The sequence below is a fragment of the Achromobacter deleyi genome (genome assembly GCF_902859705.1).
GTDB lineage: Bacteria > Pseudomonadota > Gammaproteobacteria > Burkholderiales > Burkholderiaceae_B > Achromobacter > Achromobacter deleyi.
In genome coordinates this window covers 111,872-166,496 of sequence record NZ_CADIJO010000014.1, presented here as the reverse complement: position 1 = coordinate 166,496, position 54,625 = coordinate 111,872, and the positions used below count along the sequence as shown (strand labels likewise).

Below are 54,625 nucleotides of genomic sequence, written 5' to 3'. Positions count from 1 at the left end.
GCTGGCCGTCCAATTGCCGCAATACTGGCCCAGGTGATACAAGCTGGATTGCACCTCCAGGCTGGACAGCAGCAGGGCGTCGACGGCGGCTTGGTCGGTGTTCGGGGGGGCAGTAGATGGCATGGTTATATGGGCATTGCTGAAAGTCGATAAGATCGAGCATCAGCTTGCGATCCCCGTGCATTGTCGCGCTTCGCGGTGCGGCCGCACAATCGTGTTTTCATCGAACGTCTTCCAGGAGACTCTCATGGCCCGTTTGACTGTCCACACCGCGCAAAGTGCGCCCGAACCCACCCGCGCCGCCCTGGCCGCGGCCGAGCAGGGCGCCGGCTACCTGTCCAACCTGCTGGGGGTGCTGGCCAACGCACCCGTCGCGCTCGAAGCCTACCAGACCCTGTCGCAGATCAACGCCCGCGCCGGGCTGACGCTGCAGGAACGCGAAGTGGTGCAACTGGTGGCCGGCACGCGCCACGGCTGCACCTTCTGCGTGGCCGGCCATACGGCGCTGGCCCGCAACAAGGCCAAGCTGTCGCCCGAAGTGGTGGACGCGCTGCGCGCCCAGGGCATCTTGCCCGACGCCCGCCTGCAAGCGCTCGCCGCCTTCACCGAAGCCGTCATCCAGACCCGTGGCCGCGTCAGCGACGAAGCCCTGCAAGCGCTGCGCGATGCCGGCTACACCGACGGCAATGCCCTGGAAGTCATCGTCGGCGTGGGCCTGGCCACGGTCTGCAATTTCGGCAACAACCTGGCGCAGACGCCGCTGAACGAGCAGCTGAGCGCCTACGCCTGGAGCGGCGACCGATGACGGCGCGCCAGCCTGATCGGCTGACGCCGGAACTCGCGGCCTGGCTGGACCAGCACGCCGGCGCGCTGGACGACGGCACCCAGGACCCGGCCAGCGTGCTGCCGCGCCTGGCCGCCGCTGGCCTGTTCCGCCAAGGCGTGCCCGAGGCCCTGGGCGGCCTGCCGGGCACCGACATCGGCGATGCCATCGAAGCCGTGTCCCAGGTGGCCGAACACTCCGTGGCCAGCGCCTTTGTCGCGTGGGGCCAGCGCGTCTTCATCGAATACCTGCTGCGCAGCCCCAACACGGTGCTGGCGCAGACCTGGCTGGCGCCGCTGCTGGCGGGCGAGCAGGCCGGCGCCACCGCGTTGTCGAACGCCATGAAATTCCTGAGCGGCATCGAATCGCTGCAGATCAGCGCCCGCCAGGACGGCGGGCAATGGCTGCTGGACGGCCGCATGCCCTGGGTCACCAACCTGCGCAAGCAGGGTTTCCTGGTGGCCGCTGCAGTCTCGGCGCCCGATGGCACGCCTGCCGTCGTGGCCTTGCCGCACGATATCGACGGCCTGGCGCGCAGCGCCGACCTGGACCTGCTGGCGCTGCAATCGAGCAACACCGCGGCGCTGGACGTACGCGGTGTGCGCATCGGCCCCGAATGGCTGATCCATCCGGACGCACGGCAATACCTGCCGCAGGCGCGGCCGGCCTTTGCCGGCCTGCAATGTGGCCTGTCCATCGGCCTGGCCCGGCGCGCGCTGCGCGCGGCGCAGGAAGCGGGGCAGGGCCAGGCCTCGCGCGGCATCCTGGGCGAACCGCTGCAAGCGCTGGCCGCCCAACTCGACGACCTGACCGCACGCCTCATCGACGGCGTGCGCAGCGAACGTTTCGTGGCCGAGCCGTGGCGCCTGTTCGAATTGCGCATCGGCCTGGCCGACGTTGCCAGCCAGGCGGTGCAGCTCGAATTGCAGGCCAGCGGCGGGGCGGCCTACTTGAAACCCGCGGGCGACGGTTTTGCGCGGCGCTGGCGCGAGGCCGCGTTCCTGCCCATCGTCACGCCCAGCCTGGTGCAATTGAAGACCGAACTGGCCAAGCGCCAGACGCGTCTGGCGGCCGAGGCCGCCGCGGCAGAGGGCAGCACATCGGCGGGCGCGGCATCGCGCAGCGCCACGTCCGAGGCCGCCCGATGACGACGCCGCCGCGTCCCGTGCTGCAAGCCAGCGGGCTGTCGCTGCGCTATGCCGGCGCGCCCGCCGACGTCTTCCAGGGCGTGGACCTTGCGCTGGACCGCGGCGAAGTGGTGGCGGTGCTGGGGGCCAGCGGCGCGGGCAAATCCAGCCTGCTACGCGTGCTGGCGGGCCTGCAAGCGGCCAGCACGGGTTCCCTGCTGATGGAAGGCGCGCCGCTGACCGGCGTGCATCCGCGGGTGGCCGTGGCCTTCCAGGACCCCAGCCTGTTGCCCTGGCTGTCGCTGGAACGCAATGTGGCCTTCGGCCTGGACTTCAAGCATCAGCCCGCCCTGAGCGCCGCCGAACGCCGCCTGCGGGTCGACCAGGCCATCGACGAAGTCGGCCTGGCGCATGCCCGGCAGTTGCGCCCGGCGCAGCTGTCCGGCGGCATGGCCCAGCGCACCGCGCTGGCCCGCTGCCTGGCGCGCCAGCCGTCGGTGCTGCTGATGGACGAACCCTTCGGCGCGCTGGACGAAGTCACCCGCGGCGAAATGCAGGCGCTGCTGCGCAAGGTGGTGGCCGACTTCCATACCGCGGTGGTCCTGATCACCCACGATATCGACGAAGCGCTGCTGCTGGCCGACCGCATCGTGCTGCTGGGCGGCGCGCCCGGCCGCATTCTGGGCACGTGGCCGGTGGACCTGCCGCAGCCGCGCGCCGACCTGTTGTCGGAAATGGGCGCATTGCGCCTGGAAATCCTGACCCGCCTGCGCGCCGCGCTGCGGGATGTACGCGGCCTGGGGCCGATCAACACTGAAAGCGCCAAGGAGACTATGGATGTGCCTTGAACACATGTCGCGTCGCGACTGGTTGAAACTCTCGGCCCTGCTGACCGTGGGCGGCGCCGCGCCGCTGCTGTCGGCCTTCAATGCGCGGGCGCAAAGCGAGCCCGACGCGCCCGTGCGCATCGGCTATCTGCCCATCACCGATGCGGCGCCGCTGCTGGTGGCGCACAACAATGGCCTGTTCGACAAGGCGGGCGTCAAGGCCGAAAAGCCCACGCTGCTGCGCAGCTGGGCACAGGTGATCGAAGCCTTCATTTCCGGCCAGGTGAACGTGGTGCACCTCTTGTCGCCCATGACGGTCTGGGCGCGTTTTGGCAGCCAGGTGCCGGCCAAGGTGGTGGCCTGGAACCACGTGGGCGGCTCGGGCCTGACGGTGGCCCCGGCCATCAACAGCGTCAAGGAACTGGGCGGCAAGACGGTCGCGATTCCGTTCTGGTATTCCATCCACAACGTCATGCTGCAATACCTGCTGCGTGAAAACGGCTTGACGCCCGTGTCGCGCAAGGACGCCGCCGTGGCGGCGAACGAGGTCAATCTGGTGGTCATGGCGCCGTCCGACATGCCGCCCGCGCTGGCGCAGAACCGCATCGCCGGCTACATCGTGGCCGAACCCTTCAACGCCGTGGCCGAAACGCTGGGCGTGGGCAAGGTGCTGCGCTTTACGGGCGACATCTGGCGCAACCATGCCTGCTGCGTCGTCTTCATGCACGAGCGGGACCTGCAACAGCGCCCCGAGTGGTCGCAGAAAGTGGTGGACGCCATCGTCCAGGCCCAGCTCTGGATTCGCGACAACCGCGAAGAGACCGCCAAGCTGCTATCCAAGGAAGGCATCAACCGCTACACGCCGCACGCCTTGCCGGCGCTGAGCAAGGTGCTGGCGCCGCCGCCGTCGGACCGCGAGCAGTACCTGGCCAGCGGCGCCATCCGCCATGCCGACTGGGACGAGCGCCGCATCGACTTCCAGCCGTACCCGTTCCCCAGCTACACCGAAGAACTGGTGCGCCGCCTGCGCGACACGCTGATCGAGGCCGACCGCGGTTTCCTGGCCAGTCTGGACCCGGCCCGCGCCGCCGCCGAGCTAGTCGACGATCGCTTCGTCAAGCGCGCCATCGAATCCGCGGGCGGCTTGCAGCGTTTCGGCTTCCCGGATTCGTACCGCCGGACCGAGACGGTGCAGGCGTGACGGCGGCTTCCGGGGCAACCCTGCCGCGCCGGCAAGGCCTGGCCGCGCGCTGCGGCCTGGGCCTGGCCGGCCTGGCGGCGCTGCTGGCGCTGTGGTGGCTGGGCACCGACGTGCTGGCGCCGGCCGGCGGCATGGCGCGCCGCTTCGCGCCGGGGCCGACGTTCGTCAGCCTGGGCGAACTCCTGACCGGGTCCGATCTGCCCATGCACGTGTGGGTCAGCCTGCGCCGCATCGCGGTGGGCCTGGGGCTGGCGTTGGCCATCGGCGTACCGCTGGGCCTGGCGATTGGCAGCTACCGGCGGCTGGAGGCGGCCGTGTCGCCCGCCATGCAGTTTCTGCGCATGATCTCGCCGCTGTCGTGGATGCCGATTGCTGTCATGGTGTTCGGCGTGGGTGACGACCCGGTCTATTTCCTGCTGACCTTCGCCGCGGTCTGGCCCATCGTGCTCAACACCGCGGCCGGCGTGCAGCAGCTGGACGCACGCTGGCTGCAATTGGCGCAAAGCGTGGCCGCGACGCGTTGGGAAACGCTGTGGCACGTGATCCTGCCGGGCGTGCTGGGCCATATCCTGACCGGTGTGCGGCTGGCCATCGGCATCCTGTGGATCGTACTGGTGCCTTGCGAAATGCTGGGCGTGTCGGCCGGCATGGGTTATTTCATCCTGGACACGCGCGACCGCCTGGCCTATTCGGAACTGATGGCCATGGTGCTGCTGATCGGCGTGCTGGGCTTCTTGCTGGATGCGGCCGCGCGCGGGCTGTATCGGTACTGGCGAGGGTAGGGCGGGGCGCCGCGCGGGTCTGCGGGCGCGTTGCCGCCCGCCATCGCGATGCATGAGCGCCCGGCGCGCCCGTTTCTTTTATTTGCGTGCGCTCTTGCCGCCTGCCGGGCAGACCACCCCGCGCAGCTTGCGCTGCACCGGGTCGCGCGCCACCGGCGCATTGACGATGCCGGCAATGGGGATCGATTCCACCAGCCCGCCATTGGCGTTGGGGCCGGCATAGTGCTGGGTCTCGGTGACCGTGTAGGTGTTGTTGCTGCAGTTCAGCGTGACGGGCTGCGTCACCGACCCATAGGGCTGGCCGTTGGCTTCCGAGACCCGCGGCTGGGCATAGAACCAGGCCACCGTCACCCGCATCACGAGCGGCCGCTCGGACAGCGCCGCGATCGATTCGCTGTCGTAGAACACGCCCGGCATGGCCTGCGAATCCACGGGCTGCCAGGCCGGCGGGGTGCCGAACACGATGCCTTCGACGCCGGGCGTGCGCGGCACGATGTTCACCGCGCAGGCATTGTCCGGAATCGGATCGCCCTCGCGCACCGTCACCGCCTTGCAGACGTCAGCCGGCTCGGCCGTCGCCTGGGCCCAGGCCGGCCCCGCCAGCAATGCCAGGACCAGGGTGAGATGCGCATGCCGTGCTGTCATGGGGCGTTCCGTGTGAGACATCGATATCGTTAGCACCCAAGTATAGAGGGGTGAGCCAAGCCCGGCCGGTCGCCCGCCCGGCCGCCCGGCCGCCCGAAGGCCGGGCAGCCCCCCGTGGGGGGCAGCAAGCGCGCAGCGCGCAGCGTGGGGGCTTACCACCCGGGGCTTGTCATCCCTGTATAGTCTCGTTCCGTTGCAGGCGTGTGTTCAGGCCGCCTGAATGTCGGGAGATGAGGCGATAGCGATGAATATCAGGGTGCTGGCCGGCGCGGCCGCCATCGCCGTGACCGGGGTGCTGGCCTACGGCTTGTATCAACAGATCCCGCCGGGCCAGCCGCTGGCCCGCAGTGAGGTCATCGGCGAGCTCGATGGTCCGCCGCTGGCCGGTTATTCGCGCACGCGCCTTTACCGCTTCGGCGCCCAGCAGTTCCTGACCGGCCAACTGATCGCCGGCCCCCGCGACATCGAACCGCTGCAGCAAGCCCCCGTGCTGGACGCCTTGCTGCCCACGCACGCGGACAGCCCGCTGCGCAGCGCTGCCGCCGCCCGAGAGGTCCGCAACCTGGTCTACGGGGGCCGCGACAACGGGCGCTACGCGTTGCTGGGTTCCATCGGCGGCGATACCGGCGTCAGCTTGATCGCCGGCCCGCAAGGCCAGACGCTGTATCTGGTGGCCGGCCCGTCGCGCGATGCCCGCCTGGGCGCGCCGGGCGCGGTGTCGGAAACGCTGCGGTCCGACGATCAGGGCGCCAACTGGCGCTACGAACCCGATGTGGCCCTGGGCCCGCCGCAACGCCACACCGCATTCCTGACCCCGACCCGCGCCGTGGCACTGCAAGACGGCCCCGACGGCGAACGCCTGCTGCACAGCGAAGACGGCGCGCGTACCTGGTGGGCCATCTCGCTGCGCGAACAGGTCTGGCCCGACGCGGCCCGCTACGACAAGGCTTTTCGCGAGCAGGCCGCCCGCGCCCGCGACGAAGACGACACCCTGGCCTATGGCTGGTCGCTCTATCCGCTGGCGCCCGACCTGGCCGTGGGGTGGAGCTGGCGCGAACGCGTCGGCAAGGGCACGGCCCAGCGCATCGAGACCCGCCGATTCGAGGTGCGCTTCCAGGACGGCGCTTCACCCGCCTTCCGTATCGCGGCGGCGCCGCCGCCGGTGCCGGCGCAGGACCCCGAGTCGCAGGTGCTGCTGGGCCAACCCGTTTTCGAGACGGCCGGCAACCGCATCTACCGCCTGGACGCGGCCGACAAGACCTGGCACGCCGTCGCCGCTACGCCCACCGTCCGCGGCGCACGCACCCGGATCGGCCAGGCCTGGTTCGGCCGCAATGGCTGGGTGGTCAAGACCTACGCCAGGCACCTGCTCTCGTTCGGCGACGACACCCGCACCTACTTCTACACCGGCGACCAGGGCCGCACCTGGCGCCCGTTCCAGCTGTCGCCCGACCAGGAACGCGGCCTGCTCGGACTGGACGCGGCGGGGACGGGGCTGCTGGTGCACGCCGAGCAGGGCGGCAAGACCGTCATCCTGCGCTACGCGCTGGACGACGCGGGTCGCGCGCCGTGACCTGGACGATACGGCCCGCCACCGACGCCGATCGCCCGGCGCTGCGCGCGCTGTTCCTGGCCTCGCGCCAGCGAACCTACGCCTGGCAGCCGGCCGGATCGTTCGCCTTGGCGGATTTCGACGCGCAGACCGATGGCGAACGGCTCGTGGCCGCGTTCGACCCGGCAGGCCGCCTGGCCGGCTTCGTCTCGCTGTGGGAGCCGGACAGCTTCATTCATCACCTGTACGTGGACGCCGCCTGGCTGCGGCGCGGGGTGGGGCAAGCCTTGCTGCGCGCCTTGCCTGGCTGGCCTGCTACCCCTTACCGGCTCAAGTGCCTGCGCCTGAATGTCGGCGCGCTGGCGTTCTACCGCGCCTGCGGCTTTACCGCCATCGGCTCGGGCGTGTCGGAAGACGGCGAATATGTCCTGCTGGAATCGGGCGGGGCCGCCTGACTACCGCATAGCGTCGCCACGGGCGGCGCTTGCAGGCAGCGCCCGCCTTACTCGGCCAGCACGTAATCCGGATAGCGCTTGCAGATCTCGGCCACCTGGCTGAGCGTGCCCGACAGATGCTCGCGCAGCGCCTGTTGCGCCCGGGGCGCGTCCTGCGCGGCGATCGCATCCAGCACCCGCTGGTGGTCGTCCATGATGCGTTCGGCCTTGCCGGCTTCGGGCAGGTGCAGGCGCCGCAGGCGGTCCAGGTGGCCGCTGTAGCGCTGCGCCATGTGCCACAGCCCGATCATGCCGGCCGCCTCGTGCATGTCGCGGTGAAACGCCTGGTCGGCGTCCATGAACTGCTGCGACTGGCCGCTCGCGTGGCTGACCCGCTGGCGCTCGATGCTGGCCTGCAGGCGCTGGATCAACAGCGGATCGGGCCGCTGCGCCAGAATGTGCGCGATTTCCAGTTCCAGTGAGCGGCGCAGGAAATGCGCCTGCCGAGCCGCGGCGATGTCGATGCGGCTGACCACCGTGGTGTGCTGCGGATAGATCTCGACCAGCGCTTCCTCGGCCAGTTTCATGAGGGCGTCGCGGATGGGCGTCTGGCTCAGGCCATAGGCCTCGGCCAGCGTCACGCGCGACAGCGGGGCGCCCGGCGCCAGCTCCAGCGAGACGATCTGTTCGCGGAGATGTTCGAAGACCTGCGGCGCGGCGTGTCGCGAGCGGTCCAGTCTGAGCTTTTGGCTGTGCATCAGGGCGAAATCAAGTGAAGGCGTGTGGAACGGGAGTGTAGCGGGTTTCTCCCTAGCTGACGCACTAATGTATTAGTGTTTAAATGGCCTGTCTACGATTCCGCCCCGTCCCTTTTCCCCTTGCTCCCGCCTATGAAACGCACCTACGAAAGCCTGCGCAGCGCCGCCTGGATGGCCAAAGACGATCTGCGCTCGTTCGGTCACCGCTCCCGCATGATGCAAATGGGCTATGCCCCCGAAGACTGGGTCAATCGCCCCATCATCGCCATCATCAATACGTGGTCCGACCTCAACCCCTGCCACAGCCACTTCAAGCAGCGGGTCGAAGACGTCAAGCGCGGCGTGTTCCAGGCGGGCGGCTTTCCGGTGGAACTGCCGGCCATTTCCGTGTCGGAATCGTTCGTCAAACCCACCACCATGCTCTACCGCAACATGCTGGCCATGGAAACCGAAGAGCTGCTGCGCAGCCATCCGGTCGACGGCGCCGTGCTCATGGGCGGTTGCGACAAGACCACCCCGGGCCTGCTCATGGGCGCCATCAGCGCCGGGCTGCCCTGTGTCTACGTGCCCGCCGGCCCCATGCTGCGCGGCAACTGGAAGGGCAAGATCCTGGGTTCCGGGTCGGACGCCTGGAAGCTCTGGGACGAACGCCGCGCCGGCAAGATCACCCAGGAACAATGGACCGAAGTCGAAGGCGGCATCGCCCGCAGCTACGGCACCTGCATGACGATGGGCACCGCCAGCACCATGACTGCCATCGCCGAAGCCATCGGCATGACCCTGCCGGGCGCCTCGTCCATTCCCGCGGCCGACGTCGGCCACATGCGCATGTCGGCCGAATGCGGCCGCCGCGTGGTCGACATGGTCTGGGAAGACCTGACCCCGCAGCGCATCCTGACGCTGGCCTCGTTCAAGAACGCCATCAACGTAGCCATGGCCATGGGTTGCTCCACCAATGCCATCGTGCACCTGGTGGCCATGTCGCGTCGCGCCGGCCACCCCGTGGGGCTGGACGACTTCGACGCCGCCAGCCGCAAGGTGCCCGTCATTGCCAACATCCGGCCCAGCGGCGACAAGTACCTGATGGAAGACTTCTACTACGCTGGCGGCCTGCCGGCGCTGATGTCGCGCCTTCAAGACCACCTGGACCCGTCCGCGCTGACCGTCACCGGCAAGACGCTGGGCGAGAACATCGCGGGTGCCGAGGTCTACAACGACGACGTCATCCGCAAGCTGGACACCGCCATCTACGACGAAGGCGCGCTGGCCGTGCTGCGCGGCAATATCGCGCCCGACGGCTGCGTCATCAAGCCCAGCGCCTGCGCGCCGCAATACCTGCAGCACACCGGCCCCGCGCTGGTGTTCGACGACTATCCCAGCATGAAGGCCGCGGTCGACGACGAGAACCTGGACGTCACCGCCGACCACATCATGATCCTGCGCAATGCCGGGCCGCAAGGCGGGCCGGGCATGCCCGAATGGGGCATGCTGCCCATTCCCACCAAGCTGGTGAAACAGGGCGTGCGCGACATGCTGCGCCTGTCCGACGCCCGCATGAGCGGCACCAGCTACGGCGCCTGCATCCTGCACGCCGCGCCCGAAGCCTATATCGGCGGCCCGCTGGCGCTGGTCAAGACCGGCGACCTCATCACCGTCGACGTGCCGGCCCGCAGCATCCACCTGAACATCAGCGACGAAGAACTGGCCGCGCGCCGCGCCGCCTGGACACCGCCGCCCAAGCGCTACGAGCGCGGCTACGGCTGGATGTATTCGCAACACATCCTGCAGGCCAACGAAGGCTGCGATTTCGACTTCCTGGAAACCAGCTTCGGCGCACCCGTGCCCGAACCCGAAATCTTCTGAACCTGTTTTCGCATCCGATCCCTGGAGCTTCCGACGTGTCCGACATGAATCCCGAAACCCGCGCCCGCCTGGCCGGCATCAGCACCGCCACGCTGTGCACCGCCTTGTTCAAGCGCGGCCTGCGCAACCAGTTCATCCAGGACGTGCGTCCGCTGAACGCCACGCTGCCCAACATGGTCGGCCCCGCGTTTACGCTGCGCTACATCCCCGCCCGCGAAGACCTGAACACCATCAAGGTGTTCGAAGACCGCGCGCACCCGCAGCGCGCCGCGGTCGAGACCTGCCCGGCGGGCGCGGTGCTGGTCATGGACAGCCGCAAGGACCCGCGTGCGGCCTCGGCCGGCTCGATCCTGGTCACCCGCCTGATGAAGCGCGGCGTGGCCGGCGTGGTCACCGACGGCGGCTTTCGCGATTCGCCCGAAATCGCCGAATTGGGCTTTCCCGCGTATCACAACCGCCCGTCGGCGCCGACCAACCTGACGCTGCACCAGGCGCTGGACATCAATGCCCCCATCGGCTGCGGCGACGTGGCCGTGTTCCCCGGCGACATCGTGGTGGGCGACCGCGAGGGCGTGGTCATCATCCCGGCGCATCTGGCCGACGAGATCGCCGTCGAAGCGGTGGAAATGACCGCCTTCGAAGACTTCGTCACCAGCCAGGTGCAGGACGGCGCGTCCATCCTGGGCCTGTACCCGCCCACCGACCCCGGCACGAAGGACAAGTTCGCCGCCTGGCGCCAGCAGCACGGCCGCTGAGGCGCCACGCAGCACACGCCGCCAGGCACTACCGACAAGGCCGTCGAGCCTTGGCCGGGCGGCGCTGAAAACGGGCCATGCACACGCCGACAATCCCGCCGGCGGCCCATGCCTGATTACATAGACAAGGCAGGAGACAAACCATGAACACGCAACGTCGCAGCGCGCTGGCCGCGCTGCTGGCAGGACCGCTGCTGGGCGCGCTGGCGCTGCCGGCCTTCGCCGCCGAGTGGCCCGCGCAAAAGCCGATCTCGTATGTGGTGCCGTTCACCGTGGGCGGGTCCACCGACGTGGTCGGCCGCGTGCTGGCGCAAAAGCTGGGCGACCGGCTGCACCAGAACGTCATCGTCGAGAACAAGCCCGGCGCGGCCGGCGGCATCGGCGCCACCTACGTGGCCAAGGCCGCGCCCGACGGCTACACGCTGTTCGGCGGCACCATCAGCACCCACGCCATCAACGCCAGCCTGTACAAGAACCTGAAGTACGACCCGGTCAAGGACTTCGAGCCCGTCTCGCTGATCGCCTACCTGCCCAACGTGCTGCTGGTGGACCCCAACCTGGGCGTCAATTCCGTCGCCGACCTGATCGCGCTGCTCAAGCGCGACCCCTCCAAGCGCACCTTCGCCTCGTCCGGCGCCGGCACGTCCACCCACCTGGCCGGCGAGCTGTTCGCCGGCATGATCGGCGTGCCGCTCACGCACGTGCCCTACAAGGGCACGCCGCCCGCCATGGTCGATGTGTCCTCGGGCGCGGTCACCTTCATGTTCGACCAGATGACCGCCGCGCTGCCGCTCTTGCAGACCGGCAAGCTCAAGCTGCTGGCCGTCACCACGAAAGACCGCATCTCGCTCGCGCCCGACGTGCCCACCATGCAGGAAGCGGGCGTGCCCGGCTTCCAGATGGCCTCGTGGCAGGCCGTCTACGCGCCCAAGGGGACGCCCAAGCCCATCCTGGACAAGCTCGCCGCGGAAATCGCCGTCATCCTGAAAGAACCCGACGTGCAGGAAAAGCTGGGCAAGACCATGGGCATGGAACTGGTCGGCAGCACGCCCGACGAACTGCGCGCCCTGATGGCCACCGAGATTCCGCGCTGGGCGGAAGTGGTGAAGAAGTCGGGGGCGACGGTGGAGTAGAAGAGGGGGGCGGGTAAGCTCGCCGCCAATCCCCCCGGTTATGCGGACATCCACGACGGTATCGTGGTGCTGCTGGATACGGCGCGCCAGGCGGCGGCGTGCACGGAAAGCCCGGAGGCTTTCGTTCAAGCGATCAACGTGCTCAATTGATCTTGATGTTGCGTTCCTTGACCAGCACCTTCCACTGCGCCGTTTCCTTGGCCAGGTGGTCGCGCAGTTCGTCGGGCGAGCCGCCGATGGATTCCGCGCCGATCGAATCCAGCGTGGCCTTGACCTTGGGCTCGTTCAGCGCCTGGCGCATGGCGGCGTTCAGCTTGGCCACCACTTCCGGCGGCGTGCCGGCCGGGGCGAAGGCGGCGAACCAGGGCATCAGTTCGTAGCCGGGCAGGCCGCTTTCGGCCACCGTGGGCACGTTGGGCAGGGCGGCCGAACGCTTGCTGGTGGTCACGGCCAGCGCGCGCAGCTTGCCGGCTTCGATGTGCGGCTTGGCCGACGTGATGCTGTCGAACATGTAGTCGACCTGTCCGCCCAGCAGGTCGGCGATGGCCGGGCCGCTGCCCTTGTACGGCACGTGCAGCATGTCGATCTTGGCCATCGACACGAACAGCTCGCCCGCCAGGTGGATCGACGTGCCCACGCCGGCCGAGGCAAAGGTGTAGTGGTTGGGCTGCGCCTTCGCCTTGGCGATCACGTCGTCCACGCTCTTGACGTCATTGCGCGCCGGGTTGGTGACCAGCACGTTCGGCACCACCGCCAGCAGCGAGATCGGTGCGAAATCCTTGATCGGGTCGTAGTTCAGGTCGGCGTACAGCGCCGGGTTCACGGCCATGCCGTTGGCCACGATCAGGATCGTGTAGCCGTCCGGCTTGGACCGCGCCACGCTGGCCGCGCCGATGTTGCCGCCCGCGCCCGCGCGGTTCTCGACGATGAACGAGGTATTGAGCTGCTTGCCCATCGATTCGCCCAGCGTGCGGGCGATGCTGTCCATTGCGCCGCCCGGCGGGAACGGCACGATCCACTTGACCGGGCGGTCCGGGTAGCCGTCGGCATAGGCGCCGCAGGCGGCGCCCAGCAGGGCCAGGCCCATGCAGGCCCGGGCAAGGTGTTTGAAGGCGTGGCGAATTGGCATGCTGTCTCCGTAGTGCTTGAATTATTGTTGTCGGCGCATCGGCCGGCAGGCCGTGCGCGCGGGGGTGATCGGGCAGGGGGCGGTCAGTTGCCCCTGCGGTAGAAAGTCAGTTTGTCTTCGTCCAGTTCCAGCCCCAGGCCGGGGCCGCTGGGGATCTCCATCTCGAAATCCGTGTAGCGCGGCGGGTTGGCGACGATGTCGTCCTTGAGCAGCAGCGGCCCGAACAATTCGGTGCCCCACGACAGGCGCGGCAGGCAGGCAAAGCCGTGGGCCGAGGCGATCGACCCTACCGAGCCTTCCAGCATCGTGCCGCCATACAGCGACATGCCGGCCGCGTCGCCCACTGCGGCGGTGCGCAGCATTTCATAGATGCCGCCCGATTTGGCGATCTTCAGTGCCAGCACGTCGGCCGCGCCCAGGCGGGCGATGTCCAGCGCGTCTTCGGGGCCGTTGATGGCCTCGTCGGCCATGATCGGCACCACGAAGCGCGCGGCCAGCCGGGCCATGCCGGCCAGGTTGGCGCGCGGAATCGGCTGCTCGATCAGGTCCACGCCGGCCGCTTCCAGGCGCGCGATCGCGCCGGCGGCGTCGGCCTCGTTCCAGGCCTGGTTCACGTCCACCGTGACGCGGGCGCGGTCGCCCAGCGCCTGCTTGATGCGCGACACGTGCGCCACGTCGTCGGCCACCGCACGGCGTCCGACCTTCAGCTTGAACGTATTGTGGCGGCGGCTCGCAAGCAACGACTCGGCTTCTTCGATGTCGCGTGCGGTATCGCCGCTGGCCAGCGTCCACAGCACCGGCAGGCGGGTGCGCACGGCGCCGCCCAGCAGCGTCGACACCGGCACGCCCAGGCGCTTGCCCTGGGCATCCAGCAGGGCGCTTTCCAGCGCCGACTTGGCAAAGCGGTTGCCGCGCGCCACGGTTTCCAGGCGCCGCATCGCGCCGTGGATGTTGGCCGCGTCCAGGCCTGCCAGCGCAGGTGCCAGATAGGTATCGATCGCCAGCTTCATGCCTTCCGGGCTTTCCTCGCCGTACGACAGGCCGCCGATGGTAGTGGCTTCGCCGATGCCCTCGATGCCGTCGCTGCAGCGCAACCGCACGATCACCAGCGTCTGGCGCTGCATCACCGCCATGGCCAGTTGGTGGGCGCGGATGGTCGGCAGGTCCACCAAGACCGCTTCGACCGAGACTATGCTTACCGGATTCATACTTTTTACAGCCAGTTTGAACAATAGGCCGCAGTATCGCTTGCGCGCAGAGGCAAAGTCCAAGACTATATCGGTCTCTATTGATACCTTTCAGGTCTGAATAAGCCATGCAACTCAGGCAACTTCGGTACTTCCAGGCGGTGGCAGAAGAGGGCAGCTTCACCCGCGCCGCCGAAAGGCTGCACATGGCCCAGCCCCCGCTCAGCCGCCAGATCCGCCAGTTCGAAGAAGAACTGGGCGTGGCGCTCTTCGAACGCACCACCCGGGCCTTGCGCCTGACCGAGGCCGGCCGCTTCCTGCTCGAACAATCGCGCCTGTTGACCGCGCGGCTGGACGAAGTGCTGGAAGGCACCCGCCGGCTGGGCCAGACCCAGCGCCGCTGGTTCGGCATCGGCTTCGTGCCGTCCACCCTGTATGGCTTCGTGCCCGAACTGATTCGCCAACTGCGCAGCGCCGACCCGCTGGTGGAAGTCGGCCTGGCCGAGATGACCACGCTGCCGCAACTGGAAGCCCTGAAGGCCGGCCGCATCGACCTGGGCATCGGCCGCATCCTGCTGGATGACCCGGCGATTGAACGGCGCGTGCTGATGACCGAACCCTTGATGGCCGCCGTGCCGCTGCACCACGCGCTGGCCGGCAGCGCCAGCGTCTCGGTCGACCGCCTGGCCCAGGAACCCTTTGTGCTGTACCCGGCCCGCCCGCGGCCCAACTTCGCCGACCATGTGCTGGGCCTGTTCCGCGCCGCCGGCCATGCGCCGCAGGTGGTGCAAGAGGCCAACGAATTGCAGACCGCCATCGGCCTGGTGGCTGCCGGGCTGGGCGTGACCGTGGTGCCGGCGTCGGTCGAACGCCTGCAGCGGCGCGACGTGGCCCACGTGCGCATCGACGCCGACGCGTTTGTTTCGCCGGTCATCGCCAGCTACCGCAAGGACGATAAATCGCCCTTCCTGGCGCATGCCCTGGCCCTGGCCGAGGCCTTGGCCAAGGGGTAACAAACCGTTTTTTGACGGTCCATCGCGGGCGGCGTTGGGGCACACTACGGCCGGGCTGAATGCTGGCAAGCCCATTTTCCGGCAAGTCTTCCGGCCTGCATCACCGAAATGCCCGAGAGAGGTAATGATGATCGTCACTATCCAGAACAAACCCAAGTGGCTGTTTTCGCAATTGGGGCAGTTGGTCATCGCCGTCGGCCTGCTGTCGCTGGTTTTCAACTACGCCTATCGCTACACGGTTGACCGCCACATCAATACCCCGACGTTCCACGTCGCCACCATCGTGCTGGGCCTGATTGCCTTTCTGATCATCCGCAGAGACTATGTGTTCGCGCTACACCTTCAGCGAGTGCGCGATACCCAAACCCAACGCAACATCCGCAACTATTCCTGGACGGGCTTTTCACCCGACGATTTCCAGAAGGTCTCGCAGATGTACGGCTACCGTGGCGAAACCGATTTCAAGCAGAAGGATTTCGGCAAGCGCTAGGAACGGTCAGGCCATTTCTCACATCGGATCTTGGGATCCATCAATTTTCCTGGAACGCTATGACACTGAAGAAAAAAGGCGACTACTGGTACGGCACCTCGCCCGAAGACATCAAGACCGAGATCGCCAAGTTCAGCCACGATGAATATCCCGCCACCCGCTACGCGCAATCGGTGTGCACCTGCGGCAACCGCACGTTCAATCTGGAATCCGACGAAGAAGCCGGCGTCGCCCAGCGCACCTGCGCCGAGTGCGGGGTCGTCCATTTCATGGGCGACAGCGCCGAATTCGCCGACGAGGCCGACCTGGGCGGCCATGTCTGCGTGTGCGACGAAGACACCTTCGAATTGATGTCCGGCGTGGCGCTCTATGCCGACAGCAACGACGTGCGCTGGTACTACATCGGCTGCCGCTGCGTCGACTGCAACCTGGTGGGCGTGTTTGCAGAATGGAAGTGCGAAGCCGGCGACGCGGACGCGTTCCTGGCCAAGGTCTGACTCCCTGCCTCGATCAAGCCGTCTCGCTGCCACGCCAACCACACCATGAAACTGAAGAAACTGCTGCCCAAGAACTTTGATGATTTGCTGGCCGAAGGCGATGTCGATGCCTTGAAGGCGGTATTCGCAGCGTGCAGCGTGGATGCCCGAGGCGGCTATTCCAAGCAGACCGCCTTGGCGTTCAATGAGTTTCCCGACGAACTCTGCCGCTGGCTGGTGGAGCAGGGCGCGGATGTTTCCGCGGCAGATAGCTACGGCGACACGCCCTTGCAGTCGCGCGCCGGGCATTGGCAGGGCCGGTTGGACATCCTGCTGGACCTGGGCGCAGACGTACATAGCGGCGAGGGTGGGCGCGGCACGGCGCTGCACAAAGCCTGCGGCGTCGGCCATGCGGACAACGTTCGCCTGTTGTTGCAGCGGGGCGCCAACCCTGACGCGCTGACGGCCGACGGCCTCACGCCGCTGGAATGGGCGCTGCAGCGCTGCAGCAACACCGGCATTGTCGGCATCGCCAAGGTGGCGCCCGTCATGCTGGCGGCCGGCGCACGCCAGACGCCGCGCATGGAAGCATTCATCACGCGGATCGGCACGCAGTTCGAATTCCATCGCGCCGGCTTCAATCGTGATTCGGTGGACGAGTACAGCGCCGCGCTCGATCAGCTGTACCGCCTGTTCGCCGTGGCCCCGGTCCCGCGGCGCGCCATGCACGACGGCCGTTCGCCCATCGTCGTCAAGGCAGGCGCCTGGCAAGACCAGCACGAAGCGCTATGGGACTTGCTGGTTCCTTCAAACGGGCCAGCGGCCACCGTGCAGGGCGAAGTGATCCGTCTTTCAGGCCGCATCGCCAACGAACTCGACGGCAACGGCGGCGTGAACTGGGACGCAGACTTTCGTCGCATGGTCGATGCGCTGCTCGGGCATCTGGGTTCAGGCACCTCGTTGCCTGCCGAACGGCTGGAGGCGGCCGCCGTCACCGCCAAAGCGATCAAGCAAAAATCGGGTGAGCCCGTACTGCTGTGCGAATTGGCGGTGCAATGGGTAGCGCGCAATCCGAAGCCCGTTGCCTTGCCTGCGGTGGATTACCGTCGGTAAGGCTGTGCGGCGATCTGGAGCATTGCGGCATGAGGGGGCTGCGTTGTGTGCCTATCGATCTTTCTTGCGGCAGGTCCACCCCTTGAATGTGAACGCCGCGTAGAACAGTTCAATCTCTTCAAACCCCGCCTCACGCAGTACCGCTTCGTCGTCGGCGGGGTCCAGCACCGGCAGTTTTTCCTTCATCGTCTTGATGCTGTTCTGCGCTTGTGCTGCCGGCACGCCCGCGGCCACCACGAAGGCCGCGTTGCGGGCCAGCCAGGCGTCCTGGCGGTCCAGCGGATAGCTGTGGTGGGCCACGATGAAGGGGGCGCCGGGCTTGAGCCGCCGGGCTACTTCCCGCACGGTTCTCAGCCGCTCTTCGTGCGGCAGGAAATGCAGCGTCAAGAGGCAGGTGGCGCCGTCGAACGGCCCGTCGGGGGCGTCGTCGATATAGCCTTGGTGCAGGGTGGCGCGCGGCGCCTGGGCGCCCAGCGTATCGGTTGCCTGGCGCAGCATCTCGGCCGATGGGTCCACTCCGTCCAGTTGCCAGCCCGGCCGTGTGTCGGCCAGGGCTTTCAATTCCAGCCCCCCGCCGGCGCCCAGTACCAGGATGCGACCGTTGTCGGGCACGTGTTCCGCCATCAGCAGGCCCACCATGCGGTGCAGGTCGCGCAGGCCGGGCACGTGGCGGGCAACGCGTTCTGCGTAGTCTTCCGAGGCGCCAGGGGAATTGGAAAAGGACATGGGGACTCCGGGGATGGGGCGCGTGAGCCATGACGGCAGGCGCATATCATATAACATATGATGTTGCGTGATAAGCGGCACGTCAAGAGACGGGATGGCCTGCCGGCACGGCGCTTTGGCGGTCGACAATGAAAAATGACCGCAGCGGATCACGCTGCGGTCATGTCATGCCCATCCGGTCAGGCCGCGATGGATAGCGGCCGCGCCGATCCTGGAAAGTCCGGCAGCGCAATGTCGCTATGGCCCGGCCGCACCCAGCGCACGCGTTCGCGGGTGGCGTCGATGCAGCCGCCCTGGTCGTAGACGCCCTGCGGATCGCGGATGCGCATCATGCGTTCCAGAATCGCGGCGGTGGCCTCGGGGTCGGCCAGCGTGTCATGCACGCGGGCCTTGACGACGTCTTCGTCCATGTAGCGCTTGCCGGCCGCGTCGGTGCGCAGGCCGTCGCGCCAATGGAAGATCTCGACGCACTTGGACGTCAGCGTGTAGGGCACGCCGCGTTCCCAGAAATTGTTGAACTGGCCGCCGCCCAGGTAGAACACCCAGGACCCCTCGTAGCCTTCGACGTCCGACGATTCGGCGTCGGGGTTGCGGAACCACAGGCGGTCGCCCGGCACGTAGAAGCGTTGCGGCAGGGGTTCGGCCAGCGAGCCGTATTCGTGCAGGAAGGTTTCGTGGAAACTGCCGGACATGACGGCGCGGGTTTCCCATTGGCGTTGCAGGCGCCGCGCCAGGTCGGGGTTGGCGCTGTGCAGTTCCTGTGCAATGCCCAGCACGGTGACGTATTCCGTCGCCCGGTAGCACGAGAACGAATACAGCTGGCCCGAGGCCTCGGGTTGCGTCGCCTTGCGCAGGCCGTCGATCAGCGAGCGCCCCGGCAGCACCGTGAAACCGCGTGCTTCGTCATAGGTGAAGTAGTCGTCGGGCCGCTCGGCATGTTCGGTGTCGAAGGCCAGCGCGGTCTTGCTGGCGGCCTGCACGATGTAACGGCGGATGCGCACGGCCGATTCCCATTCCGCCACGGTGGGGAAGGTGAAGGCGACGGGGCTGGCCAGCATGGTCAGCACGATCTCGCGGTCCAGGTCCGCCGCATTGGCGTCGGTGCGCAGGCTGAGCGCGCGGGCGATGCCGGTGGTGTCGTGGTCGGGCAGGTAGGTGGCGGCGAATCCCGCGTTCACCGCAGCGTGCACGCCCGGAACGGGGCCGGTCAAGAGATCGCTGTGGGAGGCGGCACGCAGGCCCAACCCGGACAGGAACTGCTCTGCCGCGTCCAGCGCGGCGGCGGCCTGGCGTGAATCGGGGACTTCGATGCGAATCCCGCCTGGGTGAGGCTGATTCGGCGACTGCTGGGAAGACGGCATGAAATACGAATCGAAAAGCGGCAGGAATCAGTATGGATCAGTGCAGGTCGGGCAGAGTTCCCATCAAGCTGCAAGCTGGCGTGAACAACTATTTCAGCACGCCAGCCAGGGGGATTTTCCTGCGGAAATCAACGACCTGGAACTTCCTGATTGTAGTGACGCGGCCTGAACGCCAGCTTGCAGCGATCTATCGGCAGCACGATAAAACTGTCAACGGATTGTCATGTTCGCCGTCAGTGCGATGACACGTACGCCGAGGCCGCAAATGCCGGCGGCACGGCGAATTCGGCGCGCATGCGCTTGACCTCTTCCACGGGGCTGCGCCCGAACAGGCGCTTGAATTCGCGGCTGAACTGCGACGGGCTGTCGTAACCGACGTCGGCGCTGGCGGCGGCCGCGGTGATGGCGTTGCGCACCATCAGCAACCGTGCCTGATGCAGCCGGGTGGACTTCAGGTACTGCATCGGCGACGTGCCGGTGACCGCCTTGAAGTGCACATGGAAGGCCGGCACGCTCATCCCCGCCTCGCGGGCCAGTTGATCCACGCCCAGCGCCTCCTTGAACGAGGCGTGGATGCGGCGCAGCGCCCGCACCACCTTGCCGAACTGCCCCTGCATCGTCAGCGCCGCGCGCATCGATGGCCCCTGGTCGCTCGTGAGAATGTGGAAATAGATTTCGCGCACCAGCGACGGGCCCAGGATCTGCGCCTGCATCGGCGAGCCCATGGCTTCCAGAAAGCGCAGCACCGAGGCGCTGAGCGGGCCGTCCATGGGGCTGGACAGCATGCCCTTGGGTTCGGCCGCCTTGAAGCCGCCAGCCTGATCGATCTGCAGCATCAGGTCGGCGGCCAGCTTGAAATCCAGGTGCATGTAGATGGCCAGCAGCGGTTCCTCCGGGCTGGCGTCGGTTTCCATCGTGAAGGGCACCGGCACGGACACCACCAGGCATTGCCGTTCGTCGTAGACATAGGTCTGCCCGCCGAAGTAGCCGCGCTTGCGGCCCTGGCACACGATGACGATGCCCGGGTCGTACAGCACCGGCACCGAGCTCAAGGGGCGGTTCGAGCGCAGGAAACGCACGTCCGGCAGCACGGTCAGGTTGTAGCCCTCTTGGGGCGCCAGGGCTTGCAGCAGGGTGGCCATGCGCTGGCGTTGCGCCGGAAGGGCCGCGGAGTCGGGGGTGGGGTGGTCGGGCATTGGGGGCACCGCGCGTGAGCTAGGTAAAAATATTCAGACCAATAGTTTTAGGCAATAAAACGAGACTATAGGCCATCGATTATTGATGTTGGCAATCCTATCATTCCATCCATACTTTTTCACCCCGATAGGACGGTAAACATCATGATCGACGTATTGAATCCCGCCGATGGCTCCCTGGTCGGCACCGCGCCCGACCTGAATGTGGCCCAGGTCAAGGCCGCCATCGACCGCACTTGCGCTGCGTTTCCCGCCTGGTCGCGCAAACTGGCGCGCGAACGCGGCGACCTGCTGCGCCGCTGGTTTGAACTGATCCGCGCCGACAGGGCGGCGTTTGCCGACCTCCTGGTCAAGGAAAACGGCAAATGCCGGGTCGAGGCCCTGGGCGAAATCGATTACGGCCTGGGCTTCATCGAGTGGTATGCCGAAGAGGCCAAGCGGGTGTATGGGGACACCATCCCGTCCCACGCCGACAATGCCCAGGTGCTGGTCGTGAAGGAACCGGCGGGGCCCACCGCCGCCATCACGCCGTGGAATTTCCCTTTCATGATGATCGCGCGCAAGATCGCGACGGCCCTGGCCGCCGGCTGCACCATGATCATCAAGCCGTCCGAACTGACGCCGCTGACGGCCTACAAGATGCTGGAATACGCCCGCCGCGCCGGCATTCCCGAAGGCGTGTTCGAGATGGTGACCGGCAACCCCAAGGAAATCGGCGAGCAGTTCACGGGCGACCCGCGCATCCGCAAGCTTTCGTTCACCGGCTCGACCGCCGTGGGCAAGCTGCTGGCCGCGGCCTGCGCCCGGGACCTGAAGAAAATGACGCTGGAACTGGGCGGCAATGCGCCGTTCATCGTGTTCGATGACGCCAGCCTGGAAGACGCCGCCACCGCCTTGGTGGCAGCCAAGCTGCGCAACTCGGGCCAGGTCTGCATCTCGCCCAACCGCATCTACGTACAGGACGCCATCCACGATCGTTTCGTGGCCGCGGTGGCCGAGAAAGTCGCGCGCATCCGGGTAGACCAGGGCTTGCAGGAAGACTTCGTGGTGGGGCCGATGATCAACCAGGCCGGCATCGACAAGGTCGCCGCGCTGGTCGACGACGCCAGGGCCGCTGGGGGGCAGGTCGTGCTGGGCGGCGAGCCGCACGCCAAGGGTGGCTTGTTCTATTCGGCCACGGTGCTGGCCGGCCTGGACGACAGCATGCGCATCGCACACACCGAAATCTTCGGGCCGGTGTTCCCCATCTACCGCTTTCACACCGAAGACGAGGTCGTGCAGCGCGCCAATGCGTCGGAATACGGCCTGGTCGCCTATGCGTACACCCGCGACCTGGCCAGGGCCTTCCGGCTGTCACGCAACATCGAGTCCGGCATGGTGATGCTCAATTCCGGTTCGGTCGGAACGGCCTCGGTGCCTTTTGGCGGGGTCAAGCATTCCGGCTATGGGCGCGAGGGCAGCTATTACGGGATCGAGGAATACGTCGAGGTGAAATATGTGTTGATGGCGGGGTTGGACAAGTAGGGGGCGGATGCATGGCGCGAGTTTGCCGGCAGGTCGCCAACTGCGATAAAAGGTTGGCATCTGCCGGAGCGACGCCCATGACCCCGTTGAAACAACCCGAAGACATCCCCCACGCCTTCCAGGCTGCGTGGAATCGCCACGACATGCAGGCGTTCGGCGCGCTGTTCCAGGCCGATGCGACTTTTGTGAACCGGTTTGGCCACTATGTGCGCGGCGTCGATGAGATCATCGAACTGCATGCGCCCATCCACGCCACGATCTATCGCGATTCCACGCTGGAGAACGAGCTGATCGACGTGGTGCCCATCGGCCAGGACGCGGTGGCCATGCATTTCTGGAGCCGCCTGGCCGCCGGCGCTGCCCACCCGGCCGGCGCGCACTCGGTCGATACGCTGATTCTGGCCGTCCTGACGCGGCAAGGCAGCGAGTGGCGCATCAAGGCCCTGGAAAATGTCACCCTGACAAATCCGCGTACGGGGCTGCCCGTGCTGCGTAATGGCCAGGGGACTTGACCGCTGCGGCTGTCAGGCGCCGATGTAGTTGTCGTCGACGCCACCGCGCATCATGCGCTGGGTTTCCTGGTTGTGCAGCCGGAAGCCGTCAGGGTTGTTCTTGATGGCGTCGAACGCGAACTCGCTTGCGCCAAGCAGCAGCATGGCGGGCGCCGAGCCGCCGGCCGCCAGGTTCAGGCAGAGCTTTGCCCCGGCGAACGTCACTTTCTGCATGTCGCCCTGGTCCAGGCCCTTGATCAGGTCCACGCCATTGTTGATGCCGTCGGCGACATTGGCGAGCGGGCCGGTGCCCATCGCGCCGACGATCTTGGCGCCGCCGGCGAACATGGCGCTGGCGTCGCCCTCCTGGTAGGCGCGGGCCGTGCTGACGAAGCTGCCGACGATGCCCATCTTGCTCAGGAACAGGCCGGTGGTCATCTTCGGAATGCCTTCTTTCATGAAGGTGTCGGCGACCTTGGAGGAGGTGTCCAGGGCCGTATCCATCTTCTTCAGCGCGGTGTCTGCCCCTTGCAAGGACGTCGGCGCGGTGGTCGTGGGCCGGAACAGGCTGCGGATACTGTCGAAAGGCGTGCTCATGGTGTCGCTTCCTGTTCAGGCGAAATGGGCCGGGCCCTGGGCAGGCGCCGTATCCGATCCGGGGGTTTTCGACGGCAGCAGCTGTTCGATGCTGCGGCTGGTGATGGCGGCGGCCAAGGCGTCCACTTGTTCGCCAAACGCGCTGAGTACATTGAAAAAGCCGTCTTGCGTCCAGCCGGCTTCGCCGGGTGTCCAGAGCAGGCGCAACACCAGCGTGCGGTCTTCAGGTTGCAGGCCGATGCTGCTGGGGGCCACCATGCCCGGAACCAGGTTGGCGGCCAACAGGGCAAGCAGTAGCGGGGCGGGCGTGGCGTCGTCAACCGCGCCGATCTGGCCCGACAGGATCAGCCCCATCTGGCCGGCAACAGGTTCGATGACGACGGGGGCGCCGCCCTGGGTTCGCAGTGCGAATGCGCCTTCATCGGTTGCGCCGATGGTAATTCCCATGGCGGCTTCCAACCGGGAAATCCATGCTTTCACGGTGCCAGACGTATTGGCGTCCATAGACCCTCCTTGTGATAGGTAAGGCCTTAGTAACGCAGGAGGGCTTGCGGTTCCGATGCGCCTCTAATTCTTCAGGCTCATGATGCCGCGACGCTCGTATGCCAATGGACCCAGAGGCAAGTCTGGTTCACTGCGCCCGCAGCAGATTCGGTGACCCGCCCGCCACCGGCTTGGCGTGCACGTTCGGCGCGCGGTAGACCAGGTCGCGCAGGGCCGCATGCGTCTGGGGCAGGTTGAAGGTGTCGGCGCCCGGCGCCAGGCGAAAATCATCCAGGCTGGCCGGCAGGCGTTGCACGGTGATCGACTGCACCGCGCAGCGCACGAAATCCAGCGATGTTTCGCACAGGTTCTTGGCCAGCACGGGCTGGTCGTCCAGCAGCACGAAGCCATCGGTCAGCACGGCTTCGCCCTTGTGCAGGGTGATGTCGGCGATGGGCGAAAAGCTGAGCAGCACGTCGACCCCCGGCACCTGGACGGCCTCGGCCTGGCGTTGTTGCAGCGCGATTCGCGCGCTTGCGTCCCAGCGGAACACGCGGGCCAGTTCGTCGCAGCCGCCGCCCAGGCGCAGCACCAGGCCGCAACCCTGGCCCAGGCCGTCGTCCCCTTGTTCGGCCAAGTTGGACCAGGGGGCGGTCTTCTTGAAGTCCCGGTCGGTGGTGGGGGTGAGTTCGGCGATGCCGACCTTGGCCAGCATGTCGGCCACCGGAATGCTTCTGACGGCCTTGGGCGGGGTGGCGTCCATCTGGTGGTAGGCAATGCGATTCAAGCGGTATTCGCCCGGCCAGACCGGAATCACCTGGTACGTCAGCTTGCCGCGCGGGGTCTGGAACAGCGGCCCCAGGTCGGGAATGTCGGCCTCGTGCTCGGCATGGCCGACCGAGATCGCGTAGCCGTCATCGGCCTTGTGATTCCAATGCATCATGGTGCTGCTTTGCTGCATGAACCGCATCCGCGTGGCCGGGTCATGAAAATCGCGTTTGCCCTGGGCATCGAGGTTCAGGGTGGGAATCACCAGCAGCGCCATGCCGTCCTGCCGCGCCTTGCCCAGCAGGGCGTCGATGCTGGCGCGGCGCTGGTCCATCTTTTGGTCCCAGGACGCTTCTGCGGACTCCTGTTCCGGTTGACCCGTCGGATGGGCTGACGCCGCCGCGTGGGCGAACACGGCGAGCAGGCAGGCGCGGGCAAGCAGGGAAGTCAACGGCATGGGATTCAGTCCTTTTGGCGGGGTTCGGCAGGTCGGGTGGCGGCAATCGCCTTGATTTCGATCACCAGTTCGGGCCGGGCCAGGGCCGCGACGCCCAGGATCGTCCAGGCCGGAAAATCCGAACGGATATATTTTTCCTTCACGGCGCGAAAGTCGGCCAGCTGCGCGCCCACGTCCACGTGATAGGTCACCAGCTCGACGACATCGGTGAAGTCCAGGCCCAGGTGCGCCAGAATGGCCTGAATGCGCTGGAACGCCAGGTCGGCCTGTTCCGCGGCCGATTCGGGAATCGTGCCGTCGGCGCGCAGGCCGATCTGTCCGGCAATGAACACCATGCCGTTGGCCGTGACGGCAGGCGAATACTGGAACAGGTCGAAAATGCGGTTGCCGCCGAACGTGGGGTCATCGTCGGGCAGGCGCAGGCGGTCGATGTGGGTCATGGGGGGCCTTGGTGAAGGGGGGCGGATTCATTCGGCCGTCGGTTTGAATGCATGGCGCCGAGGGGTATTTCTTTTGCGTTTTTGCGGGTGAATGCTAACCAAATTCAGGCGCGGGCATCGCAGGATTGATAAACACAACGTTTGTCGATGTTTCAAATTCCGCTGACGTTCCTGCGGATGCGGCCGCCATCGGCGCCCGATCGGCGGTGAAGATGCCGCGTCGTCGGTGCCGGGCGGGCGCAAGTGATTGAAGAAACTGCGGTCGATACGAGCTTGTCCCGTTGCCGGCGTTTGGCGGATACTCGTTTGTCGCCATTGCTGTACGGCCCCACGCACAGGAAACCCCGCCATGAGCCTTACCCCGTTCGAATTGCACGCCCATGTCGATGAAGACGGCTTCGTTGCGCTGGTCTGCCCCGATACCTATCAGGGGTATGTGCACGAAGACTGGACGCTTGCCCAGGTGCTCGAACGCTTTGTGCGGCAGATGAATGCGCAGACGCTGTTTGCGGCGTTTCCCGGGCCGGATCTGGCCGATGCGTCTTTGCGCATCGCGGATGCGGCGTCGCCGGGGGCAGCCTGGCGCACGGTGTCCGGCCTGGTGCGCGTGGGCGAAGGCGGGCTCTGGCTGACCGACTACTCGCAGCTGACCATGGCGGCGCAGTTCGACGATGAACTGCCCACCCGCGACGAACAGCTGCAACTACCCGTGGGGCCTGGGGTGTATCGGGTCACGTTGCGGCAGTTTGCGGTGTCGTACGAAGATGACCAGGACCCGGCTGCGGAACTGGTCATCCAGCCGGCGGGGGCAGGTGATGTCACCGCCCGCATCGACACCGTACCGTGGTTCGGTTAGGCGCCGGGCCGCATCAGCGGCGCATGTTCCGCCATCAATTCCGCGACCCACTCGATGAACACCCGCAGCTTGGCACTGACATGCCGGTTGGGCGGATAGGCGATGTACAGGGGCATGGGGTCCAGCTTCCAGTCTTCGAACACGGGCACCAATTCGCCTCGGGCCGAGTGTTCCAGGGCCATGTAGTCGGGCAACCACAATATGCCCATGCCGGCCAGCCCGGCTGCCAGGTAGGCATTGCCGTCGTCCATGGCCACGATGTAGCGGCCCTGGGCGTGCACGCTTTCGTCGCCGCGGCGCATGGCGTAGGGCAGGGGTTTGCCGGTGCGCGACCACAGAAAGCCGACGATGCGGTGATGGGAATCTTCCAGGTCGGCCGGATGCACCGGCTTGCCGGCGTGCTGCAAATAGCTGGGCGCCGCGTACACGCGCAGTTGCAGGTCGCCGACGCGGCGCGCGATCAGCGACTGGTCAGTGAGCTCGCCGCCGCGCACGACGCAATCGACGTTCTCGCCGATGATGTCCACCATTCGGTCGCTGACGCCCATGTCCAGCTGGATGTCGGGGTAGCGGGCATGGAAGGCGGGCAGGGCGGGCGCCAGAATCATGCGGGCGAGCGGGCTGGGCACGTCGACCCGCAGCCGGCCCCGCGGCACCGCGGCCGCGCTGGATAGGCTGGTCTCGGCGTCGTCCATGTCGGCCAGGAGGCGCAGCACGCGTTCGTAGTACACCGCGCCGTCAGCGGTGACATTGACCTTGCGGGTCGTGCGGTTCAACAGGCGCACGCGCAAGCGCGCTTCCAGCTGCTGCACCAGCTGCGTGACGCTGGTCTTGCTCATGTGCAGGGTGTCGGCCGCTTTGGTGAAGCTGCCGGTTTCCACGACGCGGGCAAATGCCTGCATGGCATCGAAACGGTCCATTGCCACTCCGGGGGCTGAGGGGGATTGTTTGCATTTTACAAACAGTGATGGGCAGGGTTGCGCGTTTATCGCGCGGCAAGGGGTCCGTAAAGTGCCTGCATGATCAATGCGGGCGGATGCCCTTGGGAGCAATTGAATGGCAACACGTGATGTGGTTTTTCCGGCAGGGCGCCAGGCGCTGTATGACCGCAACCGGTACTCGCCGGCCATCCGGTCCAACGGTTTTCTGTTCGTGTCGGGCCAGGTGGGCAGCCGCGAAGACGGCTCGCCCGAGCCGGACCTGCAGGCCCAGGTGCGGCTCGCGTTCGACAACCTGAACGCCATCTTGAAGGCGGCGGGCGCCACGTTTGAAGACGTGGTCGACGTGACCGTGTTCATGGTGGACCCGGCGTCCAGGTTCGAGACCATCTGGCAAGTCGTGCCGGACTACTGGGGCCAGGCGCCGCACCCGACGCTGACAGCGGTGGGCGTGACGTGGCTCTACGGCTTTGACTTCGAGATCAAGGTGATTGCGAAGCTGCCCGAAGGCGCGTAGCCGTGCGCGGATAAAAGCGGACAAGACAAAGGCGCCCCGAGGGGCGCCTTTGCCGTTGCGCGGGAAGCGGGGATTAACCGCGGGCGCGGGCCACGGCCTGGGCCAGGTCTTCCTGCTTGCGGATCAAGGCGGCCTCGACCTGGTCGCGCGGGGTCGTGGTGTCCTTGAGCGGAGCATCCAGGTCCGCAGCGCGCAGCAGCTCCATCAGGTCGCGCGAACGGGTCTGGGTGGACGGAATCGCGCTTTGGTCGACCAGCTTGCCCTTGACGAACTTGGAGACCGTGGTGGACAGCGTGCTGGTCTCGGTGAACGAGGCCTTGGCCAGTTTGCCGTCTTCGTAGCCGATGTCGGTCTTGTTCTCGTAGTTGTCGCGGATCTGGTAGAAAGCGTAGTTCTGCGAATCCGGGTCCGTGGTCAGGTTCAGCTTCTGGTCCAGCGACAGCGCGCGATGGAAGCTGGCGCTCAGCGACGACTGCTGCTGTTGCGTGATGGCCAGGTCGAACTGCGGGCGGCCGCTGCTGCGGGTGTTCTGCGAGGTCTGGTACGAGAACGTGTCCAGTTCGCGCGGCTGAGCCGGGTTGGACGCGACGGGTGCCTGGTTGACCGAGGCGGAGAAGTCGGCCAGGCCGGACAGCATGGTGCGGTGGACTTCAGCCGGTGGGCCCAGGCGGTTGGTGGCGCCCTGGGGCGACCAGGCGCCATAGCTGCGGTGCAGGTCCGAGAAGCCTTGCTTGAAGTACGACATCAAGGCGGCATCGCCTTCGCCGCGCTTCTGGGCGCTGTCGAATTTGGTGAGGTAGCTGTCGATGGCCGCGGATTGCTGCTGGGCGCTGCCGAACTGGGCGGGCTTGCTGACATCCACGTTGATCTGGGCGGAACCGGCCAGGGTCTTGACGGTCAGCGCGCGCTGGCCTGCGTCGGCCTGAAACTTGAAGCTGACCTGGTCCGGGCCTTCGGCGCCGACGGTGGCTTCCAGCGACACCGACGACAGGACGTTGGTGTCGATCTTGGACAACGCGCCGAGAGCCAGCTTGGGCGGCACCGACGCCAGGCCGTCAACGGCGTCCTGGAACGATTTGGACAAGCCGGCGATGGCATTGCGCTCGGCCTCGGTGAGCTTGGCGTCGCCCACGTCGATCTGCACGGCCAGGCCCTTTGCATTGCTGTCGAGCGTGATGTTGACCTTGGCGCCGCTGGCGGTGGTGATGCGCAGGGCCACCGAGTTATCCGCCTGGGCTTGGGCCTGGGGCCCATCCACGCCGTCCACGGCCGCGGCCGAGCGAGTCGCGGGGACCGATTGCGAGTAGTTGCCGCCATCGGTCTGGAAGCGCGACAGCAGCGCGGCGGCCAGGCCCTTGAACTGACCGGTCAGGGACGACGAGCGGACGTTGTCCGACATCAGCGACGACAGGGCGTCGGGTTCCTGCACCGGGTTGGCGGAAAGCGTGCTGGGCGAATAGGTCAGCACGCCGGTCGATTGCTGTCCCAGGGTGACCGAAGTGGACGCGGGCGGCTCGGGGCTGCGGTTGACGTTGGTAACGCGGGACACGCCGCTCGCCGGCGCTGGCGGCGCGATGACGAGCGGGGGCAGTGAAGAGGAGATCGTAGTCATGTCTGCGGTAATCCAGGCGGGCAACAGCTGCCCAGTGATCGTGCCGGGGATATTCAGAATGACTAACGGCAGGCGCGGCGGAAAATTAATGGGCCCGCGCGATTGATTATTTACCACTGCCGCGATTATCTTTGGCGGGGAAATAATGTCGACAAAATGCGTGCTTTCCAGAAACTGAATGCCGCGGATGCAAGCGCATGGATTACGCCGGTTCCGCGGTTATTGCCGGGCACGCCCGCGCGCTTATTTCACGACATAATTGCGCGCTTCGTTTTCGCCGGCCCATTTACGCAGCGCCGCAATGAATTCCGGGCAGACATTGCCATCGACGGTGGAACCGACAATGACGCTGTCTTTCATGCGCATCAGCACCTTGCATTCATAGACGCGCGAGCGGTTCTGCATGTAGCCGGTGCTGCTTTGCTGGAAAACCGGCGTGGCGGCCGTGGTGTTGCTGGCGGGAATCATGCCCACCACCTGCTGGCTGGTGCCGGTGACCACCCATTCCTGGTAGGGCGCGGTCTGGTAGTCGGACCATTCCAATTCCATCGTGTTGCCGACGGCGCGCTTCTTGGACGGTTCGCCCAGGGCGGCGATGGCGTCGTTGATCGAACGGCCTTCCATGTTGCGAGCCACGTTGACGCTGGGCGAGAACGACAGGCCTTCGCTGAAGACCTTGCCCAGCGACGGCAGGGACGAACTGCCCCCGGTGGGCATCGGGGCGCAGCCGGCCAGGCTGGCGGCGGCGATCAGGCCTGCGGCAAGCCGGAACGGCCGGCGGGGAAAGGCATTCAAGGGCGACGTCATGGTGTGCGGGCGATGCTCCGTTGCGGTCGGACGGGCGCGGCGGTTGGCCGGAGCCAGGGCGCGCAACGTGTTTGTTTCTCTTCGTGACAAGCGGGGGTGCGGCCGTCAGCCCTGTCAAGCCGGGAGGATGGCCGCAGGCTGACTGCCTGCTTAAGAAAAGTCCGCCATTTTTACCGGAAATCGGGGTCAGCTTCTTTCAGATTGCTGTGAAATTTGTTACTCAATATGCCTGGGGGCGGTTTGCAAGGGGGACGGAAGGCGTAACTCGCTTGTTAAGATCATGGCCGCCAAATCCACTCGATCCGGATAACGACGATGATGCTTGCCCGATTTGTTCCGATGATTCGCTCGGCCATTGCCGCGTTTGCGTTGATGGCGGGGGTATTTGCCCCGGCTGCGCATGCAGACACGCTGTATGGCGGCATCGCCACGGACGGCAAGCACGCCAAGATCTATTGGGCGCTGCCCGAAGACACGGGCAAGGAAGCGGAAGCGGCCGGGGTGGCCGAATGCCGCCGTGCCGGCGGCAAGGATTGCAAATCGCTGAGCTGGTTCTCGGACAGCTGCATGGTGTATGCGCGCAACCTCACGTCGAACGACCTGTTTCCCGGCAACAGCGTGTCGCCCGAACTGGCTGCCAAGAAGGCGATGCGTCGCTGCACGGCCGGCAGCCCGGACGGCAAGTGCCGCCTGGCCACGATGCCGCTGTGCGTGGGCCCGGGCTACAGCGCACAAGACCTGCAAGCCCCCAAGACCGCCACGCCCGCCCAGCTCGAAGCGCTGTCGGCCAAGCTGAACGACCGCGAGTACTGGGGCGCCATTGCCGAATCGAACAGCGGCGGCCTGTCGTATGCCGATGGCTATCCCAACGAAAAGGACGCCATCAGCAAGCTGCTGGAGTGGGAAGACTGCGAGGGCTGCACCAAGGTGCTGACCTACACCGATACCTGCGTGGGCCTGGCCTGGGCCAAGGGCAGCAAGGGCCGCGGCACCGGCTTCACGGCGCAGAACCCGGATCCCAAGGCGGCGCGCGATGCGGCCCGCGACGTTTGCAGCAGCAAGACCGGCGCGCCGAACTGCGTGGCCATGGTGCGTTGCTCGGGCCGGGCATACATCGACGGGTATGCGGGCTTCGAGGAAAAGCCCAATTGAGGCGCTGACCTCGCAAGCCAAGCCGGACAGAGGAAGCCGGATCCAGGAAACTGGGTCCGGCTTTTATTCATTCAGCCGTGCGGCCGCCTGCCGAACCACCCCCTGCAACCACCCCAGCGCCGCATCCCCCGGCGCGCGCCGGCTGCACACCATGTCGATGTTGAACGGGCCCGGGTCCACCTCGGGTGGCAAGGGCCGCAGGGTCAGGCCGTCGCCCGCCAGCCGCTGTGCGGCGCGCCGCGCCAGCGTGGCGATGAGGTCGGTGCCCTGCACGGCGTGGGGCAGGGCGACGATGTGGGCAAAGGTGCAGGCCACCCGGCGGCGGTGACCCAGCCGGGCCAGGCCCGCGTCGACCACGCCGCGGGCCGAGCCGTCGTCGCTGGGCGTGAAGAGCGCGTGGGGCAGGGCCAGGTAACGCGCCAGGTCCAGCTTGCGGCTGCGCAAGGCGGGGTGGCGCTTGTCGGCGATGCAGACGAAATCTTCCGTGTAGAGCGTTTCCTGCAGCATGCGCTTGGGCGGCGCCAGATGGCCGCCGATGGCGAGATCCACCGTGCCGTTGTCCAGCTGTTCGTAGAGGGCGGCGCGGTCCAGCCGCGCCACGCGCAGGTCGATGCCCGGCGCTTCGTGCCGCAGGGCGGCGACGATGTGGGGCACGATGACGACGTCGGCGTAGTCGCTGGCGGCCAGGGTGAAGCGCCGCCCGGATGCCGTGCGCGGCTCGAAGCCCGCGCCCTGCGCCAGGGCGGCGCGGATGTGATCCAGCGCGGCCGTCACCGCGGGCATCAGCGCCGTGGCCTTGGGCGTGGGCTGCATGCCGTCGGCGGTGCGCAGGAACAGTTCGTCCTGGAACAGCAGACGCAGGCGCCCCAGCGCGCTGCTGACCGACGGCTGCGCACGGTTGATGCGCTGGCCGGCCTGGGTAACGTTGCGGGTGTCGTAGAGGGCTTCGAAGGCGACCAGCAGGTTCAGGTCGACGGCAGATAGATTCATGCAATCAATAGTACGAATATCAATTATCGATTTCAACAATTCGATGCCGCGCGCCTACGATGGCCGTCAGAACTCAGACGCAAGGATGCGGCAATGCCCACTGTATTGATTACCGGAATCGAACCCTTTGACGGCGAAACGCTGAACCCCTCGTGGGAGGCCGTGCGGCGGCTGGAGGGCGTGCAGGTGGCCGGCGCCACGCTGGTGGCGCGGCAGCTGCCGTGCGTGATCGGCAAGGTGGTGGGCGTGCTGCGCCAGGCCATTGCCGAGACCCGGCCGGACGTGGTCATCTGCCTGGGCCAGGCCGGCGGCCGCAGCGACGTGTCGATCGAACGCGTGGCGATCAATGTGGTGGACGCGCGCATTCCCGACAACGAAGGGCGCCAGCCGATCGACGAGCCGGTCGTCGAAGGCGGCCCGGCGGCGTATTTCTCGACCCTGCCCATCAAGGCCATCGTGCGCGACCTGCGGGCCGCGGGCGTGCCGGCGTCGGTGTCGTCGACGGCAGGCACCTATAACTGCAACACGATTTTCTACGGCCTGGCGCACTACATCGCCACCGAGCAACCGGCGCTGCGCGGCGGCTTCGTGCACGTGCCTTACTTGCCGGAAATGGCGGCACACCATCCCGGCCAGCCCAGCCTGGCGCTGGACACGCTGATCGAAGCGGTCAAGATCATGGCGGCGACGACGCTGGCGGTAACGGCCGACATCAAGGCCGGCGGCGGCGCGCTGCATTGAGCGAGGTGACAGAGATGGATGCGTTCAATGACGCCGATGTGTTCGCGCTGGACGGCGTGCCGTTTCGGCATCGCCGCGTGCGGGTGGACGGCCTGGGCTACCACGTGGTGGAAGGCGGGGCGGGGCCGGCACTGATCCTGCTGGCGGGCTTTCCGCAGAGCTGGTACGCCTGGCGCCGCGTGATGCCGCTGCTGGCGCCGCATTTCCGTCTGTACGCGGTGGACCTGCCAGGCCAGGGCGATTCGGACAAGCCGCTGGACGGCTACGACACCCACACGGCGGGCGAGCGCCTGCGGGCCTTGTTCCATACGCTGGGCTTGACGCGCTATGCGCTGGCCGGCCACGACATCGGCGCCTGGATCGCCTACCCGTACGCGGCGCGCCATGCGCACGAGGTCGAACGCCTGGTGTTGCTGGACGCGAACATTCCGGGCGTGACGCTCAAGCCGGCCATCGAGCTGGGGCCGGACAACTGGAAGAGCTGGCATTTTCTGTTCAACACGGTGCCCGACCTGCCCGAAGCGCTTCTGGCCGGGCGCGAGCGGGTGCTGATTGAATGGTTCTTCAGCCGCAAGACGGCGAACAAGCCGGGCGTGTTCAGCCGCGAGGACATCGACGAATACGAACGCGTGTACCAGACGCTGGGCGGCCTGCGCGGCATGCTGGGCTATTACCGCGCGGCGCACCAGGACGCCATCCAGAACCGGGCGCTGCGCGAGACGCCGCTGACGCTGCCGGTGCTGGCGCTGGGCGGCGACCAGGGCAGCGCGCCCGACCTGTACCAGGCCTTGCAGCCGCTGGCGCGCAACCTGCAAGGCGGGGTGCTGGCGGACTGCGGCCACTATCTGCCCGAAGAGCAGCCGCGCGAGCTGGCGCGGCGCATGCTGGCGTTTCTGGCGTAGGGCACCCACCGCGCGCCGCACCCGCCGCAAACACCGCACCCGCGGCGACGGCGCGGCATTTCCACATTGCCTATCGGTATTTGGTGGCCGCCTGGCGCGCCCCTATCCTGGTTTTCACCAAGGAATCCAGGAGTCTTTCGATGGGCAGTCAACGTAGATCCGTTCTCAAGGCCGCGCTGGGCCTGGCGGCAGGCGTGGTCGTGGGCGCGGGGCTATTGAGCAACATGACGGGCGCGGCGCCCGCGGTCGGGGACGACGCCAACCGTTATCCAACTCGGCCGGTCAAGCTGATCGTGCCGATTGCCGCGGGCGGCAGCGCCGACAAGCTGGCGCGCACCGTGGCGCAGAAGCTCAGCGAGAAGTGGGGCCAAAGCGTGGTGGTCGAGAACCAGCCGGGCGCCAGCAGCGCGATCGGCAATGCGGCCGTGGCCCACGCACGCGGCGACGGCTACACGCTGCTGCTGGGCGGCGACGCCCTGTCGCTGAATGCGCTGCAGCCCGGCAAGCAGCACTACGACCCCGTGCGTGATCTGCAAGGCGTGACCAAGGCCGTCATCAACCCGCAACTGCTGGTTGTTCGGCCTGGGCTGGGCGTGACGACCTTCCAGGAATTCGTGGCGCTGGTGCGCCAGCGGCCCGGCGAGATTTCGCTGGCGTTGCCCGGTGGCAACGGCAGCCTGCAACACCTGGCGGTGGAACTGCTGAACGAGCGCATCGGCGCCAGGACCAACCAGATTCCCTATCCGGGGGGCGGCCCGGCCATGCTGGACGTGCTGGGCGGGCACGTGGATGCGATGCTGATCACGCTGGCCGCCGCCACCGAGAACGTGCGGTCGGGCAAGCTGGTGGCGCTGGCGGTCACCACGCCATACCGGTCCAAGGCGCTGCCGGAGGTGCCGACCATCCAGGAATCGGGCCTGGCGGATTACGCGGTGGAAAGCTGGCAGGGTTTCGTGGTGCCGGCCTCCACGCCCAAGCCGCTGGTGGATCGCATTCATCGCGACGTGGTGGCGGTGCTGCGCGAGCCGCAGACGGCTGCCTTGCTTGAAAACCTGGGGTTTTCGATTGCGGCGAGCACGCCCGAGGCGGTCGACCAGACGGTGCGCGACGATATCGCGACCTACCGCCGCGTGATCGCGACGGCCGACGTCAAGCTCGACTGAGCGAGGGGCGGGCGCGAAGTTCGGCAGCACGCTCCGGGGCACGCCCCGGGCGCGCCAGCGGTTTCATATCCATATCTGAAAGTCTTCTTTGTGTTGAGCGCCGCGGCCACGCAGCATAGAACTCCGTTCAATGCATACGGCACGACAACATGAAAACTCGCAATACCCCCGGCCTGTTCCTGCGCACCGCCGTCGCCCTGGCCCTGGCGGCCGGCGCCACCGCCGCCCACGCGGATGCCACGCTGGACAAGATCAAGGAACGCGGCACCGTCACCATCGGCGTGCTGGCCAACGGCGGCGTGTTCGGCTCGATCGACCCGAAGACGCAGGAACTGGTGGGCTGGAACCCGGACCTGGCGCGCGAACTGGCCAAGGGCCTGGGCGTGAAGGCCGAGCTGGTGCAGGTGCAAACCGCCACCCGCACGCAGTTCCTGATCTCGGGCAAGGTCGACCTGCTGATCGCGTCGATGGAACTGAACCCCGAACGCGCCGAGATCCTGGGCTACGCGCCCACGCCGTTTTTCCGGGTGGGCGGCGCGGCCGCGACCCGTCGCGACAGCGGCATCACCAAGTGGGAAGACCTGCGCGGCAAGCCCGTCTGCGTGTCGCAGGGCAGCAGCTTCGCGCGTCCCTTGCAGGCCGACTACGGCGCGGTGGTCAAGGGCTACAAGAGCTCGTCGGACTCGCTGCTGGCGCTGCGCGGCGGCCAGTGCGTGGCGGCGGTGCACGATTCGACGCTGATCCACCCCTTGTTGCGCAGCAACCCCGAATGGGCGGCCTACCACGCGCCCATCGGCAGCGAGGTCTTGCCGGCAAACTCGGTGGTCTGGACCCGCAAGGGCGAGGCCGACACCATCGCCGCGGTCGACAAGGTGATCCAGGGCTGGCACCGCACGGGCTGGCTGATCGCCACCGAGAAGCGCCTGGATATCGAGCCGGCGCAGCCGCTGCTGCAAGAGCTGCATGACAAGTACAAGCAGGGCAGCTGAGCCCGGTGAATGGCAAGCACGTGTTGGATAAGACGATGACCAAGCAAGCAATGAAGTGGGCCGCCGCCTTGGCGCTGGCGGCCCTGGCGACGACGGCGGCGCATGCCGACGCGACGCTGGACCGCGTCAAGCAGCGCGGCAAGCTGGTGGTGGGCGTGGACGGCGCCAGCCCGCCGTTCGGCGTACTGGACCCGGCCTCCGGCAAAGTCGGGGGCTTTCAGACCGAATTGGGCCGCGATATCGCCCAGCGCCTGGGCGTGGCGCTGGAAACGGTGCCCGTGACCGCGGCGACCCGGGTGCAGTTCCTGCAAGCGGGCAAGGTGGACCTGCTGATTGCCAACATCCAGTGGACCCAGGAACGCAGCGAGATCCTGAGCTACGCGCCCACGCCCTACAACCTGGTGGGCGGCGCGGCGATGGTGTCCAAGCGCAGCGGCATCAAGCGCTGGGAAGACCTGAAGGGCAAGGTGGCCTGCGTGTCGCAAGGCAGCAATTTCGCCAAGCCGCTGCAGGAGACCTATGGCGCGGTCGTGAAGGGCCTGCGCAACATTCCGGAATCGCTCCTGGCCCTCAAGGGCGGCAGCTGCGATGCGTCGGTGCACATCCAGCCGGCGCTGTACGAGACGCTGCACGGCCCCAACGGCAAGGAATGGGACGGCTTCGAGCTGGCCACGTCCGACCAGCTGATTCCGTCGCCGACGGTGATCTGGACACGCCGCAACGAAGCCGATACGCGCGCTTTCGTCGACGGCGTGATCCGCGACTGGCACAAGTCCGGCTTGCTGGTGCGAGAGGCGGAGAAATTCGGCGTGCCCGCCGACTACCTGAAACAGGCCCAGGCCGCCGCCCAGGCCGGCAAGTTCGACAGCGCGCCGCCCGAGGCGCAGGCCAAGCCATGACGGCCGACGCCGCATTGCTGGCCGCGCTGCGCGCGCGGCTGGGGCAGGACTGGGTGGCGACCGGGCCGGACGCCGCGCCGTTCCTGACCGACCATCGGCGTGTGCTGCACGGCCGGGCGCTGGCGGTGGCGCGGCCGGCGAATGCGGACGACGTCGCCGCCGTGCTGCGGCTGTGCCGCGCGGCCGGTGTGCCGGTGGTGCCGCAGGGCGGCAATACCGGCCTGATGGGCGGCGCCACGCCGGATGCCAGCGGCCGGGCCGTGGTGCTGTCGCTGGGCCGGCTGAATCGGGTGCTGGCCATCGACACGGACAACGACACCATCACGGTGCAGGCCGGCTGTGTGCTGGCGCAGGTGCAGGAGGCCGCCAGCCAGGCCGGCCGGCTGTTTCCGCTGAGCCTGGGGTCCGAGGGCAGTTGCACCATCGGCGGCAATCTGTCGACCAATGCCGGCGGCACGCAGGTGCTGCGCTACGGCAATGCGCGCGAACTGACGCTGGGGCTGGAAGTGGTGACGGCCGAAGGCGAGATCTGGAATGGACTGCGCGGACTGCGCAAGGACAACACCGGCTATTCGCTGCGCGACCTGTACATCGGCAGCGAAGGCACGCTGGGCGTGATCACTGCGGCCACATTGAAGCTGTTTCCCAAGCCGGCCGAGCAGGGCAGCGCGCTGGCGGGCCTGCCGTCGATCGAAGCGGCGCTGGCGTTCCTGGCGCTGGCGCGGCGACGGCTGGGCGCGCAACTGACGGCGTTCGAGCTGATCGGCCGCCCCGTGCTGGACCTGGTGGCACGCCACGTGCCCGAGCAGCCGCAGCCGCTGCCGGCGTTGGCGCAGCCCTGGTATGCGCTGCTGGAAGTGTCGGCCAACGAGGCCGGCGTCGCCGACGCCTTGCAGCGCCTGGCCGAAGCCGCGCTGCACGAAGGCGTGCTGGAAGACGCGGCGATTGCGCACAGCCTGCAGCAGGCCGCCGCGTTCTGGCGGCTGCGTGACGAGGCCATCGGCCTGGCGCAGGCGCGCGACGGCGGCAACGTCAAGCACGACATCTCGGTGCCCGTGTCGCGGGTGCCGGCGTTTCTGCAAGGCGCAGCGCAGGCGCTGCACGCACTGGACCCGGGCCTGCGGCCGATGGCGTTCGGCCATCTGGGCGACGGCAACCTGCACTACAACGTCTCGCACGACCCGGCCGGCCCGGTATCGCGCCTGTTCGAGCAGGAAGCCCGCATCCACGATCTGGTGCACGCCCAGGCCCATGCGCAAGGCGGCTCGATCAGCGCCGAACACGGCATCGGCCAGGTCAAGCGCGACGCCTTGCCCCATTTCAAGAGCCCGCTGGAACTGGCGCTGATGCGCCGCGTCAAGCAGGCGCTCGATCCCCTGAACCTGATGAATCCCGGAAAGGTCCTGTCATGACTGAACCCCTGTTTCCCGGCGTGTTCTCGCGCCGTCTCCGCGGCGTGGAACTGTCGCCCATCGCCGCTGCCGGCGCACGCGCCGCGCGGCTGGCGGCCGAGGGCCGCTCGATTGTCGTGCTGACCTCGGGCGAGCCTGATTTCGATACGCCCCAGGCCATCAAGGACGCCGCCGCGGCGGCGCTGGCCCAGGGCCAGACCAAATACACGCCCACCGCCGGCACCGCGGCGCTGCGCCGCGCGGTGGCCGACGACTACCGCCAGCGTCACGGCGTGGACGTGCAGGCCGGCAACGTCATCATCTCCAACGGCGGCAAGCAGGTGATCTATCTGGCCCTGGCTGCCACGCTGGACGAAGGCGACGAAGTGGTCGTGCCCACGCCGTACTGGCCGACCTTCCTGGATTCGGTGCGGGTCAACGGCGGCACGCCGGTGCTGGCGCCCACCGCCCAGGCCGATGGATTCAAGCTCACCCCCGACGGCCTGCGCCAGGCGCTGACGCCGCGCACCAAGTGGCTGATCCTGAATTCGCCCGGCAATCCGTCGGGCGCCGTCTATAGCCACGACGAGCTGGCGGCGCTGGCCGCCGTGCTGCGCGAGCATCCGTCGGTGCTGGTGCTGTGGGACGAGATGTACGAGGAAATCTGGTTTGGCGAGCCGCCGACGCATCTGTTGCGCGCGGCGCCCGACCTGGCCGGCCGCACGCTGGCGGTCAATGGCGTGTCCAAGGCCTACGCCATGACCGGCTGGCGCATCGGCTGGGGCGTGGGGCCGGCGGCGTTGATCGGCGTGCTGGAAGCGGTGCAATCGCAGGTGTCGTCCGGCCCCAGTTCGCTGGGCCAGGCCGCGGCGCTGGCGGCCTTGCAGGGCGTGGCGGACGATTTCGTCGAGACGGCGCGGCAGGCCTATGCGCGCCGCGCCCGCGTGGTGGTGGATGGCCTGGGCGCCGTGCCGGGGCTGCGCGTGGCCGTGCCGCAAGGCTCGTTCTTTGCGTGGATCGGCGTAGCCGGGCTGATCGGCCTGGCGCGGCCGGATGGCCACGTCATCGCTGATGACGGCGATGTGGTCGACTGGCTGCTCGACGCCGAAGGCGTGGCGGTGGTGCGCGGCGCGGCCTATGGCCTGTCGCCGTATCTGCGGCTGTCGTTCGCGGCGTCGGATGCCAAGTTGCAGGAAGCGGTGGTGCGCATCGGCCGCGCGGTCGCGGCGCTGCGGCCGGCCAAGGCGCTGGAGGCCGCTGCATGATCGAACAGGTACTGCAGGCCTGGGTGCATTTCTTCAAGCCCCTGGGCCTGAACTACAGCTTCGTGCTGGACCCCGGCGAACTGGCCGCGTTCGGCCATGGCCTGCTGGTGACGGTGCAGCTGTGCCTCTGGACCATTCCCGTCAGCCTCGCGTTCGGCGTGCTGATCGCTGCCGGGCTGACCAGTGGCCGGGGCTGGCTCGCGCGGCCCTTGCAGGCGTTTGTGGAACTGACCCGCAACACGCCCACGCTGGTGCAGCTGTACTGCGCCTTCCTGGTGCTGAACATGCTGATCACGCAGAAGCTGGGCGGCGGCAGTCCGATCACCCCGTTCATGTGGGTGGTGATCGTGGTGGCGCTGCACAAAGGCGTATTCCACGCCGAGGCGCTGCGCGCGGGGATCGAGGCCGTGCCGTCCGTGACGCTGGAGGCCGCGCGGTCGCTGGCGTTCTCGCGGCGCCAGATCCTGGCGCAGGTGCAGTTGCCGCTGGCGCTGCGCTTTGCCTTGCCGGCGCTGGTCAACAACCTGGTCGACCTGGTGAAGATGACTGCGATTGCTTCGGCCATCGCGGTGGGCGACGTGACGTATGAGTCGATCATGATCTGGTCGCACCGCGACAACGTGCTGGAACTGCTGCTCTTGATCCTGCTGTATTTCGGCCTCTTGACCTGGCTGGTGAGCGTGGGCGGACGCTGGCTGGAAACCCGTTTGAGGATGCCTGGTTATGGCCAATGATCTGGCATTGAATGCGCAGGCGTCCCGCCGCGCGGGCGGTTTCGGGCCGGGCGCGCTGCTGCGCGATCCGTGGTTCGTGCTGCTCCTGGCGCTGCTTGCGCTGGGCGCCGGATGGGCGCTGACGGACACCACGCCCGCGGCGGTGCGCTTTTTGTGGCAATGGTCGCCGGCGCTGCTGCGCGGGCTGGGCATGAACGTGCAGATCAGCGTGCTGGCGATGGCGCTGGGTACCGCGCTGGGCCTGGTGATCGGCGCGCTGTCCTTGTCGCCGTCGGTGCTGCTGCGGCGCCTGACGCGCGTCTATGTGCTGGCGTTTCGCAACGCGCCGATCCTGGTGCTGGTGTATTTCACGACCTACGTGTTTCCGTTCGAGCTGAACCTGGGGCGCTGGAACCTGCCGTTTCCCGATTGGATCAAGGTGGTGATCGGGCTGGGCCTGCCGGCCAGCGCCAATGTGGCCGAGATCTTTCGCGGCGCGATCCAGTCGATTCCCGAGGCGCAATGGGAGGCGGCGCAGTCGCTGGCGTTTCGCCGCACCCAGGTGCTGCGCATGATCGTGCTGCCCCAGTGCGTGCGGCGCATGCTGCCGTCGTGGATGAACCTGTACGCCAGCATCACCATGAGCACCTCGCTGGCCTCGCTGGTGGGGGTGCACGACCTGGTCGACACGGCCACGGTGGCCAGCAACACGGTGGCGCGCAGCGATTTCACCGTGCTGGTCTATTTCACGCTACTGGCGCTGTTTTTCGCCTATTGCTATCCCATCTCGCGCTGGACGCGCTACCTGGAGCGACGCTATGCGCACCACTGACACCGGCGCGCGCGCCGCCGCCGACACCCCGCTGGTCCGCCTGCGGGACGTGCACCTGGCCTTTGGCCAGACCGAGGTCCTGAAGGGCATCGACGTCGAGGTGCGGGCCGGCAACGCCGTTTCCATCATCGGCCCGTCGGGCTCGGGCAAGTCCACCATCCTGCGCTGCATCACCGGCCTGCTGCGCCCGCAACGCGGTGAAATCGAGGTGGGCGGCGTGCGGGTCGACGCCCTGAAATCCGAAAGCGAACTGATCGCGCTGCGCAAGCGGGTCGGCTTCGTGTTTCAGCAATACAACCTGTTCCCGCACCTGAGCGTGCTGGAAAACCTGGTGATCTCGCCCATCAAGGTCAATGGCCAGCCGCGCGCCCAGGCGCAGGCGCTGGCGCGTGAACTGCTGGCCAAGGTGCGCATGGACCACAAGGAAAACGCCTATCCGGGCGAACTGTCGGGCGGCCAGCAGCAGCGCGTGGCGATCGCCCGGGCGCTGGCGCTGCGCCCCGAGCTGATCCTGTTCGACGAGGTGACCTCGGCGCTGGACCCGGAAATGGTCGGCGAGGTGCTGACCGTGATCCGCGACCTGGTCAACGACGGCCTGACCTGCGTGCTGGTGACGCACGAAATGCGCTTTGCGCAGGAAGTCAGCGACACCGTGTACTTCACCGAGGCCGGCCGCATCGTGGAATACGGCCCGCCGGCCCGCATCTTCAGCCATCCCGACAGCGAACGCACCCGCGCGTTCCTGCAACGCACGTCGGCCGAGCCGCCCGCGCGGCGCGGGCAGCCCGACCCGATCGACGCCTACCTGACCTTTGATCCGCTGCGTCTTGCAGTGTGACCTTTTTTCCGACCTTCCGGAGAACCGCCATGACCACCGAGACTTCCGTTTCCCAAGAACGCCGCCGCCAGGTGCAGGACGCCCTGGCCGACATCCGCGGCCTGCTGGCCGCCGCGCCGCTGACCCGTGACCTGCTGGCCCGCGTGACCGAACGCCTGGAACAGCTGGCCGAGCAGCGGGCGCTGTTTCCCGCGACCGACTTCCCGCCGCCCGCGCCGGGGCAGGGCGTGGGCGCGTCCACCCGCTATCGCCTGAACCCGGACGACGGCGCGGGCGAACCGGCGCTTTACCTGAATTCGATCAACCCCGGCAAGACCACCTTGCCGCACAACCACACCACCTGGGCGGCCATCGTGGCGCTGTCGGGGCAGGAACTGAACCGCGTCTATCGCCGCAGCGACGATGGCTCGCAGGCCGGCCGCGCCACGTTGGAGCAGGTGCGTGAAGTGGTGGTGCAGCCGGGCCAGCCGGTGTCGTTCCTGCCGGACGACATCCACAGCATCCACGTGACCGGCGACGAACCGACGCTGCACTTTCACCTGTATGGCCAGCCGCTGGAAACCCTGTCGGGCCGCATCGGCATCGACCTGGCCACCGGCGAGATCGTGAACTACAACGCTACCCAGATGAAGCCCGGCCAGGAGCAGCGCGCATGAGCGGCCTGGACCAAGCCCACGTGCAGACCCGCCTGGTGCACGCCGGCAGCCCCGACCTGAGCGGCGGCGCCGGGCCGGTGAACGTGCCGGTGGTGCGCACCAGCACCGTGCGTTTTGCCGACACCGCCACGCATGCGGCGTTGAACGGCCAGCGCGCGGCCGGCGAGCGTGTCGCCACCTATGGCCGCCATGGCCTGGATACACATCAGGCCCTGGAAGCCGCGGTGGCGTCGCTGGAAGGCGGCTATCGCAGCATCCTGGCGCCGTCGGGCCTGTCGGCCATCGTGCTGGTGCTGCTGGCGACGCTGGCGCCGGGCGAACACGCGCTGGTGTCGGACAGCGTCTATTCGCCGCTGCGGCGGGTCGACAAGGCGCTGCTGCAGCGCTATGGCATCGAGGTGCAGTACTTCTCGCCGGGCCGCGACGATCTTGAAGCGCTGATTCGTCCCACCACGCGCCTGCTGTACCTGGAATCGCCCAGTTCGCTGCTGTACGAGGTGCTGGACCTGCCGGCCCTGGCCGCCACCGCGCGCCGCCATGGCGTGCTGGTGGCCACCGACAACACCTGGAGCGGCGGCCTGTACTACCAGCCGCTGGCGCTGGGCGCGAACATCTCCATCCAGGCCGCCACCAAGTACCTGGCGGGCCATTCGGACGTGATGATGGGCGTGGTCACGGTCGACAGCGCCGAACTGGCGCAGCGCATCGGCGCCACCTACGACGCGCTGGGCCTGGCGGTAGGCGCGGACGATGCCTACCTGACGCTGCGCGGCATCCGCACGCTGGACGTGCGCCTGGCACGCCATCACCAGAACGCGCTGAGCGTGGCCGAATACCTGTCGCGCCATGCCGACGTGGCGCGGGTGTTCTACCCGGCGCTGCCGGGCGACCCCGGCCACGCATTGTGGCAACGCGATTTCAGCGGCGCAAGCGGCCTGGTGTCGTTTGCGTTTCCGGCAGGGCAGCCGGGCGCGGCGGCGCGCTTCATCGATGCGCTGCGCTACTTTTCGATCGGCGCCTCGTGGGGCGGCTATGAAAGCCTGGCGCTGCAAGCCGCGCCCGAGCGCCTGGCCGAGCACAGCTTCTGGGAAGGGGCGGGCGAAGTGGTGCGCCTGCACATCGGCCTGGAGCATCCGCTGGACCTGGTGGGCGACCTGGACCGGGCCTTTGGCGTGGTGCGCGAGAGCCTGCGCCGCAGCGCCTGACGCATATGCAAATGACTCCGTGTCTTAAGGGTTTCTGATTATGTAGAAGCAATTACAACCTCTTTGTCCGGTTGTACCCCCGGGTACTAGAATTTGCCTTGTTCCACGGTCGGCGGCAGGGCATGTCTACTATTTCATCCATCGGTTCGGTACAGCTTTCCTTTGTGGCGCGGCGGCTGGACGCGGTACGCGAGTTCTACCGCGGCGCCATCGGGCTGGACGAAGTGCCCGCCCCGGGCGGCCAGCTGCTGTTCGCCCTGGGCGATGCGACCCTGTCGCTGTCGCCGGTGGCCGAGGTCAGCCGCGAGGTCAAGCCCGACTACCTGGCCATCAAGACCCGCGCCTACGACGACATCCTGCTGCGCCTGCGCAATGCGGGCTATCACCCCGTCTGTTCGCTGCCTGACGCCGGCCAGCGCGTCATGTACGTCAAAGACCCCTCCGGCAACCAACTGGCCTTTCTCGGCTAGGGCCGGGCAAGGCGTTTTCCGGTTCAATCCGGTACCTTCAGGCCCCAGCGAATCCATGAACTTCCAGCAATTGCGTTCCGTGCGCGAAACGGTGCGCCGTGATTTCAACCTGACCGACGTGTCGGAAAGCCTGCATACCTCGCAGCCCGGCGTCAGCCGCCAGATCCGCGAACTGGAAGAAGAGGTGGGCGTGGACATCTTCGTGCGCTCGGGCAAACGCCTGATCGGCCTGACCCCGCCTGGCGAACTGATCCTGCCGCTGGTCGAGCAGATCCTGCAATGCGCCGACAACATCCGCCATGCGGGCGCCGAATACGCCGACAGCCGCACGGGCGTGCTGTCGATTGCCGCGACCCATTCGCAGGCCCGCTACGCCTTGCCGCCGGTCATCAAGGAATTTCGCCAGCGCTACCCCGAGGTGGTGCTGCACCTGCACCAGGGCTCGCCCAAGCAGGTCTCGGAAATGCTGCTGGAAGGCGAGGCCGACATCGGCGTGGCGACCGAGGCGGTGGCCGATTATCCGGGCCTGCTGAACCTGCCGTGCTACCGCTGGAGCCACAGCATCATCGTGCCAAAGGGCCATCCGCTCAGCGCGCACGAGGGCGGCATCAGCCTGTCGCAGCTGTCGCGTTACCCCATCATCACCTATGGGCGCGGCTACACGGGGCGGGCGCACATCGACGAAGCCTTTGCGCGCGCCGGCATCACCCCGGACATCGTCATGACCGCGATGGATGCGGACGTGATCAAGACCTACGTCGAACTGGAACTGGGCGTGGGCATCGTGGCCGCCGTGGCCTGGGATGCCGAGCGCGATACGCGCCTGTGCGCCATCGACGCGCGCCACCTGTTCGAGATCAACCTGACCCGGCTGGCGATCCGCCGTGGCGCCTGGCTGCGCGGCTACGCGTTCCATTTCATCGAGATGTTCGTGCCGACGCTGACGCGCGCGGTGGTGGACCAGGCGCTCAAGGGCGAGGACTGAACGGCAAGGCCGTGCATCGGCCGCATATCCATAGACGCATTTCTACGTTGTCCGCGCCGGGGCGCGGACGTAGGCTGGTCCGGTTCTTCAACCTAGGAATTCCGGGCCATCCCATGAGCACTTCTTTGCACGCGGCCGCTGCCGCCACCTCGACTTCCCAAGACAGCGCGCGCGCCCAGGCCGTGCGCGACTTCATCGCCCAGGTCAAGGCCGTGGCGCCGGACCCGCGCCAGGCCACGCCCGACCAATTGGCCCGCGTGGCCACGTTGCTCGAAGCCCTGGGCCGCCGCCGCGAACTGTTTCCCGCCGACGCCTTTGCCGTGGTGCCGGGCCGCCCCACGTCGATCTACCGGCTGGCCGAAGACGTGGACGGCGGCTATGCGCTGTACCTGTCGCTGGGCGAAGCGGGCAAGGCCCAGCCGCCGCACGACCACACCACCTGGGCCATCATTGCCGGCGTATCCGGCAACGAGCGCAACGAGGTCTATGCCCGCAGCGCCGGCACCGAACCGGGCCGCGACGTGCTGACCCACGTGCGCCGCGTTGACGTGGGCCCGGGAAATTCCATCGTGCTGGGCCCGAACGACGTGCACACCATCGAACTGGTCGACGACGCGCCCGGCGCGCACCTGCACTTCTATGGCCTGGCGCTGGATCGCCTGCACGGCCGCGTGGTGTTCGAAAGCACCGCAGGCGGTGCGTACCGCACGTTTTCGCCGCCGGCCGCCATCTACCATGCACGCCTGTCGGCCGCGGGCCTGCAGGCCGAACTGCGCGGCGAAGCCGAAATCGCGGTGCTGGACGTGCGCGAGGCCGGCCGCTACGCCCGCCGCCACCTGCTGTACGCCGTGCCCGCGCCGTTGTGGCGCCTGGAAGTGCTGGCCGACCGCCTGGTGCCGCGCCGCGACACCCGCATCGTGCTGGTCGACGACGACGAAACGCTGGCGCACCAGGCCGCCGCCAAGCTGACGCGGCTGGGCTGGACCGATATCTCGGTGCTGGCCGGCGGCACCGACGCCTGGGAACAAGAAGGGCGCGAACTGTTCTCGGGCACCAACGTGCCCAGCAAGGCGTTCGGCGAAGTCATCGAACACGAGAAGCACACCCCGTGGATCGACGTCGATGAACTGCATGAGCGCGTGGCCCGCGGCGACGACATCGTGGTGGTCGACAGCCGCACGCCCGAGGAATTCCACAACTTCACGCTGCCGTTCTCGCACAGCCTGCCGGGCGCCGAGCTGGTCTATCGCATCCGCGAACTGGCGCCGGACCCCAAGACCTTCGTGGTGGTGAACTGTGCCGGCCGCACGCGCAGCATCGTCGGCGCCCAGACGCTGATCGACGCCGGCATTCCCAACCGTGTGGCCTCGCTGCGCAACGGCACCATGGAATGGCTGCTGTCCGGCCGCGAGCTGGCCTATGGCCGCCAGGCGGCGTTGCCGGAACCGTCGGCCGACAGCATCGCCGCCGCCCGCGAGCAGGCCCGCGACGTGGCGCAGCGCGCCGGCATCGGCTACATCGACGCGGCCACGCTGCAAGCCTTCGAGGCCGAGCAGGCGTCGCGCACGCTGTACAAGTTCGACGTGCGCACGCGCGAAGAATATGAAACGGGCCACCTGCCAGGCTGGCGCTGGGCGCCCGGCGGCCAGCTGGTGCAGGCCACCGACGAATACCTGGCCACGCGCCGTGCGCGCGTGGTGCTGGTGGACTGGGACGGCGTGCGGGCGCAGACCACCGGCGCCTGGCTGGCGCAACTGGGCGCGGTCGAGGTCTACCTGTACCAGCCGCCGGCCCTGGCGGCATTGGAACGCGGTGCGGAACCGCGCCGCGTACTGCGCCACCGGCCCGACGCGCCGGCCCTGCGCGCCCAGGCGCTGCAAGCCGCGCTCGATGCGGGCGAGGTGGACGTGTTCGACGTCGAATCGCGCCTGGCCTACGAACGGGGCCACGTGTCCGGCGCCCGCTACGCCGCGCCCGACCGCCTGCAGGAATTCCTGCCGACCGACACGCAGCGCGCCATCGTGCTGACGTCGCCCGATGGCGTGCTGGCCAGCGTGGTCGCGGCCGACCTGGCCTGGCGCACCGGACGGCCGGTGCGTTACCTGCTGGGCGGCACCCGCGCCTGGCAGGCCCAGGGCCTGGCGCTGGGCAAGGGCGCCGACGGCGTGCTGACTGGCGACGACGACCAAAGCATCAGCCCGTACCTGTTCGACGACCTGTCGGCCCGCGACCAGGGCTTTCGCGACTACCTGGACTGGGAACTGGGCCTGGTGGCGCAACTGGAACGCGACGGCAGCGCAGACATCCGGCTGATCGCATCCCAGTAATCAGGTTATGCCTACAAAGTTGTTCCTGACTGTAAGCTGAACACATATTCTCCGGATTCCCAGGCCTGTTCGCGCCTGCTTCCGGAGAACATGATGTCCCTATCCAAACTGCTGGCGGGCGCCTTCGCCGCGCTGGCCAGCCTGCTGGCGTTTCCCGCCACGGCGCAGCACGCCAAGTTCCTGGTCACCACCGAGTGGCTGGAAAAGAACCTGAACGACCCCAAGGTGCGCGTGGTCGAAGTCAGCGTCAACCCCGGCCTGTTCGAACGCGGCCACATCCCCGGCGCCAGCAACGTGAACTGGCACACCGACCTGGTCGACACCGTCAACCGCGACATCGCCCCGCCCAAGCAGTTCCAGGGGCTGCTGGAACGCACCGGCATCAACACCGACACCACCACCGTGCTGTACGGCGACAACAACAACTGGTTCGCCGCCTGGGGCGCCTGGATCTTCGACATCTACGGCATCGACAACGTGAAGATCCTGGACGGCGGCCGCAAGAAGTGGGAAGCCGAAGGCCGCCCGCTCTCGACCAGCGCGAAGACCCACGCCGCCGGCAACGTCCGCATCAAGGACGCCAACCCCGCGCTGCGCGCCCATCTGCAGGACGTGCTGGCCGTGGCCCGCAAGGACAAGCAGGGCGTGCTGGTGGACATCCGCTCGGCCGACGAATACAACGGCAAGATCTTCGCGCCCAACGGCGTGCCCGAACTGGCGGTACGCGCCGGCCACGTACCTGGCGCGGTCAACGTGACCTGGAGCAAGCTGGTCGCCGAAGACGGCACCTTCAAGTCCGCCGACGAGCTGCGCGCCATCTACCAGGCCGTGGGCGTGGATGGCACGAAGCCCATCATCACCTACTGCCGCATCGGCGAACGCTCCAGCCATTCCTGGTTCGCGCTGCGCAAGCTGCTGGGCTACGACGTACGCAACTACGACGGCTCGTGGACGGAATACGGCAACAGCGTCGGCTCGCCGATCAGCAATCCGTCCGGCACGGTATGGGGCAAGACGTAAGGTGAGCGTTCCGGGATACTCCGCGCCGCCGGGGACGGCGGCGCAGCATGATGCCGTGCCGTCGGCCCATGCGGCCCTGCGCTACACGGCCGCCGCCACGCTGTTGGCGGCGGTGTTTCTCGCCGCCTGGCAGCTCGCACCGCTGCCCGATGGCGGCCGCAACCTGTCGTTGTCGCTGCTGCTGGGCGCAGCGTTCGGCATCGTCCTGCAACGCTCGCGCTTCTGCTTTTACTGCATCGCCCGCGACGCCATCGAACGCCGCGACCCGCGCGGCGCCTACGCGGTACTGATCGCGCTGGCGGTCGGCACGCTGGGCTACCACGCCGTATTCGGCGCGTTCCTGCCGGTGCCTGGCCCCGAGCGTCTACCGCCCGGCGCTCACATCGGTCCGATCAGCCTGGCGCTGGTCGCCGGCGCCTTCACATTTGGCATCGGCATGCGAATCTCGGGCTCATGCATCAGCGCCCATTTCTATCGCCTGGGCGAGGGCGCACTGGCATCACCATTCGCGCTGCTGGGCGCAGCCGTGGGCTTCATGCTGGGTTTCGCCACCTGGAACACGCTGTACCTGGCGATGATCCAGGAAGCGCCGGTCATCTGGCTGCCCCGCCATCTGGGATACGGCGGCACGGCGCTGTTGCAATGCGCGGCGCTGGCACTGTTGGCGTTGACGCTGAGCAGGCTCGGCCGCGCAGGGCTGGGGACGACGGCACGGATTCCACCGACGTCTAACGACTCCGTGTCGCTGTCGGGGAACGCCCAATCCGGCAATGTGGCCTTGCCCCAAAGCGGCACCGTGCCACTCTGGCGCACCGTGCTGGAAGACCGCTGGTCGCCTGCCATCGGCGGCGTGCTGGTGGCCTTCATCGGCGTGATCGCCTACCTGCGCATCGCCCCGTTGGGCGTGACGGCCGAGCTGGGCAGCATGGCCCGCACGGCGGCCTCCAGCGCGGGCTGGCTGCCATCCCGCCTGGAAGGCCTGGACACGTTCGCGGGCTGCGCGACCGCGGTCAAGCAAGCACTACTCTCGAACAACGGCACATTCGTTCTAGGATTGGTGATCGGCGCCTGGGCAGCGGCTTTGGCAGCAGGCGCATTCCGGCCAAAACTGCCAGGCTGGCGGGAGGTGGCGCGTAACTTTACTGGTGGCGTCTTGATGGGGTGGGGCGGGATGACAGCATTGGGGTGCACGGTCGGGACATTGCTGTCGGGGGTGATGGCGGGTGCGTTGTCAGGTTGGATCTTCGGTGTGGCGTGCTTGGCGGGCATCTGGGTGGCGTTGAAGTTGCGGCCTAGTCGGTGATGGTTTGTCGCGGGTCATCGTGAATCGTGGCGTTATCTCTTCGTAGGTCGCCCCTGGCGGTGGTGGCTTGCTGAGTGGGCGCCCACGATTGCGGTCCGGAGCCTTCGCTCCGGACTGCCCCGTCGTCATCTTCGTCCGCCTTCGGCTCCCTTCAGATTCCCTCGGGCGCATCGAGGTTGCCCACTCAGCAAGCCACCACCGCCAGGGGCTACGTGCGTCTTGGTTTGTCGCGCCGCTCGACCCGTGGTCAGGGCATGAAATCTGCAGGGCCGCCAAGCCGCGGCCGCGCGGGCGGCCACGTTTGGCATTGCGGCGTTGGAAAGTGTGGCAGGGACGCTGCGCGCTTGTGGAGAAGAGAGAAAGACGAGTCGCGGCGTTTGCTCGCCACCACCACTGGCAAGAGCGCTTTTCTTGGCCAGCGCGCAGCGTCATCGTGACGACGCCCAACCACCGCGTAAGTTAGGCGGGGCCGCCCGCGCGGCCCCAACTGACGGGCCCCGCAAGTCTCGCCGCATTAGGCCACCGCAGCAGCGCCTCAAACCGCCGATATGTAGCTCGGGGCGCAGGGCATGTGTGGGGCGGGCAACCTCGATGCGCCCGAGGGAATCTGAAGGGAGCCGAAGGCGGACGAAGATGACGAAGGGGGGGGCCGCCTAGGTAAGTCCGGAGCGAAGGCTCCGGACCGCAATCGTGGGCGCCCGCCCCACACATGCCCTGCGCCCCGAGCGGCCCAAGAAGCACACCCTCACGCAGGCAAACAAATCTCAAGCAAGCCCCAACAACCCCTCACACAACCGCGGCGACTTCATCTTCTGCAGCCACCACTTCAACGCCTCCCCAGGCGCCTCGGCCCGCCATGCATACGCCACGTGTTCCGTCAGCGACATGCCTTCGTCCGTTTCGCACACCACCAGCACCCCTTGCGACAGGTAAGGCGCCGCCAGCGTCAGGGGCAGATACCCGCATCCCAGCCCGCGGATCTGCGCTTCGATCTTTGCCTGCATCGTCGGCATCACCAGCGTCGGTTGTTCCGCCAGGATGCCGCGCGACTGCGGCGGGAGATTGCGTGACGTGTCGGCTACGACTACCGCGCAATAGCGTGTGATGTCCGCGCGGCTCAGCGGTTGTGGGGCGGATGCCAGCGGGTGGTGCGCCGCCACGCAGAACGCGAACTGGGCCTGGCCCATTGCTTGGGATCGGTACGGGCCGGTCGGTTCGCCCGCCGCGCCGGCCCCGATCACCAGGTCTGCGCGGCCTGACGTCAGTGCGTCCCAGTTGCCGCTCAGCACTTCTGTTGAAAAGCGCAGCGTCGTCGCCGTTTCCAGCGCCTGGAATTCCTCGATCAGGTCGTACAGCGGGCGCCAGGGCAGCACCGCGCTGACTGCGATGCGCAGTTCCACTTCCCAACCGGTTGCGATACGTTTGACCCGGCAGGCCAGATCGTCCAGCGATTGGAGCACGTGGCGGCCGTCCTTCAGCAGCGTTTCGCCGGCCGGCGTCAGCAGCGCCCGGTGGCCCGAGCGGTCGAACAGCAGGACGTCCAGCCCGTCTTCCAGTTTGCGGATCGAATAGGTCACTGCCGACGGCACCTTGCCCAGCTCGCGCGCCGCCTTCGCGAAACTGCCGTGGCGGGCGATTGCGTCCACCAGCACCAGGAGTTCGGGGGTAATCGCTTGCATCGGGGAGGCTCCGGTTGATCGTTCAAATAAATTGAATGGTTCCGTCAAATCATAGCGTCAATTACCTGGGGCGGACCAGGCACAATTCTATTCATGCCGGTTTAGCAGCCAAGCCAGATGCAGCGATAGATCGATGCCAGCGGCTGCAAGACCATTCACTTAATTGCAACAGGGAGACCACTATGCTTACCATTCGCCGCAGCGCCGAGCGGGGCCATGCCAACCACGGGTGGCTCGACTCGTTCCATACTTTTTCCTTCGCCAACTACTACGACCCCGGCCACATGGGCTTTGGCGCGCTGCGTGTCATCAACGACGATCGCATCGCCGCCGGCCGCGGTTTCGGGACGCATGGCCATCGCGACATGGAAATCATCACCTACGTGCTGGATGGCGCCATCGCCCACAAAGACAGCATGGGCAGCGGCTCCACCATCCAGCCCGGCAACGTCCAGCGCATGAGCGCCGGCCGGGGGGTCATGCACTCGGAATTCAACCCGCGTGCCGACCAGGAAACCCACCTGCTGCAGATCTGGATCGAGCCTGACGTCACCGGCATTGCGCCGGAGTATGAAGAAAAGGCCTTTTCCGACGAGCAAAAGCGCGGTCGCCTGCAAGCCCTGGTGTCGGGCGATGGCATCGATGGTTCGATGAAGATCCATCAGAACGTGCGGCTGTATGCCGGTCTGTTCGACGGCGATGAGTCCGCCACGCTCGACCTGGCTCCCGGCCGCCGTGCCTGGGTCCATGTGGCTCGCGGCAGTGTCGTTGTCAACGGCATCGAGCTGGCGGCTGGCGATGCCGTCGCCATCACCGATGAAACCCGTGTCGCGCTGTCCGGCGGCAAGGATGCCGAAGTGCTTGTGTTCGACCTGGCGTAAAGCCGGCGGCCGGGCGGATTGCCGAGATCCGCCCGGCCTTGTTTTTCGCAATGCCGCGCCGGCGGTTCAGCAAAGAACCGGCCGGGCTTAAGATGGCCCCAGGGCCACCCTACAGGAGCGTATTCCATGTCCACCTTGTCCCAACCCGGCGAAAGCCAGATCGAAACCGTGGTGGTGCCGCGCACCAGCGACCTGGGCGGCTTCGAAGTCCGCCGCGCGCTGCCCTCGGCGCAGCGCCGCACCGTCGGCCCCTTTGTCTTCCTGGACCATATGGGGCCCGTGGAATTCAACGCCGGGTCCGGCATCGACGTGCGGCCGCATCCGCACATCGGCCTGTCCACCGTCACCTATCTGTACGAAGGGTCCATGGTGCACCGCGACGGCACCGGCAACACGCAGACTATTTTGCCTGGCGAAGTGAACTGGATGACGGCCGGCCGGGGCATCGTGCATTCTGAACGTTCCTCGCCCGAAAGCCGCCAGGCCTCGCAGCGCCTCTGTGGCCTGCAGATCTGGGTCGGCCTGCCCAAAGAACACGAAGAGACCGATCCCGGCTTTACCCATTACGGCCTGGATGCCCAGCCCGTGATCGAAGGCGAGGGCGTGCGCGCCCAGGTCGTGGCGGGCTCGTTGTTCGGCAAGACCTCGTCGGTCAAGACGCATTCGCCGCTGTTCTATGGCGACATGCAGTTGCAGGCCGGCGCGGTGACCGTGCTGCCGGCCGAACATGAAGAACGCGCGGCCTACCTGGCCACGGGTTCCGTGGAAGTCGACGGGCAGGTGTTCGAAAGCGGCCGCCTGATCGTCTTTGCGCCGGGCCGTCCGGTGCAGATCCGCGCCCGCACCGATGCGCGCTTTGCCGTCCTGGGCGGCGAGCCCCTCGAAGGGCCGCGTTTCATCTGGTGGAACTTCGTGTCCAGCAGCAAGGACCGCATCGAACAGGCCAAAGAGGAATGGCAGCGCAACCGCTTTGGCCAGACGGTGCCGGGCGACGAGACCGAGTTCATTCCGCTGCCCGCGCCGCGCGCGTGATGCCAACGTTTGCCGACGGTGCGTTCACGGCGGTGATGTCGCCGCCGGTTGGCGCGGACGGCAAACGGGCCTGCATTCCCAGCGTTACCAGGGATGCAGGCCCGTTTCGTTCTACGCCTGTGTCGGGCGCATTTTCATCAACACGAAGTTTTCTCCTTTGAAGACACGCCGGGGACCGCCGCGTTCCACCTGGTGGTGAAACTGGCGGCGTTCGGCCCGCTGGGCCGCTTGCAGGGCCTGGGCGAGGTTCGCCAGCCGGTGGGCGATCAGCAGCGTGGCGATGCGTTTATTGGCATGCTGGCTGCGTTCGGTCTGCACCTTGACGGTGATGCCCGTGGCCACATGAGTGGCGCGCACGGCCGACTCGGTCTTGTTGACGTGCTGGCCGCCCGGCCCGGACGAACGCGTGGTTTCGAAGCGGATTTCGCTGGATAGCTGGCTCGTCGGCATCTCGCATCGCAAGGCGCCGATGAACCAGTTCTTGCGGGCGTGGCCGGGGCGGTAGGGGCTGGCGCAGATCCATTGGATCGAACCTTCCCAATCGGCCGCCAGGCCTTCAGCGCCCGCGCCGTCCAGGCTCAGCAGCACCGACCGGTACGTGCCCGCCCTGGCGCCGGCTTCGGATTCCAGCATGTCGACATCGATGCCCAGGCCACGCGCTTCGCGCAGCAGGCAGGCCAGCGCCTTGGCGACCGCCAGGCAGCACTCGTCAGGCCCGTGGGCCGCGGAAAGTTGCAGCAGTTCCATCAGCAGCATCCTCCGCGCGTCTTGTAGGTCAGCACCGGGCGCAGCCTGGCCAGCACTGTGACCAGCCCCGCTTGTTGGAGGCTGTCGATGATGCTGTCCACGGGCTTGTAGGCCTCGGGCGCTTCTTCGTAGATCAGCTGCTTGTCCTGGCAGATGACGTGGCTGCCCAGCTTGGTGCGGCCCAGTTGCGCCGGGGTGTAGCGCTTGAACAGGCGGTCCTTGCACTCGCTGCGCATCCATTTGCGGCCGGCGCCATGCGCCAGCGAATACAGGCTGGCTTCGCCGGGAATCGGCGCCACCAGGTAGCTGAAGTCACCGCGAGATCCCGGAATGACGACCGGCCCGGCATCCGACGGCGTGGCGC

Annotated in this window: 58 protein-coding genes (2 of these 58 cut by a window edge); 39 read left to right on the top strand and 19 right to left on the bottom strand. The window is 67.3% G+C overall.

Going from position 1 to position 54,625, the window contains the following annotated elements:
* Positions 1-123 carry the start of an AraC family transcriptional regulator gene (locus HV798_RS20245; RefSeq protein ID WP_175193574.1) on the bottom strand. Its footprint begins 810 nt before the window's first position, so only the first 123 of its 933 coding nucleotides appear in the window; it begins with the start codon at positions 121-123; its stop codon lies beyond the left edge, outside the window.
* Positions 124-247: 124 nt separating this feature from the next.
* Between HV798_RS20245 and HV798_RS20240 the strand changes: the two genes are divergently transcribed.
* From HV798_RS20240 to HV798_RS20220, 5 genes are read left to right on the top strand one after another with little or no spacing between them, the layout of a single operon-like run.
* Positions 248-805 carry a carboxymuconolactone decarboxylase family protein gene (locus HV798_RS20240; protein WP_175193573.1) on the top strand — a complete coding sequence of 186 codons (558 nt, stop codon included), beginning with the start codon at positions 248-250 and terminating at the stop codon, positions 803-805.
* Positions 802-1,971: an acyl-CoA dehydrogenase family protein gene (locus HV798_RS20235; protein ID WP_175193572.1), complete on the top strand. Its 1,170-nt coding sequence runs from the start codon at positions 802-804 to the stop codon at positions 1,969-1,971. Before HV798_RS20240 ends, HV798_RS20235 begins: the two co-directional genes overlap by 4 nt.
* A complete protein-coding gene (locus tag HV798_RS20230) occupies positions 1,968-2,798 on the top strand; it encodes an ABC transporter ATP-binding protein (RefSeq protein WP_175193571.1) in 831 nt (276 codons plus the stop codon). The genes HV798_RS20235 and HV798_RS20230 overlap by 4 nt, the downstream gene beginning before the upstream one ends.
* Entirely contained in the window at positions 2,788-3,978 is a 1,191-nt protein-coding gene (locus tag HV798_RS20225) for an ABC transporter substrate-binding protein (RefSeq protein ID WP_175193570.1), read from the top strand. The genes HV798_RS20230 and HV798_RS20225 overlap by 11 nt, the downstream gene beginning before the upstream one ends.
* Entirely contained in the window at positions 3,975-4,760 is a 786-nt protein-coding gene (locus HV798_RS20220; protein WP_025138528.1) for an ABC transporter permease, read from the top strand. Before HV798_RS20225 ends, HV798_RS20220 begins: the two co-directional genes overlap by 4 nt.
* 78 nt (positions 4,761-4,838) lie before the next feature.
* On the opposite strand, the gene HV798_RS20215 is transcribed toward HV798_RS20220, so the two are convergent.
* The gene (locus tag HV798_RS20215; protein ID WP_025138527.1) at positions 4,839-5,405 is read right to left on the bottom strand and encodes a surface-adhesin E family protein; all 567 of its coding nucleotides are present in this window, start codon (positions 5,403-5,405) and stop codon (positions 4,839-4,841) included.
* Between the two features lie 244 nt (positions 5,406-5,649).
* Between HV798_RS20215 and HV798_RS20210 the strand changes: the two genes are divergently transcribed.
* Both HV798_RS20210 and HV798_RS20205 read left to right on the top strand, forming a co-directional pair.
* On the top strand, positions 5,650-6,978 hold the full coding sequence (locus HV798_RS20210) for a beta propeller repeat protein (RefSeq protein ID WP_175193569.1): 1,329 nt from the start codon (positions 5,650-5,652) through the stop codon (positions 6,976-6,978).
* A complete protein-coding gene (locus HV798_RS20205) occupies positions 6,975-7,412 on the top strand; it encodes a GNAT family N-acetyltransferase (RefSeq protein ID WP_175193568.1) in 438 nt (145 codons plus the stop codon). The genes HV798_RS20210 and HV798_RS20205 overlap by 4 nt, the downstream gene beginning before the upstream one ends.
* 47 nt (positions 7,413-7,459) lie before the next feature.
* Here HV798_RS20205 and HV798_RS20200 read toward each other — a convergent pair whose 3' ends face one another.
* Complete coding sequence (locus HV798_RS20200) at positions 7,460-8,149, bottom strand: GntR family transcriptional regulator (protein WP_025138524.1); 690 nt, start codon at positions 8,147-8,149, stop codon at positions 7,460-7,462.
* Positions 8,150-8,281: 132 nt separating this feature from the next.
* On the opposite strand from HV798_RS20200, the gene araD reads away from it, so the two are divergent.
* The 3 genes from araD (at position 8,282) to HV798_RS20185 (ending at position 11,900) form a co-directional block, all read left to right on the top strand.
* Complete coding sequence (gene araD, locus HV798_RS20195; protein ID WP_025138523.1) at positions 8,282-10,012, top strand: L-arabinonate dehydratase; 1,731 nt, start codon at positions 8,282-8,284, stop codon at positions 10,010-10,012.
* A 44-nt stretch (positions 10,013-10,056) separates the two neighbouring features.
* Positions 10,057-10,767, top strand: coding sequence for a ribonuclease activity regulator RraA (locus HV798_RS20190; RefSeq protein ID WP_175193586.1), 711 nt, complete (start codon positions 10,057-10,059; stop codon positions 10,765-10,767).
* Positions 10,768-10,910: 143 nt separating this feature from the next.
* A complete protein-coding gene (locus tag HV798_RS20185) occupies positions 10,911-11,900 on the top strand; it encodes a Bug family tripartite tricarboxylate transporter substrate binding protein (RefSeq protein ID WP_175193567.1) in 990 nt (329 codons plus the stop codon).
* Between the two features lie 142 nt (positions 11,901-12,042).
* Here HV798_RS20185 and HV798_RS20180 read toward each other — a convergent pair whose 3' ends face one another.
* On the bottom strand, positions 12,043-13,029 hold the full coding sequence (locus HV798_RS20180) for a Bug family tripartite tricarboxylate transporter substrate binding protein (RefSeq protein WP_175193566.1): 987 nt from the start codon (positions 13,027-13,029) through the stop codon (positions 12,043-12,045).
* Between the two features lie 83 nt (positions 13,030-13,112).
* Positions 13,113-14,237 carry a muconate/chloromuconate family cycloisomerase gene (locus HV798_RS20175; protein ID WP_175193565.1) on the bottom strand — a complete coding sequence of 375 codons (1,125 nt, stop codon included), beginning with the start codon at positions 14,235-14,237 and terminating at the stop codon, positions 13,113-13,115.
* Positions 14,238-14,344: 107 nt separating this feature from the next.
* Between HV798_RS20175 and HV798_RS20170 the strand changes: the two genes are divergently transcribed.
* From HV798_RS20170 to HV798_RS20155, 4 genes are all read left to right on the top strand, one after another.
* Complete coding sequence (locus HV798_RS20170) at positions 14,345-15,229, top strand: LysR family transcriptional regulator (protein WP_175193564.1); 885 nt, start codon at positions 14,345-14,347, stop codon at positions 15,227-15,229.
* Positions 15,230-15,353: 124 nt separating this feature from the next.
* Positions 15,354-15,719 carry a hypothetical protein gene (locus HV798_RS20165; protein WP_175193563.1) on the top strand — a complete coding sequence of 122 codons (366 nt, stop codon included), beginning with the start codon at positions 15,354-15,356 and terminating at the stop codon, positions 15,717-15,719.
* 59 nt (positions 15,720-15,778) lie between these two features.
* Positions 15,779-16,216, top strand: coding sequence for a hypothetical protein (locus tag HV798_RS20160; RefSeq protein ID WP_175193562.1), 438 nt, complete (start codon positions 15,779-15,781; stop codon positions 16,214-16,216).
* A gap of 45 nt (positions 16,217-16,261) precedes the next feature.
* Complete coding sequence (locus HV798_RS20155; protein WP_175193561.1) at positions 16,262-17,308, top strand: ankyrin repeat domain-containing protein; 1,047 nt, start codon at positions 16,262-16,264, stop codon at positions 17,306-17,308.
* Positions 17,309-17,359: 51 nt separating this feature from the next.
* Here HV798_RS20155 and HV798_RS20150 read toward each other — a convergent pair whose 3' ends face one another.
* Positions 17,360-18,034: a class I SAM-dependent methyltransferase gene (locus tag HV798_RS20150; protein ID WP_175193560.1), complete on the bottom strand. Its 675-nt coding sequence runs from the start codon at positions 18,032-18,034 to the stop codon at positions 17,360-17,362.
* A 179-nt stretch (positions 18,035-18,213) separates the two neighbouring features.
* Entirely contained in the window at positions 18,214-19,395 is a 1,182-nt protein-coding gene (locus tag HV798_RS20145) for a hypothetical protein (protein ID WP_175193559.1), read from the bottom strand.
* On the opposite strand from HV798_RS20145, the gene HV798_RS20140 reads away from it, so the two are divergent.
* Positions 19,394-19,564, top strand: coding sequence for a hypothetical protein (locus tag HV798_RS20140; protein WP_175193558.1), 171 nt, complete (start codon positions 19,394-19,396; stop codon positions 19,562-19,564). The genes HV798_RS20145 and HV798_RS20140 overlap by 2 nt on opposite strands.
* 64 nt (positions 19,565-19,628) lie before the next feature.
* Here HV798_RS20140 and HV798_RS20135 read toward each other — a convergent pair whose 3' ends face one another.
* On the bottom strand, positions 19,629-20,591 hold the full coding sequence (locus HV798_RS20135) for an AraC family transcriptional regulator (protein WP_175193557.1): 963 nt from the start codon (positions 20,589-20,591) through the stop codon (positions 19,629-19,631).
* Positions 20,592-20,735: 144 nt separating this feature from the next.
* Here HV798_RS20135 and HV798_RS20130 point away from each other — a divergent pair, with 144 nt between their 5' ends.
* Together HV798_RS20130 and HV798_RS20125 are read left to right on the top strand one after the other, a co-directional pair.
* Complete coding sequence (locus tag HV798_RS20130) at positions 20,736-22,115, top strand: NAD-dependent succinate-semialdehyde dehydrogenase (RefSeq protein WP_175193556.1); 1,380 nt, start codon at positions 20,736-20,738, stop codon at positions 22,113-22,115.
* 77 nt (positions 22,116-22,192) lie between these two features.
* Entirely contained in the window at positions 22,193-22,627 is a 435-nt protein-coding gene (locus tag HV798_RS20125; protein ID WP_175193555.1) for a YybH family protein, read from the top strand.
* A 12-nt stretch (positions 22,628-22,639) separates the two neighbouring features.
* Here HV798_RS20125 and HV798_RS20120 read toward each other — a convergent pair whose 3' ends face one another.
* The 4 genes from HV798_RS20120 to HV798_RS20105 form a co-directional block, all read right to left on the bottom strand.
* Entirely contained in the window at positions 22,640-23,203 is a 564-nt protein-coding gene (locus HV798_RS20120; RefSeq protein ID WP_175193554.1) for a hypothetical protein, read from the bottom strand.
* Between the two features lie 15 nt (positions 23,204-23,218).
* Positions 23,219-23,707: a type III secretion system chaperone gene (locus HV798_RS20115; protein ID WP_281360908.1), complete on the bottom strand. Its 489-nt coding sequence runs from the start codon at positions 23,705-23,707 to the stop codon at positions 23,219-23,221.
* A 127-nt stretch (positions 23,708-23,834) separates the two neighbouring features.
* Positions 23,835-24,911: a hypothetical protein gene (locus tag HV798_RS20110; protein ID WP_175193552.1), complete on the bottom strand. Its 1,077-nt coding sequence runs from the start codon at positions 24,909-24,911 to the stop codon at positions 23,835-23,837.
* Between the two features lie 5 nt (positions 24,912-24,916).
* Positions 24,917-25,351: a RidA family protein gene (locus HV798_RS20105; protein ID WP_175193551.1), complete on the bottom strand. Its 435-nt coding sequence runs from the start codon at positions 25,349-25,351 to the stop codon at positions 24,917-24,919.
* 349 nt (positions 25,352-25,700) lie between these two features.
* Here HV798_RS20105 and HV798_RS20100 point away from each other — a divergent pair, with 349 nt between their 5' ends.
* Complete coding sequence (locus tag HV798_RS20100; protein ID WP_175193550.1) at positions 25,701-26,207, top strand: hypothetical protein; 507 nt, start codon at positions 25,701-25,703, stop codon at positions 26,205-26,207.
* Here the strand turns inward: HV798_RS20100 and HV798_RS20095 are convergent.
* Complete coding sequence (locus tag HV798_RS20095) at positions 26,204-27,127, bottom strand: LysR family transcriptional regulator (protein ID WP_175193549.1); 924 nt, start codon at positions 27,125-27,127, stop codon at positions 26,204-26,206. The genes HV798_RS20100 and HV798_RS20095 overlap by 4 nt on opposite strands.
* Positions 27,128-27,263: 136 nt before the next feature.
* Here HV798_RS20095 and HV798_RS20090 point away from each other — a divergent pair, with 136 nt between their 5' ends.
* A complete protein-coding gene (locus tag HV798_RS20090; RefSeq protein ID WP_175193548.1) occupies positions 27,264-27,662 on the top strand; it encodes a RidA family protein in 399 nt (132 codons plus the stop codon).
* A 73-nt stretch (positions 27,663-27,735) separates the two neighbouring features.
* Here the strand turns inward: HV798_RS20090 and HV798_RS20085 are convergent, their stop codons facing one another.
* On the bottom strand, positions 27,736-29,211 hold the full coding sequence (locus HV798_RS20085; RefSeq protein ID WP_246288983.1) for a hypothetical protein: 1,476 nt from the start codon (positions 29,209-29,211) through the stop codon (positions 27,736-27,738).
* A 306-nt stretch (positions 29,212-29,517) separates the two neighbouring features.
* Positions 29,518-30,081, bottom strand: coding sequence for a hypothetical protein (locus HV798_RS20080; protein ID WP_175193546.1), 564 nt, complete (start codon positions 30,079-30,081; stop codon positions 29,518-29,520).
* A 315-nt stretch (positions 30,082-30,396) separates the two neighbouring features.
* Between HV798_RS20080 and HV798_RS20075 the strand changes: the two genes are divergently transcribed.
* Complete coding sequence (locus HV798_RS20075) at positions 30,397-31,233, top strand: DUF4189 domain-containing protein (RefSeq protein WP_175193545.1); 837 nt, start codon at positions 30,397-30,399, stop codon at positions 31,231-31,233.
* A gap of 63 nt (positions 31,234-31,296) precedes the next feature.
* Here the strand turns inward: HV798_RS20075 and HV798_RS20070 are convergent, their stop codons facing one another.
* Complete coding sequence (locus HV798_RS20070; protein WP_175193544.1) at positions 31,297-32,223, bottom strand: LysR family transcriptional regulator; 927 nt, start codon at positions 32,221-32,223, stop codon at positions 31,297-31,299.
* 93 nt (positions 32,224-32,316) lie between these two features.
* On the opposite strand from HV798_RS20070, the gene pcp reads away from it, so the two are divergent.
* From pcp to HV798_RS19985, 17 genes are all read left to right on the top strand, one after another.
* Positions 32,317-32,964 (top strand): pyroglutamyl-peptidase I, encoded by a 648-nt coding sequence (gene pcp / locus HV798_RS20065; RefSeq protein ID WP_175193543.1) that lies wholly within the window; start codon positions 32,317-32,319, stop codon positions 32,962-32,964.
* 14 nt (positions 32,965-32,978) lie between these two features.
* Complete coding sequence (locus tag HV798_RS20060) at positions 32,979-33,866, top strand: alpha/beta fold hydrolase (RefSeq protein ID WP_175193542.1); 888 nt, start codon at positions 32,979-32,981, stop codon at positions 33,864-33,866.
* A gap of 140 nt (positions 33,867-34,006) precedes the next feature.
* Positions 34,007-35,029, top strand: coding sequence for a Bug family tripartite tricarboxylate transporter substrate binding protein (locus tag HV798_RS20055; RefSeq protein WP_175193541.1), 1,023 nt, complete (start codon positions 34,007-34,009; stop codon positions 35,027-35,029).
* Between the two features lie 149 nt (positions 35,030-35,178).
* The gene (locus tag HV798_RS20050; protein WP_025138494.1) at positions 35,179-36,018 is read left to right on the top strand and encodes a transporter substrate-binding domain-containing protein; all 840 of its coding nucleotides are present in this window, start codon (positions 35,179-35,181) and stop codon (positions 36,016-36,018) included.
* Between the two features lie 35 nt (positions 36,019-36,053).
* Positions 36,054-36,917, top strand: a complete 864-nt coding sequence (locus tag HV798_RS20045; protein ID WP_175193540.1) for a transporter substrate-binding domain-containing protein — start codon at positions 36,054-36,056, stop codon at positions 36,915-36,917.
* Positions 36,914-38,329: an FAD-binding oxidoreductase gene (locus tag HV798_RS20040; RefSeq protein WP_175193539.1), complete on the top strand. Its 1,416-nt coding sequence runs from the start codon at positions 36,914-36,916 to the stop codon at positions 38,327-38,329. Before HV798_RS20045 ends, HV798_RS20040 begins: the two co-directional genes overlap by 4 nt.
* Complete coding sequence (locus HV798_RS20035; RefSeq protein ID WP_175193538.1) at positions 38,326-39,573, top strand: aminotransferase class I/II-fold pyridoxal phosphate-dependent enzyme; 1,248 nt, start codon at positions 38,326-38,328, stop codon at positions 39,571-39,573. The genes HV798_RS20040 and HV798_RS20035 overlap by 4 nt, the downstream gene beginning before the upstream one ends.
* Positions 39,570-40,307: an amino acid ABC transporter permease gene (locus HV798_RS20030; protein ID WP_025138491.1), complete on the top strand. Its 738-nt coding sequence runs from the start codon at positions 39,570-39,572 to the stop codon at positions 40,305-40,307. Before HV798_RS20035 ends, HV798_RS20030 begins: the two co-directional genes overlap by 4 nt.
* Positions 40,297-41,118 carry an amino acid ABC transporter permease gene (locus HV798_RS20025; protein ID WP_175193537.1) on the top strand — a complete coding sequence of 274 codons (822 nt, stop codon included), beginning with the start codon at positions 40,297-40,299 and terminating at the stop codon, positions 41,116-41,118. The genes HV798_RS20030 and HV798_RS20025 overlap by 11 nt, the downstream gene beginning before the upstream one ends.
* Positions 41,105-41,956 carry an amino acid ABC transporter ATP-binding protein gene (locus tag HV798_RS20020; protein ID WP_175193536.1) on the top strand — a complete coding sequence of 284 codons (852 nt, stop codon included), beginning with the start codon at positions 41,105-41,107 and terminating at the stop codon, positions 41,954-41,956. Before HV798_RS20025 ends, HV798_RS20020 begins: the two co-directional genes overlap by 14 nt.
* 29 nt (positions 41,957-41,985) lie before the next feature.
* Entirely contained in the window at positions 41,986-42,612 is a 627-nt protein-coding gene (locus HV798_RS20015) for a cysteine dioxygenase family protein (RefSeq protein WP_175193535.1), read from the top strand.
* Entirely contained in the window at positions 42,609-43,817 is a 1,209-nt protein-coding gene (gene metC, locus HV798_RS20010; RefSeq protein WP_175193534.1) for a cystathionine beta-lyase, read from the top strand. Before HV798_RS20015 ends, metC begins: the two co-directional genes overlap by 4 nt.
* Before the next feature lie 122 nt (positions 43,818-43,939).
* Positions 43,940-44,287 carry a VOC family protein gene (locus tag HV798_RS20005; protein ID WP_175193533.1) on the top strand — a complete coding sequence of 116 codons (348 nt, stop codon included), beginning with the start codon at positions 43,940-43,942 and terminating at the stop codon, positions 44,285-44,287.
* Between the two features lie 55 nt (positions 44,288-44,342).
* A complete protein-coding gene (locus HV798_RS20000) occupies positions 44,343-45,272 on the top strand; it encodes a CysB family HTH-type transcriptional regulator (RefSeq protein ID WP_025138485.1) in 930 nt (309 codons plus the stop codon).
* Between the two features lie 113 nt (positions 45,273-45,385).
* Positions 45,386-47,599: a rhodanese-like domain-containing protein gene (locus HV798_RS19995; protein WP_175193532.1), complete on the top strand. Its 2,214-nt coding sequence runs from the start codon at positions 45,386-45,388 to the stop codon at positions 47,597-47,599.
* 90 nt (positions 47,600-47,689) lie between these two features.
* Complete coding sequence (locus tag HV798_RS19990; RefSeq protein WP_217481188.1) at positions 47,690-48,619, top strand: sulfurtransferase; 930 nt, start codon at positions 47,690-47,692, stop codon at positions 48,617-48,619.
* Between the two features lie 55 nt (positions 48,620-48,674).
* On the top strand, positions 48,675-49,922 hold the full coding sequence (locus tag HV798_RS19985; protein ID WP_175193530.1) for a YeeE/YedE family protein: 1,248 nt from the start codon (positions 48,675-48,677) through the stop codon (positions 49,920-49,922).
* A 764-nt stretch (positions 49,923-50,686) separates the two neighbouring features.
* Here HV798_RS19985 and HV798_RS19980 read toward each other — a convergent pair.
* Complete coding sequence (locus HV798_RS19980; RefSeq protein WP_025140862.1) at positions 50,687-51,601, bottom strand: LysR family transcriptional regulator; 915 nt, start codon at positions 51,599-51,601, stop codon at positions 50,687-50,689.
* A gap of 182 nt (positions 51,602-51,783) precedes the next feature.
* On the opposite strand from HV798_RS19980, the gene HV798_RS19975 reads away from it, so the two are divergent.
* Positions 51,784-52,482, top strand: coding sequence for a pirin family protein (locus HV798_RS19975; protein WP_175193529.1), 699 nt, complete (start codon positions 51,784-51,786; stop codon positions 52,480-52,482).
* 126 nt (positions 52,483-52,608) lie between these two features.
* Positions 52,609-53,514 (top strand): pirin family protein, encoded by a 906-nt coding sequence (locus HV798_RS19970; RefSeq protein ID WP_175193528.1) that lies wholly within the window; start codon positions 52,609-52,611, stop codon positions 53,512-53,514.
* A 111-nt stretch (positions 53,515-53,625) separates the two neighbouring features.
* Here HV798_RS19970 and prfH read toward each other — a convergent pair whose 3' ends face one another.
* Positions 53,626-54,261, bottom strand: coding sequence for a peptide chain release factor H (gene prfH / locus HV798_RS19965; RefSeq protein WP_175193527.1), 636 nt, complete (start codon positions 54,259-54,261; stop codon positions 53,626-53,628).
* Positions 54,261-54,625: the 3' portion of an RNA ligase RtcB family protein gene (locus HV798_RS19960; RefSeq protein WP_175193526.1), read on the bottom strand. Its footprint extends 772 nt past the window's final position; only the last 365 of its 1,137 coding nucleotides appear in the window; the start codon falls outside the window, past its right edge; it ends in the stop codon at positions 54,261-54,263. The genes prfH and HV798_RS19960 overlap by 1 nt, the downstream gene beginning before the upstream one ends.

Excerpts from the sequence above, each read along its gene's own strand:
- HV798_RS20240 (WP_175193573.1), top strand. The coding sequence starts at position 248 with ATGGCCCGTTTGACTGTCCACACCGCGCAAAGTGCGCCCGAACCCACC.
- HV798_RS20235 (WP_175193572.1), top strand. The coding sequence starts at position 802 with ATGACGGCGCGCCAGCCTGATCGGCTGACGCCGGAACTCGCGGCCTGG.
- HV798_RS20230 (WP_175193571.1), top strand. The coding sequence starts at position 1,968 with ATGACGACGCCGCCGCGTCCCGTGCTGCAAGCCAGCGGGCTGTCGCTG.
- HV798_RS20225 (WP_175193570.1), top strand. The coding sequence starts at position 2,788 with ATGTGCCTTGAACACATGTCGCGTCGCGACTGGTTGAAACTCTCGGCC.
- HV798_RS20215 (WP_025138527.1), bottom strand. The coding sequence starts at position 5,405 with ATGACAGCACGGCATGCGCATCTCACCCTGGTCCTGGCATTGCTGGCG.
- HV798_RS20210 (WP_175193569.1), top strand. The coding sequence starts at position 5,650 with ATGAATATCAGGGTGCTGGCCGGCGCGGCCGCCATCGCCGTGACCGGG.
- HV798_RS20200 (WP_025138524.1), bottom strand. The coding sequence starts at position 8,149 with ATGCACAGCCAAAAGCTCAGACTGGACCGCTCGCGACACGCCGCGCCG.
- araD (WP_025138523.1), top strand. The coding sequence starts at position 8,282 with ATGAAACGCACCTACGAAAGCCTGCGCAGCGCCGCCTGGATGGCCAAA.
- HV798_RS20190 (WP_175193586.1), top strand. The coding sequence starts at position 10,057 with ATGAATCCCGAAACCCGCGCCCGCCTGGCCGGCATCAGCACCGCCACG.
- HV798_RS20185 (WP_175193567.1), top strand. The coding sequence starts at position 10,911 with ATGAACACGCAACGTCGCAGCGCGCTGGCCGCGCTGCTGGCAGGACCG.
- HV798_RS20180 (WP_175193566.1), bottom strand. The coding sequence starts at position 13,029 with ATGCCAATTCGCCACGCCTTCAAACACCTTGCCCGGGCCTGCATGGGC.
- HV798_RS20175 (WP_175193565.1), bottom strand. The coding sequence starts at position 14,237 with ATGAATCCGGTAAGCATAGTCTCGGTCGAAGCGGTCTTGGTGGACCTG.
- HV798_RS20170 (WP_175193564.1), top strand. The coding sequence starts at position 14,345 with ATGCAACTCAGGCAACTTCGGTACTTCCAGGCGGTGGCAGAAGAGGGC.
- HV798_RS20165 (WP_175193563.1), top strand. The coding sequence starts at position 15,354 with ATGATGATCGTCACTATCCAGAACAAACCCAAGTGGCTGTTTTCGCAA.
- HV798_RS20160 (WP_175193562.1), top strand. The coding sequence starts at position 15,779 with ATGACACTGAAGAAAAAAGGCGACTACTGGTACGGCACCTCGCCCGAA.
- HV798_RS20155 (WP_175193561.1), top strand. The coding sequence starts at position 16,262 with ATGAAACTGAAGAAACTGCTGCCCAAGAACTTTGATGATTTGCTGGCC.
- HV798_RS20150 (WP_175193560.1), bottom strand. The coding sequence starts at position 18,034 with ATGTCCTTTTCCAATTCCCCTGGCGCCTCGGAAGACTACGCAGAACGC.
- HV798_RS20140 (WP_175193558.1), top strand. The coding sequence starts at position 19,394 with ATGAAATACGAATCGAAAAGCGGCAGGAATCAGTATGGATCAGTGCAG.
- HV798_RS20145 (WP_175193559.1), bottom strand. The coding sequence starts at position 19,395 with ATGCCGTCTTCCCAGCAGTCGCCGAATCAGCCTCACCCAGGCGGGATT.
- HV798_RS20135 (WP_175193557.1), bottom strand. The coding sequence starts at position 20,591 with ATGCCCGACCACCCCACCCCCGACTCCGCGGCCCTTCCGGCGCAACGC.
- HV798_RS20130 (WP_175193556.1), top strand. The coding sequence starts at position 20,736 with ATGATCGACGTATTGAATCCCGCCGATGGCTCCCTGGTCGGCACCGCG.
- HV798_RS20125 (WP_175193555.1), top strand. The coding sequence starts at position 22,193 with ATGACCCCGTTGAAACAACCCGAAGACATCCCCCACGCCTTCCAGGCT.
- HV798_RS20120 (WP_175193554.1), bottom strand. The coding sequence starts at position 23,203 with ATGAGCACGCCTTTCGACAGTATCCGCAGCCTGTTCCGGCCCACGACC.
- HV798_RS20115 (WP_281360908.1), bottom strand. The coding sequence starts at position 23,707 with ATGGACGCCAATACGTCTGGCACCGTGAAAGCATGGATTTCCCGGTTG.
- HV798_RS20110 (WP_175193552.1), bottom strand. The coding sequence starts at position 24,911 with ATGCCGTTGACTTCCCTGCTTGCCCGCGCCTGCCTGCTCGCCGTGTTC.
- HV798_RS20105 (WP_175193551.1), bottom strand. The coding sequence starts at position 25,351 with ATGACCCACATCGACCGCCTGCGCCTGCCCGACGATGACCCCACGTTC.
- HV798_RS20100 (WP_175193550.1), top strand. The coding sequence starts at position 25,701 with ATGAGCCTTACCCCGTTCGAATTGCACGCCCATGTCGATGAAGACGGC.
- HV798_RS20095 (WP_175193549.1), bottom strand. The coding sequence starts at position 27,127 with ATGGACCGTTTCGATGCCATGCAGGCATTTGCCCGCGTCGTGGAAACC.
- HV798_RS20090 (WP_175193548.1), top strand. The coding sequence starts at position 27,264 with ATGGCAACACGTGATGTGGTTTTTCCGGCAGGGCGCCAGGCGCTGTAT.
- HV798_RS20080 (WP_175193546.1), bottom strand. The coding sequence starts at position 30,081 with ATGACGTCGCCCTTGAATGCCTTTCCCCGCCGGCCGTTCCGGCTTGCC.
- HV798_RS20075 (WP_175193545.1), top strand. The coding sequence starts at position 30,397 with ATGATGCTTGCCCGATTTGTTCCGATGATTCGCTCGGCCATTGCCGCG.
- HV798_RS20070 (WP_175193544.1), bottom strand. The coding sequence starts at position 32,223 with ATGAATCTATCTGCCGTCGACCTGAACCTGCTGGTCGCCTTCGAAGCC.
- pcp (WP_175193543.1), top strand. The coding sequence starts at position 32,317 with ATGCCCACTGTATTGATTACCGGAATCGAACCCTTTGACGGCGAAACG.
- HV798_RS20060 (WP_175193542.1), top strand. The coding sequence starts at position 32,979 with ATGGATGCGTTCAATGACGCCGATGTGTTCGCGCTGGACGGCGTGCCG.
- HV798_RS20055 (WP_175193541.1), top strand. The coding sequence starts at position 34,007 with ATGGGCAGTCAACGTAGATCCGTTCTCAAGGCCGCGCTGGGCCTGGCG.
- HV798_RS20050 (WP_025138494.1), top strand. The coding sequence starts at position 35,179 with ATGAAAACTCGCAATACCCCCGGCCTGTTCCTGCGCACCGCCGTCGCC.
- HV798_RS20045 (WP_175193540.1), top strand. The coding sequence starts at position 36,054 with ATGACCAAGCAAGCAATGAAGTGGGCCGCCGCCTTGGCGCTGGCGGCC.
- HV798_RS20040 (WP_175193539.1), top strand. The coding sequence starts at position 36,914 with ATGACGGCCGACGCCGCATTGCTGGCCGCGCTGCGCGCGCGGCTGGGG.
- HV798_RS20035 (WP_175193538.1), top strand. The coding sequence starts at position 38,326 with ATGACTGAACCCCTGTTTCCCGGCGTGTTCTCGCGCCGTCTCCGCGGC.
- HV798_RS20030 (WP_025138491.1), top strand. The coding sequence starts at position 39,570 with ATGATCGAACAGGTACTGCAGGCCTGGGTGCATTTCTTCAAGCCCCTG.
- HV798_RS20025 (WP_175193537.1), top strand. The coding sequence starts at position 40,297 with ATGGCCAATGATCTGGCATTGAATGCGCAGGCGTCCCGCCGCGCGGGC.
- HV798_RS20020 (WP_175193536.1), top strand. The coding sequence starts at position 41,105 with ATGCGCACCACTGACACCGGCGCGCGCGCCGCCGCCGACACCCCGCTG.
- HV798_RS20015 (WP_175193535.1), top strand. The coding sequence starts at position 41,986 with ATGACCACCGAGACTTCCGTTTCCCAAGAACGCCGCCGCCAGGTGCAG.
- metC (WP_175193534.1), top strand. The coding sequence starts at position 42,609 with ATGAGCGGCCTGGACCAAGCCCACGTGCAGACCCGCCTGGTGCACGCC.
- HV798_RS20005 (WP_175193533.1), top strand. The coding sequence starts at position 43,940 with ATGTCTACTATTTCATCCATCGGTTCGGTACAGCTTTCCTTTGTGGCG.
- HV798_RS20000 (WP_025138485.1), top strand. The coding sequence starts at position 44,343 with ATGAACTTCCAGCAATTGCGTTCCGTGCGCGAAACGGTGCGCCGTGAT.
- HV798_RS19995 (WP_175193532.1), top strand. The coding sequence starts at position 45,386 with ATGAGCACTTCTTTGCACGCGGCCGCTGCCGCCACCTCGACTTCCCAA.
- HV798_RS19990 (WP_217481188.1), top strand. The coding sequence starts at position 47,690 with ATGATGTCCCTATCCAAACTGCTGGCGGGCGCCTTCGCCGCGCTGGCC.
- HV798_RS19980 (WP_025140862.1), bottom strand. The coding sequence starts at position 51,601 with ATGCAAGCGATTACCCCCGAACTCCTGGTGCTGGTGGACGCAATCGCC.
- HV798_RS19975 (WP_175193529.1), top strand. The coding sequence starts at position 51,784 with ATGCTTACCATTCGCCGCAGCGCCGAGCGGGGCCATGCCAACCACGGG.
- HV798_RS19970 (WP_175193528.1), top strand. The coding sequence starts at position 52,609 with ATGTCCACCTTGTCCCAACCCGGCGAAAGCCAGATCGAAACCGTGGTG.
- prfH (WP_175193527.1), bottom strand. The coding sequence starts at position 54,261 with ATGGAACTGCTGCAACTTTCCGCGGCCCACGGGCCTGACGAGTGCTGC.